This is a genomic window from Kitasatospora sp. NPDC058115 (assembly GCF_042884635.1).
In the GTDB taxonomy this organism is placed as follows: domain Bacteria; phylum Actinomycetota; class Actinomycetes; order Streptomycetales; family Streptomycetaceae; genus Kitasatospora.
The window spans coordinates 112,426-161,203 of record NZ_JBHVTL010000023.1 but is presented as its reverse complement, the minus strand read 5'-3'; the positions used below and the strand labels follow the sequence as shown (position 1 = coordinate 161,203).

Sequence of the window (48,778 nt, the reverse complement as noted above, 5' to 3'; positions counted from 1 at the left end):
CACTCGCGTTGAGCGGCACGGCAACCACCGGAATAGGGCGGCCCCGCGCACTGCGTCCTCGCTGTGTTATTTCAAAAGGAATCTCCAACCCCAGAGAATCTGAGGCCGGGGATGTCAACATATCTGGCGTTGACTTTTGGCACGCTGTTGAGTTCTCAAGGAACAGACGCTTCCATCAGGCGGCTTTCACACCGGCCCTCCGGGCGCTTCGTTCTTTCGTGTCTTCAGCTTATCAGATGTTTTCCGTGCCGTTCCCGGCGCTTCCTTCGTCCAACTCGCTGGTGTCTTCTGCGGCTTGACGCCCCGTCCGACGTTTCAAACTCTAGCCGATCCCCGCTCCGAAAAGCGAATCCGGCCGCAACCCTTGAAAACAGGCACACCGAATAAACCCTGAGCCGGAACGCGTCGAAAAGACAACGAAGCGCCTCGGCCCGTAACCGGGAAGAGGTGGTGTTTCAGAGGATTGGCTACCCCGGGACCGTCCGCGCCGATGCGTGTCCGGTGCTCCCAGCCAGGCAGCTCGAAGAACACTAGACCTCTTGGGTGGCCGAGTCAAGAGCCGGCCTCCGTTCGGGGGACTCCTCGTCGGCCGGCAGCTGGAAGGCGAGGACGGCGACGTCGTCGTCGTGCTCGGAGGTGACGCCCATCGCCCGCAGCAGGCGGGCGCAGATCACGTCGGGGGCGCCGACCGCGCCGGCGAGGGTGCGGGCGAGCTGGTCGAGGCCCTGGTCGATGTCCTCGTCGCGGCGTTCGACCAGGCCGTCCGTGTAGAGGACGCCGGTGGTGCCGGGCAGCAGCCGGAGGGTGTGCGAGAGGTGGACGCCTCCCCCGGTGCCCAGGGGCGGGCCGTTCTGTTCTTCGCTGCGCAGGACGGTGCCGTCGGGGCAGCGCAGCAGGATCGGGAGGTGGCCGGCGGAGGCGTAGCCGAGGGTGCGGCGCTGCGGGTCCCAGACGGCGTAGGTGCAGGTGGCGATCTGGTTGGCGTCGATCTCCATGGCGAGGCCGTCGAGCAGGCTCATCACCTTGTGCGGCGGGAGGTCGAGGCGGGCGTAGGCGCGGACGGCGGTGCGCAGCTGGCCCATGACGGCGGCGGCGCGCAGGCCGCGTCCCATGACGTCGCCGATGACCAGGGCGGTGCGGCCGCCGCCGATGGCGATGACGTCGTACCAGTCGCCGCCGACCGCGGCCTCGGCCCCGCCGGGCTGGTAGGTGGCGGCGACCCGGAGGTCGGCGGGCTGGTCGAGCTTCTGCGGGAGCAGGCTGCGCTGGAGGGTGACGGCGGCCTCGCGGTGGCGGCGCTCGGACTCGCGCAGCCGGGCGGCGGCGAGGACCTGGTCGGTGACCTCGGCGGCGAAGACGAGGACTCCGGAGGTCGGGTCGTCGCTCGTTGGAGTGGAAAGGGCGGGCACGCCGCCGGCCGGGGCCGGGCGGCCCGGGTCACGGGTGAGGGGGACGCAGGAGACGTTGTAGTAGCGGTTGCCGGTGAGGCCGAGGATGCAGCGGGCCTTGACGCTGCGGGGGCTGCCGCCGCGGATCACCTGGTCCATGAGGGGCAGGACGCCGAGGGTGCCGAGTTCGGGCAGGGCGTCGCAGGCGGGCAGACCGGTGGGGCGCTCGCCGAAGAGTTCGCGGTAGGCGCGGTTGGCGTAGCCGAGCTGGTGCAGCGGGCCGTAGGTGACGGCGACCGGGGCCGGGATGCGGTTGAGGACCTCGCGGAGGTCCTGGGGCCGGTGGGGGTCGAGCACGCCGGTGGGGTCGAGGGCGTCCGGAGGCTCGGCCGGGCCGGCGGGCCCGGTGGGGTCGCGGGGGCCGGGGACCACGACCGCGTCGCCGGTCGGCGCGGCGCGGTCGGTGCCGGCCCCGTTCGGCGGGGTGGCACGCCACGGGACTCCGGTGAGCCGGGCGCTCCAGCGCATGAGGTTCAAACGACGGCCGCTTCCTCGGGTTCCAGACATATCATCACTTTTTGTGCACTCGTCAGCACACGGGGTAATGACTCGGTCGGGCCGATCCTGTCAGGCGGAGACCCGATTCAGGAAGTCGCCCGCGCCCGGCGTGGTCGTCCGGTCGGCCGGCGGGCCGTGTCCGTACTCCGAGCGGGCGGTGGCGGCGCGGGACCGCCGGGGCGGTTCACACCGGCCGCTCGTCGGCAGGTGCCCGCCGGTCGGGCCGGCCGAGCGGGACGACCTCGCGGGAGAAGAGCGCGCCCAGGGCCCAGTCCACCAGGATCCGCACCCGGCGCTCGCCGCTCGGCAGCCGGCGCAGGTGGCGGGCCCGGTGCAGCCACCAGGCCCGGCGGCCGGTGAGCCGTCCGCCGCGCCTGGTGTGGGCGACCGCCCGGCCGAGGCCCAGCGAGGTGGAACAGGCCGGCGCCCCGGGCCGGTAGGCGACGATGCCGGGCGCGTGCGGGCCGCCGTCCAGCGCGACCAGCACGTTGGCGGCCAGCACTTCGGCCTGGGCGAAGGCGTGCTGCGCGTTCGGCGCACACGGCGCACCGTCCGCGTGCGGGTCGGGCACGGCGGCGCCGTCCCCGGCGGCCCAGGCGCCCGGCAGCGCGCGGCCGTCCGGGCCGAGCACCTGGAGGGTGGGCAGGCAGCGGACCCGGCCGGCGGTGTCCAGCGGCAGGTCGGTGGCGCGCAGCAGCGGGTTCGGGCGGACCCCGGCCGTCCAGACCAGGGTGCGGGCCGCGAACCGGCTGCCGTCGGAGAGCGCCATCACCCCGCCGGAGGCCGAGTCCAGGGTGGTGCGCAGCCGGACGTCGATGCTGCGTTCGCGCAGTTGGGCGAGGGTGTGGTCGGCGAGTTCGGGCGACTCCTCGGCGAGGATCCGGCCGGTGGCCTCGACCAGCACCCAGCGCAGGTCCTCGGGGGTGATGTTGTGGTGGCCGCGCACGGCGTACCGGGCCATGTCCTCCAGTTCGGCGAGCGCGCCGACGCCCGCGTAGCCGGCCCCGACGAAGACGAAGGTGAGCGCGGCCTGGCGGAGCGCCGGGTCACGGGTGGTGGCGGCCAGGTCGAGCTGTTCCAGGACGTGGTTGCGCAGCCCGACGGCCTCGCCGACGGTGGAGAAGCCGCGGCCGTGCTCGGCCAGGCCGGGGACGGGCGCGGTGCGGGAGACCGCGCCGGGGGCGAGCACCAGGACGTCGTAGTCGAGTTCGACCGGTGCCGGTGGTTCGCCCGGGCCCGCGGCGTCGGCCCAGGCCCGGCGGGTGGCGTGCTCGATCCGGGTGATCCGGGCGGTGAGCACCTTGCACCCGGTGAGCTCGCGGCGCAGCGGTACGACCACGTGCCGGGGGTCGATGGTGCCGGCCGCGACCTCCGCGAGCAGCGGGTGGTAGGTGAGGTAGGCCTGCGGCTCGACCACCGTGAGGTGGACCTCGCCGCGGCGCAGCCGCTCGCGCAGGCCGCGCTGGAGGTGCAGCGCCGCGGACATGCCCGCGCACCCGCCGCCGACGATCAGGATCCTGATGGCGCACCTCCCGTCGATGGGGCCCGGAGCCCGCCGTCGACCGGGCATGCCCCCATCACGCCCCCCAATAAAGGGCCGTCGGCGCCGTCTTGTCCACCGTCCGTGCTGTGGCGGACGGGACCGGTGGTGCCGGGCGGGGACGGATGTGCTGCCGGGGTGAGTTTCTGACGCACTTTCGGCCTCCAACGGCGGTGAACTATGGTCGGATTGTGTGGCGGAGCGGCCAGTGCCATGTCAACTGGCGGCGACGCACCGTGGAGGGGCCATTACGGCCAGTTCTAGTGTTGGCGGGAGAACCCGACTGCGGGACCGTGATCCGGGGAAGGGTAGTTCCCGGACAGGGCCCCGGACGGGCGCCGGTACGCCGGACCGATCGCACCGATCGGACCGGCGGCGTCCGCCGGATCGGGGTCCGGGTGGTCTGCGCGTGACCGCACCCGCGGTCGGGCGTCACCCGGGCGGCACCATCAACGGCACGAGCGATGGGTCATCGGTCATTTCTTTCAGGCGTAGCTGCACCGGGGGGTGCAGGGGCGGGCGACGGCAGGGTCCGGGATCGGATGCCTGCGGGGGAGAGTTGGGATGATGGAACAGGAGCGACTGTTGGGGCGAGCGGGTGCGGCACACTCCGGCCAGGGCGTCGTGCCGGAGCAACGCGGGCCCGCCGAGGCGGCCGGGCCGCCCGGCGCGTCCGGCGCCCCCGGGCCGGCCGGGACGGCGTACGCGGCCGTCCCGTACCGGGGCGGCGGCGAGACGGCACAGGCCGGCGGGCCGCCTTCGGGCGCGCGGCTGCGGGTCGACGCCCGCCGGAACCTGGAGAGCGTGCTGCGTGCGGCGCGCGAGGTGTTCGGCGAGTTCGGCTACGGCGCGCCGATGGAGGAGGTCGCGCGGCGGGCCGGGGTCGGCGTGGGCACGGTGTACCGGCGCTTCCCGAGCAAGGAGGTGCTGGTCCAGCGGATCGCGGCCGAGGAGGTCGCCTGGCTGACGGCCCAGGCGCGCGAGTCGCTGTACGGCGGCTCGGGGGCCTGGGAGGCGCTGGCCGGGTACCTGGCGCGTGCGGTGTCCACCGGCGCCGGGCGGCTGCTGCCGCCGGAGGCGTTCCAGTACGCCGAGGAGCTGGGGCGGGTGCCCGAGCAGCGCACGCCGGAACCGGCCCTCGGGTTCGGTGCCGCGCGGCACGAGGCCCTGGGCGACGGGACGGCGGTCTCCGGCGGGTTACCCGGCTCCGGGACGGCGACGGCCGAGGCCGAGGCCGCGGCGCTGGTGGCCGACGCGGACCCGCGGCTGCTGCTGCAGCTGCTCGCGGCGCTGGTGGCGCGGGCGGGCGCGGCCGGTGAGCTCCGGCAGGGGGTCACCGTCGCGGACGTGGTGCTGGTGCTGACGGCGTCGGTGCCGGTGCACGCGTGGCGCGGTGCTCCGGCGGGTGCGGCGCCGGCCGGGCTGCCGGGCCCCGCCGCGACGGGCCCGGCGGGCGGGGACGCACCGCAGCAGGCCGGTGGACGGCCGGCGGACGGCCAGCCCGCCGAAGGGCCGTCGGACCGGCTGCTGCAGATCCTGCTCGACGGCCTGCGGGCCCGCTGAACGTCATCCCGCCCGGACGGCCACCGTCCGCTGCGGGCAAGGAGGTTGGTCGACCGGGCGACGGGCGGAAGCGGGTCGTGCGCCCGGCGCGGGCGGGCTCCGCCGGGGCGCCGCGCGGCGGGCGAACACATCCGCGACGGCCCCACGGAAGAGTGGGTCACGGCCGGTCCGGCTACCGCCCAACTCTGCGCTATGCCATCCTTTGCCCGTGGTTGGAGCCAATGTCCCGATGCGCGCCGTTCGCGCGCCCTCGGCGCCGTGCAGCGGGACCTCGTGCGCCCACGCACTCCTGCGCGCCCTGCCACACTACGGGGGCTGTCATGGAGTCTGGGGTCCGTTGTGAGCGCCGAGGAACAGAACGACTACGGGTACGGCCTCGACTTCGGGCGGTCCGCCGGAGCCGGACCCGACTGGGGACCGGACTGGGGTCCTGACGGCCCGAGCCCCGATCCCGGGGCGCCCGGCAGCGGGCCGGCGCCCGCCCCCCAGGTGTCCGGGCAGGTGCCCGACCAGGCCGGAATGCCCAGCCGCGAGACGCTCTCCGCCTCCGCCGCCGCCTTCCCCCAGGGCCGCGTCCCCGGGCAGGCCCCCGCCGGGCTCGGCGGCGTCACCCCGGAGGCCTTCGTCGGCACCGGAACCCCGGTACGCCCCACCGTGCCGGCGCCCGCCGATCCGGTCGACGGCGAACGGCCGCCCTCCGACGCCGAGTTGACCGCACTCGTGCGGGCCGGCGACGACACCGCGTACGAGGAGATCTACCGGCGGCACGTCGACTCGGTGCGCCGCTACGCCCGGACCTGCTGCCGCGACAGCTTCACCGCCGAGGACCTGGCCGGCGAGGTGTTCGCGCGCACGCTGCAGGCGCTGAAGGCGGGCAAGGGGCCGGAGTTCGCCGTCCGCGCCTATCTGCTGACCGCCGTGCGCAACGTCGCCGCCGCCTGGACCCGCAGCGAGCGGCGCGAGCAACTCGTCGACGACTTCAGCGTGTTCGCGCAGACCTCGGCCGCCGTCGTCGACCTCGACCTGGCCGACCCGGGCGCCGACGCCTGGGCGATGGCGATGGCCGACCAGCGCATGGTGATGCAGGCCTACGCCGAACTCCCCGAGGACGACCGGATGGTGCTCTGGCACACCGAGGTCGAGCGGGAGTCGCCCAAGACCGTCGCGGTGATGCTCGGCAAGACCGCCAACGCGACCGCCGTCCAGGCCCACCGGGCGCGTGACCGGCTCGCCGCCGGCTTCCTGCAGGCCCATGTCTCGGGCAGCCAGGACCGGGCCTGCGCGGCGTACGCCAACCGGCTCGGCGCCTACGCGCGCGGCTCGCTGCGCAAGCGGGCCTCGGCGGAGGTCGGGGGGCACCTCAAGGAGTGCGACCGGTGCACGGCCGCGTGCCTGGAGCTGTCCGAGATCAACCACGGGCTGCGCGCGCTGCTGCCCGGCGGGGTGCTGGTCTGGGTCGGCGTGGGCGGCTTCGGTGCCGCCGCGGCCGCCGTGGGCGGGGCGGCGGTGGTCGGCGGCGCGGCCGCCGGGACCGCGGCCGCCACGGCGGGGGGCACGGCGACGGGCGGTGCCGCCACGGGTGCCACGGGTGCCGCCGCGGGGGCGGCGTCCGGAAGCGCGGGCGCAGCCGCGGGGGGCGCTGCGGGCGGAGCCGCGGGCGGGGGCGGCACGGATGCCGGGGCGGGTGCGGCCGGGGAGGGCCTGGGCACCGCCGCCAAGGCCGGCATCGCCGCCGCCGTCGCGGTGGCCGCGGCCGCCGTCGCCGCGTACGCGCTCACCGGCTCGCCCGAACCCAAGCCCCCGGTGGCCGCTCCCGCGGCGGCCGCCCCGGCCACGCCCGCGCCACCGTCCGCGGAGCCCGGGCCCGCCGCCGCGGAACCGGCGCCGCAGCCGGCTCCGGCGAGCGCCGAACCGGCCCCGGTGGAGGAGCCCGCCCCCGCGCCGTCGGCGCCCGCGGCGAGCAGCGCGCCGCCCAGGCCCGTGCCGCCGGCCGCGCCCGGCACCGCGCCGGCCGCCACCGCGGCGGCCTCGCCGCCGCCCGCGCCGCCGAAGTCCACGACGGCACCGGCGACTTCGCCGTCGCCGTCGCCGTCCAAGGCGCAGCCCGCGCCCCCGGTGACGCCGCAGCCGAGCCTGCCGCCGCTGCCGACGGTGCCCGCCGTGCCGCTGCCCGAGCTGCCGACCCTGCCCGCGGTGCCCACGCCCGACGTGCCGGTGATCCCCACGCCCACCGTCGTCCCGTCCGTGCCGACGCCCAGCACGCCGCCGCCACCGGCCGACTTCTGGGCCGACAGCCTCCCGGTGATCAAGCCCGGCAACAACCGGGTGCCCCCGCCGCAGCCGGTCATCCGGCAGAAGGGGAGCGACTGGTTCTGGCAGCGGGACACCGTGGCGGTCGGCGGCGCCGAGCACCGGCACGGCATCAGCGTGCACGCACCGGCGACCACCCTGATCGACCTCAACCGCAGTTGCACGTCCTTCGACGCGGTGGCCGGGATGGACGACCTGAGCGTGACGCTCGGGGGCGTGGTGTTCTCGGTCCAGGGCGGCGACGGCCGGACGCTGTGGAGTTCGCGCACGCTGCGGGCGGGCGACCCGGCGGTGCCGGTGCACGTGCCGCTGGACGGGCAGAAGTCCATCCGGCTGGTGGTGACGCCGGCGAACGGCCTCTGGTCGGCGCTGAACATGGCCGACTGGGCCGAGGCCCGCTTCAGGTGCGTCTGACGCGGGCCCCGGGGCGGACGGCCTCCCCCTCCGCCCGGTCCGCTCAGACGGCGCAGGAGCCGTCCGCGCAGGCCTCGCCGGCCGGGGCGACCTGCACCGGGGCGGGCCGGCGCTCGCCGATCTCGGTGGCGACCTGCTCCAGCACCCGGCGGAAGGTCTCGGCCTCCTGGCCGCCCTGGACGGCCCACTTGCCCTCGAAGACGAAGGTCGGCACGGCGGTGATGCCCAGCTCGCGGGCCTCGGCCAGCTGCGCGCGGACCTCGGCGGTGCCCTCGTCGCCCGCGAGGTAGGCGGTCACCCGCTCGCGGTCCAGGCCCGCCCCGACGGCGACCTCGGTGAGCGCGGGGCGGTCGCCGACGTCCACGCCGTCGGTGAAGTGCGCCTTGAGCAGGGCCTCCTTCAGGCGGCCCTGGACGACCGCGCCGTACTCGCTCTCGGCGAGGTGCAGCAGGCGGTGGCCGAGGAAGGTGTTGGCGTGCAGGGCGGCGTCGAAGTCGTAGGTGATGCCCTCGGTGAGGCCCAGCTCGGCCACCCGGGCGTCCATCGCGACGGACTGCGGGCCGTAGCGCTCGGCCAGCCACTCCCGGTGCGGGCTCGCGGTGGCCGGGGCGTCCGGGACCAGCTGGTACGGCCGGTAGACCACCTCGACGTTCTCCTTGCCCGCGAAGCCGTCGAGCGCCTGCTCGAAGCGGCGCTTGCCGATGTAGCACCAGGGGCAGGCGATGTCGGAGTAGATCTCGACCTTCATGACGGGGGCTCCAGGGAGGTGGGAAGGGGCGTGCGGTCCGAGATCGGTGAACGATGAACCATCTCGGGACATTCCCGGCGCCCCCGGCGCTCAGCCCTCGGGCGGGGCGGGGACGACCAGGACGGGGCAGGCCGCGTGGTGGACGACGGCGCTGCTGACCGAGCCCAGGAGGAGCCGGGTGAAGCCGCCGTTGCCCCGGGTGCCGAGCACCAGGGTGTGCTGGCGGGCCGAGGCGGCCAGCAGGACCTCGATCACGTTGCCCAGCACCACGTGCACCGACATCTCGGCCGTGCAGGGGTGGGGGCGGGCCTGCTGGACGGTGGCCACCGCGCGGCGCAGGCCGTCGGCCATCGACTCGACCAGGGTCTCCACGCTCTCCTGGACCAGCTCGGCCATCCCCGGCGGGTAGCCGGCGGGCGCCGGGTTGACCACGGCGAGCACGTACAGGGGCAGGCCGTGCACCTCGGCCTCGGTCATCGCCCGCTCCAGCGCCCAGAGCGACCCGTCCGACCCGTCGCACGCGGCGAGCACCCCCGGCGGCCGTCCCTGCGGCGGCCGCCCGTGCACCGAGAGCACGACGGGAACGGACGGATCAGGACTGGCACTGGTCACCAGGACCTCCGTGGGTGCGGGGAGAAGCGGGAGCGGCGCGGGACGGGGACGGGATGCCCCGCCATGATCGCCGCCCCGCCCCCGCCCGCCCCCGAGCCGCGCCGAACACGCCCCCGGGGCGAGGCCGCCGCACGGGACGCCGGCTCTCCGCGCCCGGGCCCGGCGCCCGGCGCCCGGAGCGGGAGCGAACGGCGGCTCAGCGGAAGCGGGTGGGGGTGAGCGCGGGGTGGGCGGGGTGCGGCAGGCCGGTCCAGCAGGCGCCGTGGCGGCGGGCGCGGACGCGGCGCAGCCAGAGTTCGGTGGCCACCAGGTCGGCGAGACCGGCGAGGGCGGCGGGCGGGAGGGCGGCGGTCCGGTCGGTGGCGCGGGCGAGGGCGGCGCGGACGGCGGTCAGGTCGATGAGGCCGGCTTCCGCGAGCAGCGGGGCGTCGAAGAGTTCGGCCAGGCCGTCGGCGGCGAGCCGCAGGCCCGCCCGGGCGGGGGCGGTGCGGTCGGGGCGGGGCCCGCGGCCCCAGTCGGGCGGCAGGTCGGTGCGCCCGGTGCCGGCCAGGACGGACCGCAGCAGCGCGTGCCGGGCCCCGGGCTGGAGGCGGACGTCGTCCGGGAGCAGCCGGGCGGCGCGCACCACCTGGTTGTCGAGGAAGGGCGCGTGCAGGCGCTGGCCGGGCTGTTCGGTGGCGTGCACCAGCGTGCGGAACCCGCGTGCGTGCCGGTGGAGGGCGTGCCGCGCCCGGTACGCGCCCGGGTGTTCGCCGGGCGCCGGTTCGCGCGCCGCCAGTCGCAGCCGCAGCGCGACGGCGGAGAGCGCCTCGTCGGACAGCCAGCGGGCGGCCGGCCCCGGCACGACCCAGGCGAGGTCGTCCGCCGAGCGGGTGCCCGCCGTGCCGCCGCCGTCGGAGGTCCGGCGCAGGGTCAGCTTCACGGCCGTGTCGTCGAGCGCCTCCGCCCACCGGCTGCGGGCCAGCCGGTGGGCGGCGCGCACCACGGTGAGCGGGGTCCGCAGCGCGCCCGCCAGGACGCCGGCGGCCGCCCGGTCGGCGCCGGCCAGCGCGGCCACCGGGGAGAGCAGTTCGCGCGACCGGCCGGCCCGGAGCAGGTCGGCCAGCCGGGCCGGGTGCCCGTCCAGAACGTGCCGGGCGCCGTAGCCGGTGAGGTGGTCGGTGCCGCCCGCCTCGAACCGGGCCCCGGCCCAGGCCGCGGTGACGAGTTCCGGCCCGGGCTCGTCGGTGAGCCGCCCGGCCGTCGGGTCGGTGCGCAGGTCCGCGTAGGGCAGGGTGTCCGGGTCGGTGGCGAGCACGGTGTGGCGCAGCCGGGGCACGTCCGGCGCCGGGACGGCGACCGGGCCCGCCGCCGCCTCGCCGGAGGTGACGGCGGCGACCGGTTCGGGGGCGGTCCGCAGCCGGGCCGCGGTGCGGGCCCAGGACCCCTTCACGGCCCCGGTGCGCACGACGGCCGGCCGGTCGGCGGCCGCGCCGGACCCGGCGGGCGCCGGTCCGGTCCGGCGCGGCGCTCCGCCGCCGCCCGCCCCGGCCGCGAGCGGGACGGCGGCGGCGAGCAGCGCGACGGTGGCGGACGCCGGCCCGTAGGAGAGGTCGACGCCGAGCCTGGCCCGCCCCGGCGGCCCGGCCGGGCTGGTGCGCACCCGGAAGCGGACCGACTCCAGCAGGGCCCGGGTGAGCTCCCCGACGGCCGCCGCCTCGCCGCGCCCGCGCCCCGCGCCGGCGCCCGGCTCGTCGTACCCGGAGAGGAACGGCCGCCCGTCGCGCAGGCCCAGCGCGTGCCCGGGCGGCACCCGCTGCACGCCCAGGTAGGGCGTGCCGGTGCCGAGCGCCTCCGGCGCCTCGGGGCAGGCGAGCCGGGCGGCCAGGTGGCCGGTGTCCAGCGGTGCGCCGACCAGGTCGGCGAGCGGCAGGGCCGCGGTGGCGTACGCGGTGCCGCCGCCCCAGGGGGTGTGGAAGACCGGCCGGGCGCCGGCCAGGTCGGTGAGCAGGACCGTGGAGCGGGTGCCGCTGCGCAGCACCACGGTGTAGCTGCCGGGCCAGGCGGTGAGGTGGCGGACGGCGCCGCCGCGGGCGGCGGCCAGGCCGGCGGCGAGTTCGGCGTCGGTGGCGCCGCAGGGGCCGAGGACGGCGAGCCGGAGCACGGCGGGTCCGGGCTCGACCGGGTCGGGGGCGGCGGGCCCGGTGGTGACGACGGCGGGCGCGCCGGGTCGCAGGGTGACCAGACGGATCTCCTCGGGCCGCCAGTCGCCGACGGCCCAGAGCGGATCGGGCCCGTTCCACAGGGGACGCGCGGCGATCGGCGCGACCGCGCCGGGCGTCTCGTGCGCCGGTGCGCCCGGTCGGGGCGCGCCCGTGCACCAGCCCGTCAGCCACCGCATCGCGCCTCCACCGCACGAGGACCAGCACCGCCCGGCGCGCCCGTCAGCGGGCGGCGCCCCTGGCCGGCCCGTGGCGCACCGTCAGAGGACATGGTGCCACCGGTTCCGCGTCCGGCGACCGGAGTTGACGTTTCCGGTCCGCGCCCGGGCGGCCCCGCGCGCCCGTCGGCACGCGGCTCGAACACCCGGACGGCAACCGGACCGCCTCCCCGCCGGGGCGGGCCGGGCCTCCCCCTCCTCGGCCCGGACCGCCCTCCACGGCGCCCTGTCATGGCCATCGCGAGATGGCCGAAAGGCGTCGCTCTGCCCGGGAGGGCATCCGCATGCCCTCCCGGACGTCGCCACCGCCCGCGGGGATGGAGGCGGCGGCATCCCCCGGCCCGCCGGGTCCTCGACGGCGGGCCGACCCACGACCACCAGCGAATCGCCGACCAGCCGGTCGGGCCAGGGGGCACGGCCGGGCGCACATCGACACGGGACCGGAGCACGGCGCTCCGGCGCTCCCCCCGGACACCCCCGGGCGGCCGGATCCGGGTGGTCCGGACCAATCCGCCGGACCGCCGGCCGGCCGGGCCCGGGCGCGCGATCCCGCCATCCGGAATGCGGCCTCTTAACCGTCGGAACGCGTCCGACTACTCTAGGTACAGCAGCTACGGCCCGGGGCCTCCCGGGCCCCGCGCACAAGGCCGCAGGAGGTGCCGCCGCCACCATGACCGTCAGCCCACGAGGACCGAACGAACGGCTCGGCACGCTCCTGACCCTCGCCCAGATCAGCAACGCCGGGCTGGCCCGCCGCGTCAACGACCTCGGCGCCCAACGCGGGTTGACGCTCCGCTACGACAAGACCTCGGTCGCCCGCTGGGTCAGCAAGGGCATGGTGCCGCAGGGCCCCGTGCCGCACCTGATCGCCACCGCGATCGGCGGCAAACTCGGCCGGCCGGTGCCGCTGGAGGAGATCGGCCTCGGCGACACCGACCCGGCGCCCGAACTCGGCCTCGCCTTCCCGCGCGAGGTGCCCGACGCCGTCCGCTCCGCCACCGACCTCTGGCGGGTCGACCTCGACCTGCGGCGCGGCCCCGGCGGCGGGCGCTGGAGCGACAGCCTGGCCGGAACCTTCTCGGTCGCCGCGTACGCGACCCCGGTCTCCCGCTGGCTGATCACCCCCGCCGACGGTTCGGTGGCCCGTGAGGTGCCGCGCTCCCCCGCCGAGGCGGGCTCCTACCGGGTCGGCCACTCGGACGCCGCCAAGCTCCGCGAGGCCGCCCAGGAGGCCCGCCGCTGGGACTCCAAGTACGGTGGCGGGGACTGGCGTTCGTCGATGGTGCCGGAGTGCCTGCGGGTCGAGGCGGCGCCGCTGCTGCTCGCCTCCTACAGCGACGCGGTGGGCCGGGCGCTGTTCGGCGCGACGGCCGAACTCACCCGGCTGGCCGGGTGGATGGCGTTCGACACCGGCCAGCACGAGGCCGCCCAGCGCTACTACATCCAGGCCCTGCGGCTCGCCCGGGCCGCCGCGGACGTCCCGCTCGGCGGCTACGTGCTGGCCTCGATGAGCCTCCAGGCCGGGTACCGGGGGTTCGCCGAGGAGGCCGTGGACCTCGCCCAGGCGGCCCTGGAGCGCAACCGGGGCCTGGCCACCACCCGGACGATGAGCTTCTTCCACCTGGTCGAGGCACGGGCCCAGGCCAAGGCGCGGAACGCGGCGGCGTGCGCGACGGCGCTCGGGGCCGCGGAGAGCGCACTGGAGCGGGCGCGCGCCGGGGATCCCGATCCGGCGTGGATCGACTTCTACGCCTACGACCGGCTCGCGGCCGACGCCGCCGAGTGCTTCCGCGACCTCGGCGTGCCCTCCAAGGTCCGCCAGTTCACCCGGGAGGCGCTGGCCCGGCCCACCGAGGGGTTCGTCCGCTCGCACGGCCTGCGGCTGGTGGTCTCCGCGATGGCCGAGGCCGAGGCGGGCAACCTCGACGCCGCGGTGGCGGCCGGCGAGCGCGCCGTCGACGTGGCCGGGCGGATCTCCTCGCAGCGCAGCCGCGAGTACGTGGTGGAGATGCTGCGCAGGCTGGAGCCGTTCCAGGGCGAGCGCCGCGTGCGCGAACTGACCGAACGGGCCCGCACGGTCATCGTCGCCCCGGCCTGACCGTGCGCCCGGGCGCCCCGTGACGCCCCCTCGACCGGCCCCCGCCGGCATGGCAGCATCGCCGTCGGACGGGGGACGGTCGGACGAGGCGAGGCGAGGAGCGAGCCGTGCGGTACGACGTCGACGTGCTGGTGGTGGGGGGCGGGATCGTCGGGCTCGCCACGGCGTACGCGCTGACCGGGGCCCGGCCCGGACTGGGACTCACCGTGCTGGAGAAGGAACCCGGACTGGCCGCCCACCAGACCGGGCGCAACAGCGGCGTGATCCACAGCGGCGTCTACTACCGGCCGGGCTCGCTCAAGGCCCGGTACGCGGTGGCCGGCGCCGCCGAGATGGTGGAGTTCTGCCGCGCCCACGCGATCCCGCACGAGGTCACCGGGAAGCTGATCGTCGCCACCGGGCCCGCCGAGCTGGACCGGCTGCGCACCCTGGCCGAGCGCGGCCGGGCCAACGGCATCCCGGTCACCGAGCTGGACCGCCGGGGCATCGCCGCGTACGAGCCGCAGGTCACCGGCATCGCCGGGCTGCACATCGGCACCACCGGCATCTGCGACTTCCCCGCCGTGGCCGCCGCCTACGCGCGGCTGGCCCGCGAGGCCGGCGCCGAGATCCGCACCGGGGCCGAGCTGCGGGCGGTCGCCCGGCGGGCCGACGGCGTCACCGTGCAGACCTCGGCGGGCGAGCTGCGCTGCCGGGTGCTGGTGAACTGCGCGGGCCTGCACAGCGACCGGATCGCCCGGCTGGCCGGCGACGACCCCGGGGTGCGGATCGTGCCGTTCCGCGGCGAGTACTACGAACTCGTCAAGGAGCGGCGGGAGTTGGTGCGGGGCCTGGTCTACCCGGTGCCCGACCCGGCGTTCCCGTTCCTGGGCGTCCACCTGACCCGGGGCGTGCACGGGGACGTGCACGTCGGCCCGAACGCGGTACCGGCCCTGGCCCGCGAGGGCTACGACTGGCGCACCGTGCGGCCGCGCGACCTCGCCGGCACCGCCGCCTTCCCCGGCACCTGGCGGATCGCCCGCCGGCACTGGCGCTACGAGCTGGGCGAACTGCACCGCTCGCTGTCCAAGCGGGCGTTCACCACGGCCGTCCAGCGGCTGCTGCCGGCCGTCACGGCGGCCGACCTGGTCCGGGCCGGGGCCGGCGTCCGCGCCCAGGCGGTGGCCCGGGACGGCGCGCTGCTGGACGACTTCGCCTTCGCCGGCTTCGACCCGGACGACCCGCGCTCCACCCGCCGCCTGGTGCACGTGCTGAACGCGCCCTCCCCGGCGGCGACGGCCTCGCTGCCGATCGGCCGGGAGGTGGCCCGCCGGGCGCTGGCCGCGCTGGAGGCGGGCGGCTGAGGGCCGGCGGAAGGCGGGCGGCGGGCGGGAACGTGGGGACCGTCACAGGCCCTGCGGCCCGCGCCCGACGGCCCCGTAGACTCGGGTGATTGTGACTGCCACCGCCCCGATCCCCCAGCCCTCGCCCTCCGCCCGGCTCTCCGCGGCACCCGCCGCGTACCCCGCGCCGATGTACCCGCACAAGGCCACCGAGGCCCAGCACAGCGAGCGGCGCATCCGCAGCTTCCAGCCGCGCCGGGGCCGGATGACCAACGCCCAGGCGGGCGCGCTGGACCGGGGCTGGGAGCAGTACGGCATCGCGATCGACGGCACCCCGCTCGACCTGCCCGCGCTGTTCGGCGGCCTGCCGGTCACCCTGGAGATCGGCTTCGGCATGGGCGAGACCACCGCCGCGATGGCCTCCGCCGACCCCGCCATGGGCATCCTGGCCGCCGATGTCCACACCCCCGGCCACGGCAACCTGCTCGGCCTGCTGGAGCGCGACGGCAGCACCAACGTCCGCCCGGCCGCCGGTGACGCCGTGATCCTGCTGCGCGACATGCTGTCCGACGCCTCGCTGGCCGGCCTGCGGGTCTACTTCGCCGACCCGTGGCCCAAGCCCAAGCACCACAAGCGCCGGCTGGTCCAGCCGTCCTTCCTGGAGCTGGTGCTGCCCCGGCTGGCGCCCGGCGCGCTGGTGCACTGCGCCACCGACTGGGAGCCGTACGCCGAGCAGATGCTCGACGTGCTGTCCGCCTCGCCGGAGCTGGAGAACCTGCACCCCGAGGGCGACGGCACCGGCTGGCTGGAGCCGGCGGACCACCCGGACGGCTCCGTCCCCGGCTACGCGCCGCGGCCCGACTGGCGCCCGGTCACCAAGTTCGAACGGGCCGGCCTCGCCAAGGGCCACGTGGTGCACGACCTGCTGTTCCGCCGCCGCTGAGTCCCCGCCGGGTGTTCGACCCGGCGGGCCCCGACGGCCCCGGCGACCGCCGGCGGGCCGGACCGGAGCGGGGCGTTCGCTCCGACTCCCCCCGGCCGCCGGGCGGCGTGGCCTACCCTGTGGCGCGTGAGCACCCCGCCCGGCGATGGGTACCACCTCACCGTGCGGGCCGCCGACGACCGAGAGATGCCCACGCCCACCGCCGGCCCCCGGACCATCCCGGGGCCCCGGCGGCGCCGGGCGCACCGGCTGCTGCCCGCCGCCCCCGCGCCCGTCCCCGCCCCCGGCCGGACGGACGCACCCGCCGCCCCGGCCGCCTCCCCCGCGGACCCCGCGGCCCGCACGGCCCCCGTCTCCCCCGCGGCCCGCGCCGCGCGCTCGCTGCGCCGGTCGGTGGTCCCCTCGGTGAGCGCGACGGTCGTGCTGGCACTGGCCGGCTGCGGCGTGCTGATCCTCCACCTGGTCCGCCGCCAGACCGGCACCACCGGACTGCTGGTCGGCCTCGGCCTGGCGACGGTCCCGCTGCCCTTCGTGCTCGGCGGGCTCGCCTGGCTCAACCAGACCGCCCGGGTGCCGCTGCGGTACACCGTGTTCTGCCTCGGCTGGGGCGCCTGCGCCGCCACCACCGTGGCCATCCTCGCCAACGGCTGGACCAGCACCTACCTGAGCACCCACCAGGGCAGCCTCGGCGAGGCGCTGGGGGCCGACCTGGTCACCCCGGTGATCGAGGAGAGCGCGAAGGGCGCCGCCCTGCTCGTCCTGCTGCTGCCGCTCGGCCGGCGGCTGCGCTGCGCGGGCCTGCGCTCCGGCCGCCCCCGGCCCGGACCCGGCGGGCCGCACCGGCTGCCCGGCCCCCGGCAGCCGCGCGGGTACCGGCGCCGGCTCGCCCGGCCGCACGCGCGCGGCCGGCTGCGGCTGCGCCCCTACCTGCGCCCGTTGCCCCACCCGCTGCCCCGGCCGCGCCCGGGGCCGCTCCCGGAGGCCGGCGGGCGGGCGGCGTTCCCCGGCCACCGGCGGGCCCGCTCCCGGCCGCGTGCGCTGGCCGCCGGGGTGGTGCTCGGCGGGATCACCGCCTGCGGCTTCGCCTTCACCGAGAACGCGCTCTACCTGGGGCGGGCGTTCACCGACGACCAGCAGCAGCGGCTGGACAGCATCGGCCTCGGCGAGCCGCCGAGCCTGCGGGACTTCGACGGCACCGTGCAGACCTTCGTCCTGCGCGGGCTGCTCTCGCCGTTCGCCCACCCGCTGTTCACCGCGCTGACCGGGCTGGGCCTGGCGCTGACCCTCACCACCGGGCGCCGTGCGCTGGCCCGGCTGGCGGCGCCGGCCGGGCTCGTCCTGGCGATGGCCCTGCACGGCACCTGGAACGCCGCGGCCGACCTCGGAACCCGGGGCTTCCTGCTGGTGTACGCGGTGCTGATGGTGCCCTGCTTCGCGGCACTGGTCTGCTTCGCCGCCTGGGCCCGGACCCGGGCCGGGCGGCACACCCCGCGGGGACCGGCGCGGGGCGGGTGAACGGTGCCGGCCCGGACGGGCCGGGGGGCGGATGTGGAACCGATTTCCCATCCGGGCGACTTCCCCGTATGGTGGTGTTCACCGACGCGGGGTGGAGCAGCTCGGTAGCTCGCTGGGCTCATAACCCAGAGGTCGCAGGTTCAAATCCTGTCCCCGCTACTCAGTAGCCGAAGGGCCCGGAGGATTCTTCCTCCGGGCCCTTCGTCATGCCCGGCCGGCTCGCTCCGGCCCTGCCCCGGCCCTGCCCCGGCCCCGTCCCGGCCGCGGCACGGTCCTGCCACGAAGGTGTAACGGCACGGCGCGTCAAGATCGCCTAAGTAATATTTCGATCATACTGAGCGGGAAAGTCACCCGTTCGGACGCGCACTGTCGCGCCGGGTTAGGAAGCACTCATGCTCTCGAAGCGCCTTGCCGGCACCGCCGCGATCTGTCTGCTGCTCGCGGCCGGAGCCACCGCCTGCGGCGACGACAAGGACTCCGCGACGAAGCTGGACACCGCCAAGCTCAGCGCCGAGGAGATCCAGAAGAAGGCCAAGGACGCCCTCGCCGGCGCCACCTCGGTCAAGGTCGTCGGCTCCATCAGCAACGCCGACGAGAAGATGACCATCGACCTGGCGGTCGACACCAAGGGGCAGTGCAAGGGTTCCGTCACCATGCCCGGGGTGGGCAAGTTCGAGCTGCTGGGCGACGGCAAGCAGGTCTACCTGAAGCCCGACAGCGAGTTCATCGCGAACGTCGCCGGGGGCGGCGCGGACGGCGCCAAGGCCGCCGAGCTCCTCAAGGGCCGCTACATCGCGGGCGTCCAGGACGACCCGGAGATGAAGGAGCTCACCACCGCCTGCAACCTCAAGGACCTCACCAAGAGCTTCGTCGAGGACGGCAAGTCCACCGACCTCACCAAGGGCTCGGCCGGCACCGTCAACGGTGCGAAGAGCTTCAGCGTGAAGTCCAAGAACAGCAGCGGCGACGAGATGGTCCTGCACGTCGCCACCGAGGGCACCCCCTACCCGCTGCGGATCGAGAAGACCGGCAAGGGCGGCGGCCAGGCGGACTTCACCGAGATCGACAAGCCGCTGACCGTCCAGGCCCCGCCGGCCGACCAGGTCATCGACTACTCGAAGTTCAAGTCCGAGGCCACGCCCGCCTGATCCGGCGACGGCCGGCCGGAACGGCCGCGGCAAAATGCGTTGCCCTCCACCCGGTGGCCTGCCTACGCTGGCGGCACACTGAAAGGAGGTGATCCTGAATTGAGTTCCATCAGGATGCGTGAGGTGGCTGCTCGCTAGAGCCGCCCCTGCCTGCGCAGGGTGGGGCCCCAGGCCTCCGGCAGGCGAAATCCCAAGCAGTCACCCGGCCCGCGGGCTCACCGGTACATCCCCGGTGCCTCGGCGTCCGGCCCCTCGCAGGGCCCGGACGTCGCGGAGCAGCCCGCGGGCCGTCTGCGTTCCCGGACGCCGCACGGCCGGGCCGGACGGGGCCGGACGGGTGTGTCCGCGGGCCGCGCGGGGCATCACGCCCTCGGCGTCGGGGGCATCCCCGCTAGAGTCGGCGCGCGCTCCGCAGGGGTGGGGTGCGGGCACTGGGGGTGGTGGGCGATGGCGACGACGGCGACCGGGCGGACCGGCGGCGCGGCGGCCGTGCGGACGGCGCAGCGGGCGGCGGCCGGGCTGCTGCTGGGCGCGGGCCTGCTGGGGCTGCTGCTGTTCTCGCTGGGACGGCCGCACCCCTGGCAGGCGCTGGGCGGCGGACTGGTGGTGGCCTGCGCGGCGACGCTGGCCGGCGGTGCGCTGGGGTTCCTGTTCGGGGTGCCCCGGGTGCGCGGCGCCGGGGGCGCGGAGGGCGGCGGGGGCGGGGAACCGCACGGCTCGTACGCGCCGAACACCAACCTGGAGCAGGTCTCGGACTGGCTCACCAAAGTGCTGCTGGGCGTCGGGCTGACCCAGCTCGGCTCGCTCGGCGAGCGGCTCGACCGGCTCGGCACGGCGCTCGCCCCGGCCCTGGGCGGCGGCGCGGGCACGGCGCCGTTCGCGGCCGCGCTGGTCCTGTACTTCCTGCTGCTGGGCTTCCTGGCGGGCTGGCTGCTGACCCGGCTGGCGCTGCCGCGGGTGCTCTCCGACGCCGACCAGGCGCTGGACCTCTTCCTGGCCGGGCAGGACCGGGACCGCAAGGGCGACAAGGTGGGCGCGGACGACCTGCGGATGCGCGCGATGCAGCACCTGGGCCTGGTCGGCACCAGCGCCGGCCAGCCGGACGACCTGCCCGGCTCGATGCTGCCGGCGGACCGGACCGCCGGGCCGGAGCGGGTGGTGGCCGAGGTCCGGTCGACGGCCCGGCGGTCGGCACTGACGGCGTCCCGGGTGCGGGAGCTGTTCGCGGACGGCTCGGAGGGGCGGCGGGTCCAGGCGCTGGCCCTGATGCAGGGCGATCCGGCGCTGGCCGACCTGGCGAGCGTGCTGGAGGCGATCGAGCGTCCGCGCTCCGGGTTCGAGCAGTACCACGCGCTGCTGGCGGCGCGCGGGCTGATGTCCCGGCTGCCGGCCGAGGAGGCGCGGCAGCTGCGGGACGCGGTGGCCGGGCGGCTGATGGCGCCGGACGGGATCCCGTACGGCTCGGACCGCAGCTGGCTGGCGGAGAAGATCCTCTCGGGGCTGGACACGCCGGTGTTCCTGCCGCAGCAGCCGGGCGGACCGGAGCCGGCGCAGCAGCCGGCGGCGTCCGAGCAGAGGTCCTAGCCGGCGGCCGCCCGCCTTCGAGCCCCCCCCCGGAGGGTAGGCCGGCCTGCGTCCGGGTGCGTGCATCTGCCCGCGGGCACCTCCCGGCCGCCGGGCCGGGGGCGCGTCGCCCGGCGGCCGGGGGTTCGAGGGCGGGTCCTCAGAGCGGGAAGCGGAGCTCGGGCCGGTCCCAGCCGATCGGCGGCCGGGCCGGGAAGGTGCCGGTCCGCTCGGCGCCCATCCGCAGGTAGAAGGCCTCGGCGGGCGGGTGGGAGACGACCCGGACGCCGCCGGTGATGCCGATGGCGCGGGCGCGGTCGAGCAGGTGGGTGATCAGCCGGCGGCCGACGCCGAGGCCCTGCGCCTCGTCGGCGACGAACATCAGGTCGAGCTCGGCGGGGTCGGTGATCAGCGCGTAGAAGCCGAGCAGGTGGTCGTCGTCGGCGCGCACCGCGAGGTGGACCTCGTGCCCGGCCAGGTACTCGGGCGTCACCCGGTAGCCGGCGATCATCGGCGCGTAGTCGCCGCGGTAGGCGGAGCAGTCCTGGATCAGCGCGGTGAGCCGGTCGGCGTCCGAGGCCGCGGCCGACTTGATCAACATCTCGGTCATGGTCGACGAGTATAGGGGTGAACCGCATCTGTGACCATTACGTGCGGGGCCCGGCCCGGCGCAGGACGAGCACCCGCTGAGCACGGCCGCCCCGGTCGGCGGGCGGCAGTACGCGGACCTCGCTGGCGATCCGGCGCTCGCCGAGCGCGCGGCGGACGGCGTCCAGGCGGGCGGTGCGGCGGCCCTCGCCGTCGTGCAGCGGATGGACCCGGACCTCGCCGCCGGGCGCGGTGACCCGGACCAGTTCGGCCAGCGCCGCCAGCTGCCGCTGCGGCCCGAACAGCTCGGGGTAGGCGAAGAGCAGGTAGCCGCTCAGGGTGAGGGCGAAGGTGCCGTCCGCGAAGGGGAGCCGGGGCAGCGCGGCGGCGACGTACTGCCCGGGGTGGGCGGCGCGGTCGGCGGCGAAGAGCCGGCGGGCCCGGTCCCAGCCGCGCAGGTAGTGCTCGGGCCGGCGGTGCCGACGGGCCGGGTAGAGGTCGGGGCGGGCCTCCATCGCGGCGGCGATGGCGGCCCGGGCGGCCAGGGCCCGGGCGGCGATCTCACCGGCCGGGCGGGCGTACACCGGGTCGGCCGCGATGACCAGGCAGCCGAGCGGGCGGGCCTCGGCGGCGAGCCCGGCGGCCCCGCCGGGACAGTCGAGCAGCGGGCCCGGCAGGGCGGCGATCCCGGCCCGGGTCAGGCCGAACAGGCCGCAGTACTCGTCCAGCGGACGGGAGGTGACCAGGGGCGCGGGCGGGGCCGCGGCCCGGGCGCGGGTGGTTCGGTCGGCCATCGCGGCCATCCGACCACGGGCCCCGGCGGGCCGCACCCGGAGGCGTCCGGGCGGGGCCCGCCGGTCGGCGGGGCCGGGGGTCAGCGGCCGAGCAGGCCGCGGGCGGCGAGCCGGTTGACGTTGGTCAGGCCGCGCACCAGCTGCGGGGTCAGGAACACGAACAGCATCCCGAGCAGGCAGACCCCGGCGATCTGCAGCGGCGACTCGATGTAGTACTCGTGCCGGACGCCGTCGCTGCCGGTGAAGTCGAAGACCCGGTAGCCGGGCCAGTCCACGTAGCGCGGGAACACCCAGTGGTAGACGGGGTAGAGCGCGAGCGCCCAGCCGACGCAGAGGAAGACCAGCGACACCGCCATGCTGAGGATCGCCCAGGGGAACATCACCACCTGGTACAGCACGGCCTTCCAGCCAGCCGCGTCCGCGATCCGGGCGGTGATCCCGCCCCAGGCGCCCGGGCGCACGGCGCGGACCGGCGCCGGGGCGGGCACGTCCAGGGCGAGCAGGCCGCGCACCCGGGCGCGCTCCAGGCCGCCGAAGCCGCGGGCGGCGGCGGTCAGCGCGGCCAGCACCGGCAGGCCGAGCACGGTGACCACGGTGCCGACGCCGAAGGAGAACAGCGCGACCGCGACGGCGAAGCCGGCGACCGCCGGCGGCAGGCCGGTCAGCGTGAAGCCGACCTCGCGGTAGAAGTAGGAGGTGAACGGGGCCCGCCAGGCGTACGGCGGCTCCTCGATGCGGCGGGCCACGGCGTGGCGCTCGCCGCCGTCGTACGCGGGGTGGTCGTACTCGTCGCGCTGCATGCTGTGGGTGCTCATGGCCGGTCTCGGTCCCTCGGGTCGGTCGCGGGTCGGGCTCGTGGGGTCTGTCCTGCTGACCCCCTCAGCCTGTCAAAACGCGCCCGGGCCGGACATCCGGCTCCCCGGCGAACCGGGGGTGGGGTTATCCCCCCTGAACGGCGCCCCCGGCCGGTTCGTCGTCGGCGAGCAGCGCGTACTGGTAGGCGTCGCGCCAGCCGTCGTGGCGCCGGTAGTCGTGCCGGACCCGGCCCTCCAGCCGGAAGCCCGCCCTGGTCAGCACCCGGACCGAGGCGGCGTTGTCGACATCGGCCCGGGCCTCCAGCCGGTGCAGGCCGAGCGGGCCGAAGGCGAGGTCCCGCAGCAGCCCGACGACCTCGCCCGCGTAGCCGAGCCCCCAGACGTCGCGGCGCAGCGCGTAGCCGAGGTGGGCGGCCCCGTGCGGGCGCAGACCGAGCGCGGCATTGCCGATCGGGACGGCGCGGGCCGGGTCGTCGGCGTCCGCGAGGCGGACGACGGCCAGCCGGTAGACCTCCCGGGGCTCCCGCTCCGCCTCCTCCAGGTACTGGGCGACCTGGTCGGCGCAGGTCTCGTGGTCGCGCGGCGCGAACGGCAGGTAGCGGGTGGCCTCCGGGTCGCCGAACACCGCGTGCAGCGCCGCCACGTCCTCGGGGGTGTGGTGGAACTCGCGGACGGCCAGCTGGCGGCCGGTGAGTCGGACGGGGACCATGGCTCCCGACCCTACCCCCGACCAGCGGTTACGGTTCGTGGTTATGGAAGACGAAGACCTGCGGCTCGCCCCGCGCACCAAGGCCGCCGAACTGCTCGCCTGGGCGGAGGCGGAGGGCCGCGAGCCGGTCGCCGAGGCCCCGCTGCGGGCGGTGCTGGCGCTGCTGGAGCTGGGCGGCGGCAGGATGCACGACGGCTGGCCGGAACTGACCTCCGCCGCGGTGGAGCACCTGCTGTACGAGCGCCTGTACCTGTACGTCCAGCCGGAGCCGGGGCAGGATCCGCTGGCGTACGGCGCGGCGGTGCGGCTGCTGGTCGACCACCAGCGGGCGGCGAAGCGGCTGAACGCCAAGCGCCAGGAACGGCTGCACGCGGAGGCCGAGTGGCAGGGCGAGGTGGCGGCCGGGCTGCTGCGCCGGGCGGACCTGGTGACCTGGCCCCGGCTGTACGCGCTGCTGCTGCGCGCGGCCGGGGTGGACACCGGCGACGGGGCGGCGGTGCGGGCCTGGCTGGAGGGGTTCCGGGAGCTCCCGGCGCAGGAGCGGACGGCGGCGTTCACGGCGCTGGAGGCGGACGGCGTGCTGGACCCCGTGGACGACGGGGGCTGGGACGGCGGGGCGCGGACGCTGGCGGTCGGCATGGCCACCGACGGCGCCCGGCGGCTGCTGGAGCAGGGGCTGATGGAGCGCAGCTACCGGAACCTGGCGGAGCTGACGGCGCTGGGCCGGCCGATGCCGGAGGAGCTGGCCGGGGACTTCGGGGCGTTCGAGGAGGCCGCGGTCGGGGTGGCGCTGGAGCTGGCCGGCGCGTGGACGGTGCCGGGGCTGCCGCGGCTGCTGGTCGAGGAGTTCCCGGAGCTGGCGCCGGAGCCGGGTCAGGCGGAGATCGACGCGTACCTGGCCGGGCTGGAGCCGACCGGGGACGAGGCCGGCGACGAGGCCCCGGACGGGGCCGACCACGGGACCGGGGCCGGGCTCGCGGCCGGGGCGTAGGAGCGCGCGAGGGGCCCCGGCCGGACGGCCGGGGCCCCTGGGCGCGGGCGGGGAGGCGTCAGGGAGTGACGCCGCGCTGCTCGAACCAGGCCTCCGGGTCGACGGGCGCGCCGCCGCCGGGGCGGACCTCGACGTGCAGGTGGGCGCCGGTGACGTTGCCGGTCGCGCCGACCTTGCCGATCTGCTGGCCGGGGACGACCTTGCCGGAGCCCTTGATGATCGAGGAGAGGTGGCAGTACCAGATCTCGGTGCCGTCGGGCAGGGTCTCGACGATCCGGTAGCCGTAGGCGCCGGCCCAGCCGGCCGAGGTGATGGTGCCCTGGCCGACCGCGTAGACCGGCTCGCCCTGGTCGGCGGCGAAGTCCAGGCCGGTGTGCAGGTGGGCCCAGTAGCGGGCGCTCTGGCCGTAGTGGGCGGAGAGCCGGTAGTCGCGCACCGGCAGCTTGATGGCGGCGAGCTTGGCCTTCTCGGCCTCCTCGGCGGCGCGCTTGGCCTGCTCCTGCTGGGCGACCTGGGCGGCGCGCTTGGCCTCGGCCTCCTGGGCGGCCTGGACGCGGGCGTTCTCCTCGGCCGCGGTGCGCTGGCTGTCGGCCTGCTGCTGGATGCGGGCGGCGAGGGCGAGGCCGGGGTCGGCGGAGAGGGTGGCCGGCAGCTCGTCGGGCGCCTCGACGGCGGGCGCGGCGGCCGGGGTGGCGGAGGCGAAGCCGGTGGCGCCCAGGGTGGCGGCGACGGCGGTGACGCCGAGCAGCGGAGCGGTGCCGCGGCCCTGACGGGGCATCCGGTGCCGGCTGGTCCCGTCGGCCGGCGGGGCGGTCTCGTCGGCGGGGCCGCCGAAGGGGCCGTGCCCGGTGAACGGGCCGGGGTGGTCGAGCAGCTGGGTGCCGGACGGGTGTGCCGGGGTGTGCGTCGACGCCACGGAGGCGCGCTCCTTTCCTTCCTTCGCGCCTACCGGGTTAGCTGACGGGTTCGGAGCAGGAAGGTCTCCTACGGCCGGGCCTGGGCCTGGCCGATTCACCCCAAGGAACGTGGTTCCCCGGCTCCCTGGCCTGCCCGGAGGCCGGCCGGCGGGATTAGGCGACGGCGCACGGTGCCGTCTGGGTACGGCGTTGCGGACCGCGCTGCGTTATCAAACGTTAATCCGAGAGCCCCCCGATTCCAAGCCGTCCGTTGCCGGCGGCGGGATACGGACCGGGTACCACGCGACCCGATGGGCGATTTGGGACGTTTGATGACAACTGACACTACCGAACGTGTCGGGACGTCAACGAACGACCCCTCACTTGAGTACGCCTACTCATGTGCGACCGGGCCGGGCGCGGCCATCCTGACGCCATGAGCGCACCGATGCAGTCCCGCACCACGGCCGCGTACCACATCCAGGCCGTGCTGTCCTTCGCCCTCTCCGCCGCCGCCCTCGGCATCGGGATCGCCTTCCTCCCGGTGGAGCCGTGGACCCGGGCGTTCCTCGCCCTCGGCCTGCTCTACACGATCACCTCCACCTTCACCCTCGCCAAGGTGGTCCGGGACAAGCAGGAGACCTCCGAGCTGGTGACCCGGGTCGACCAGGCGCGGCTGGACAAGCTGCTGGCCGAGCACGACCCGTTCCGGGTGGAGGGCGTCTGACCGGACGCCGACGGCGGGCCGGAGCCGGACGGGCGGGCGAGAGTCGATAGCTTGACGGCTAAGGCTATTAGCCTTAGCTTTATGGCTATCGGCACTCCGCCGACGGTCCCGCCCCAGGAGGCTCCCCATGAACGGCACCCTCGCCCCCGTCACCCGCCACCTCGACCTGCCCGGCGGCCGGATCGCCTTCGACGACACCGCGCACGGCGAGGGCGTCCCGGTCGTGCTGCTCCCCGGGATGCTCGACAGCCGGGCCGCCTACCGGCACCTGCGCCCGCTGCTGGCCGCCGCCGGCCGCCGGGTGATCACCATGGACCTGCGCGGCTTCGGCGAGTCCTCGATCCTCTGGGACGACTACTCCCCCGCCGCGATCGCCGGTGACGTCCTCGCCCTGCTGGACCACCTGGGCATCGAGCGGGCCGTGCTGGCCGGCAACTCCTACACCGGCGCCAGCGTCGTGAAGGCCGCCGGGGACGCCCCCGGCCGGGTCGCCGGCATCGTCCTGCTGGACGCCTTCGTCGAGAACGTGCCGCCGAACGCGCTGCAGCGCCTGGTGGTCGGTGCGATGGGCGCGATGCTGGTGCGCTCGCCCGGGTTCTGGGGCCTCTACCACCGCACGATGGCCTTCCCCGGCCCCAAGCCGGCCGACCACGAGGAGTACGTGGCCGGGCTGGTCGCCGCGATGCGCACCCCGGGCCGCAGGACCGCCACCCGCGGCTACGTGCGCGGCGACTCCGCGCCCGTCGGCTGGACGGCCGCCGTACGCTGCCCGGCGCTGGTGGTGATGGGCTCGAAGGACCCCGACTTCGCGAAGCCGGAGCTGGTCGCCGACCGGCAGGCCGCCGCGCTGAACGCCCGCAAGGTGATGATCGAGGGCGCGGGCCACTACCCGATGGCCGACCACCCGCGGGCCACCGCCGACGCCCTGCTGTCCTTCCTCGCCGACCTGGCCTGAGCGCCGCCGCCGTCCCGAAGCGTCCCGAGCCCGTCCCCCGCCCCCGCCCCCCGTTCCCAGGAGAACCGCAGTGCCCCGAGTCGGACTGACCCCCGAGCAGGTCGTCGGCCACGCCCTCGCCCTCATCGACGAGCAGGGCCCCGAGGCCCTCACCCTGGCCGCCGTGGCCGCCCGCGCCGGGGTCGCCACCCCCTCGCTGTACAAGCACGTCAGCGGCGGCCTGGCCGAACTGCGCCGGCTGGTGGCCGTCCGGGTGACCGGGGAGCTGGCCGACCGGCTCGCCGAGGCGGCACTCGGCCGCAGCGGGGACGCTGCGGTCGCCGCCGTCCTGCGGGCGTACCACGCCTACGCCACCGAGCACCCGCACCGCTACGGCGCCCTGCCGCAGGCCCCGCAGCCGGACCCGGACCTCACCGCGGCGGCCGGCCGGCTGGTCGGGGTGATCGTCGCGGTGCTGCGCGAGTACGGGCTGGAGGGCTCCGAGGCGATCCACGCCGCCCGCACCTTCCGCTCGCTGGCCCACGGCTTCGCCGCCCTGTCCACCGGCGGCGCCTTCCAGCTCGCCGAGGACCTCGGGGAGACCCAGCAGCGGATGATCACCGTGCTGACCGCCGGTCTGCGCGGCTGGCCCCGCCCCTGAGCGGCGGGGCCGAGCACGCCGAAGGGCCCGGAGCGGGATCGCTCCGGGCCCTTCGGCGTGGTGTGGGGCTAACAGGACTTGAACCTGTGGCCTCTTCCTTATCAGGGAAGCGCTCTAACCGTCTGAGCTATAGCCCCGTACCCTCGGCCCCGCCTGCACGGCGGGACGTCGTACGGAGAAGGGTACCGGACCCGGCGGGGGTGCTCGCACACCGGGGAAACCCGGTGCCCCGGGACCTGCCGTTCGCCCCACGCCTCACCCACTTAAGAAATAAGGTATTAAGAATTAACTGCCCCATAAGGAACCGGAGAGGCCGGCCGTCCCGTGGACCCGCGCAGCAGCCCCACCGCGCGCAGTGCCATGCGCTGCGTCCGCTTATTGCTCGGCTGCACCAGCGCCGCCGAACTGCTCGGCACCGTGCTGGCCGAGGGCCCGGGCTGGATCACCGGCGAGGGCTCGGCGCTCTACCTGCTGGACCCCGCCGGGATGCTCCGGCTGTCCGCCTCCCACGGCCTGCCCGACTGGGCCCACGAGCGCTACAGCGTGGTCGACCCGGCCAGTGAGCTGCCCGCCGCGATGGCCCTGAAGCTGCGCCGCCCCTATCTGCTGAGCCCCGAACGCACCAGCGTCGACTACCCCAACCGGAACGCCGGGATGGGCACCGGGATGGTCGCCATCGTCACGCTGCCGATGGTCGTCGACGAGCGGCCGATCGGCGTGCTCGCCCTCGCCCTCGCCCACCGGGGGATCGTCCCGCGCCGCGACCTGGACGTGCTGGAGACCCTCGCCGACGCCTGCGCGCACCGGCTGGCGTACCTGCTGGACCACGCCGGGGCGCCCGGAGCGCCCGGAGCGCCGCGCACCGGCGGGGCCGCGCCGAACGGGGTCCGCCCCGGTCCCGCGAGCTGCGGCGACCCGGCCGCCGGGACGGCCCACCCGCTGCTCTCGCTCGCCGTCCGGGCCGCCGGGCACGGCGCCTTCGAACGCGACCTGGTCACCGGCGAGACCCACTGGGACGCCCAGGCGCTCCGGCTGGTCGGCCGGCCCGCGCCGCAGGACGGCGGCCCGGCCCCCGCGCCCGACCTCGACCTCGTCGTCCACCCCGAGGACCTGCCGGACGTCCAGGCCGCGCTCGCCGAGGCGCTCGCCACCGGCGGGCCGTACCGGATCCGCTACCGGGTGCCGCGCCGGGGCGGCGGGGTGATCCGGATCGAGGAGACCGGCGAGGTCATGCTGGACGTGCACCGCCGGCCGGTGCGGATCTCCGGGCTGATCGCCGACCTCGACCACGGCCGCGCCCCCGGTGAGCGCCCCGCGGGCGGACGGTCCGGGCGGTCGGCCGGGGCCGCCGAGCGGGCGGCCGTCGTCGGGACGTCCGCCGCCGGGGCCCGCTCGGCGCTGCTGCTGGCGCTCACCCGGGCGCTGTCCCGGGCGGTCACCGTCCGGGACGTCACCACGGCCGTGACCGACATCGCCCGGCCCGCCTTCGGGGCGGCCAGCATCGTGCTCGACCTGGTCGACGAGGGCCGGCTGCTGCCCGTCGCGCACACCGTCTACGGCGGTCCCCTGCGCACCGAGCTGACCCGGCTGGCCGACCTGTCCGAGGGCGTGATGCAGCGCGCGCTGGCCCGGTCGGCCCCGCTGTTCAGCGAGCCGGCCCGGCGCGGCCGGGGCCGGGACCGCGAGCGCCCGCCGGGGGCGGGCAGCACCGGGGGCGGCGGTCCGCTCGCCCCGGGCGCCTGGGCGGTGCTGCCGCTGGTCGCCTCCGGCCGGCAGGTCGGCTCCTGTCTGATCACCTTCGCCACCGAGCGGATCTTCAGCCGCGAGGACCGCACCCTCTACTCCGCCTTCGCCGGCATCCTCGCGCAGTCCCTGGAGCGCGCCCGCCTCTACGACACCCACCACCACCGGGCCACCGAGCTGCAGCGCGCGATGCTGCCGCGCACCCTGCCCCGGCTGCCCGGGATCGCCAGCGCCGCCCGCTACCTGCCGAGCACCGAGGGCATGCAGATCGGCGGCGACTGGTACGACCTGCTGCGGCTGCCGGACGGCCGGATCGGCCTGGTGATCGGGGACGTCCAGGGCCACAACGCCGAGGCCACCGCGGTGATGGGCCAGCTGCGCAGCGGTCTGCGCGCGTACGCGACCGACGGGCACGATCCGGCCGCCACGCTGGCCCGGACCAGCCGGCTGCTCGCCGAGCTGGACACCGAGCTGTTCGCCACCTGCCTCTACCTGACCCTGGACCCGGCCGACGGCACGCTGCGGGCCGCCCGCGCCGGGCACCCGGCCCCGGTCCGGATCACCGAGGACGCCAAGGCGGTGGAGCTGGAGCTGCCCGGCGGCCCGCCGCTGGGCGTCGCCCCGGACCGGCCGTACCCGCTGACGGTGGAGCACCTGACGCCCGGCGAGACGCTGCTCGTCTACACCGACGGCCTGGTGGAGGACCGCGAGGAGGACTACGACGAGTCGGTGCAGCGGATGCTCGGCGGACTGGAGCTGTGGGCGCGCAACGCCGGTCCGGTACGGGTGGAGCCCGGTCCGGCGCTGGAGAGATTGGCCGATCTGCTCACCCTGAACGTCACCGAACGGCGTTCGCGCCCGGACGACGTCGCGTTGCTGCTGTTGCACCGGTTGTCGGCTGTGCACTAGCGGGGCGGGTGGGACACCGGTCGACGGTCCACGGACGGCCCACGGGGCGCCCGATCGGGCCCGAAGCAGTACGGATTGGCGCGGTATTGACAGGATATCGACGAGATCCGGTCACTTGGCGAGATCCGTTCACACCTTCGTAGGATCATCGCCCTAGAATTCGCCGCGTGACGATGACTCAGTGGTGCGCAACGGCAACAGGCGTGCTCGCCGTCCTCGCCCTAGTGGCCGCCGCCCGCTACCGCGCGGTCGCCGCCACCCAGCGCCGCCGGGCCGGCGACCAGCAGCGCGAGATCGCCGCCCTGCGCGACCGGCTGACCAGCGAACTCTCCCGCCGCAGCGCCGAACTGGCCGCCGTCCAGCACGAACAGGAGCTCACCGCCTCCACCCAGCGGGCCTTCCTCAGCGTCGCCCGCCGGATCCTGGTGATGGCCCACGACCAGCAGGCCCTGCTGGACGAGATGGAGCGCACCCACGACGACCCGGCCCTGCTGGAGGGCCTGCTCAAGGCCGACCACGCCGCCGCCCAACAGGCCCGCCTCGCCCAGACGCTGGCCGTGCTCTGCGGCGCCCGGGCCGGCCGGCACTGGCCCGAGCCGGTCTCGCTGGAGGACGTCGTGCGCGGCGCCCAGTCGCGCATCCTGCCCTTCCAGCGGGTGATGATCCGCAGCCGGATCGAGACCGCCGTGGTCGGCGCGGCCGCCGAGGCGCTGATCCACGCGGTGGCCGAGCTGCTCGACAACGCCACCCGCTACTCCCCGCCCAGCACCCAGGTGTTCGTCACCCTGATGCCCGTGCACAACGGCGCCGTCATCGAGATCGACGACGGCGGCGTCGGCATGCCCGAGCAGGCCGTGGCCAAGGCCTCCGCCGCCCTGGCGGGCGGCTCCACGGTGGAGATCTCCCGGCTCGGCGAGGTGCCGCAGCTCGGCCTGGCCGCCGTCGGCCGGCTCGCCGAGCAGTACGGGTTCCGGGTCACCCTCAGCTCCGCGCCCTCGCCCTACGGCGGGGTGCGGGTCGTGGTGCTGCTGCCGAACGCGCTGCTCACCGAGCCGCTGCCGCCGACCGTGCCGGGCCTCGGCGCGGGCGACGCGGTGTTCGGCGGCGGACCGCGCCGCCCCGGCCCGCCGCCGGCCGCGACCGACCGGGGCACCGGGTACGGAGCGGCGCCGGCCCGGCCCGGCCAGGGCGCGGCCGCCCCGTACGACCCGGCCCGGGCGACCGGCCACCCGCCCGCGTACCCGCCGGTCAGCGGCTACCCGCCGGCCGTCACCCCGCCCGCCGCGCCCCGGACCGGCGACGCTCCCGGGGCCGGCGCCCCGGGGGACGCCGCCCCGGCGTACGGCGCCACCCCGCCGCCGCTGCCCCGCCGGAGCCACCGGCGCGGCCGTGCCGCCTCCCGGCACGCGGCCGGCTCCGCCGCCACCCCGCCGCCTCCGCCGTACCGCTCGGCGCAGCAGGCCCAGGCGTTCATGTCGATGTTCCAGGCCGGAACCGCCAGCGGCCGTTCGGCCGCCCGGGCCAACTCCCAGGCCCAGACGGCGTACCAGGCCAGGGCCGGGGCCGAGGCCGGTCAGCAGGACCGGGCCCGCCCCCGCGGCCCGTTCGGCCAGGACCAGGGCGGTCCCCTCCCCTCGGGCCACTCCCCGGCCCCCGCCCCGCACGACCCTTCCCTTCCCGCTTCCCCCCAGCTTCCCCAGCGCTCCGGAGAGTTCCATGACCACCACCCCTGACCTCGGCTGGCTGCTCGCCGACATCATCAACGTCCCCGAGGTCCAGCACGCCGTCGTGGTGTCCAACGACGGCCTGGAGATCGGGCGCAGCGAGGGCATCGTCCGCGAGGACGCCGAGCGGCTCGCCGCCGCCTGCTCCGGCCTGCAGTCGCTGGCCCGCGGCGTCGCCCAGGGCTTCGGCGGTCACCACAGCTCCACCCGGCAGATCATCATCGAGTACGGCGGCGGCTACCTCTTCATCGTCGCCGCCGGGGCCGGCGCCCACCTGGCCGTGGTGACCGGCGAGGCCGTCGACGCCGGCCTGGTCGCCTACCAGATGCAGGTCCTCGTCGAGCGGATCGGCACCCACCTCACCAGCCCGCCGCGCGCCGACCTCGCGGCGGGGGGCCACCGGTGAGCGGCGGCCCGGTCCGCCCCTACGTCATCACCGGCGGCCGCAGCCGCTCCACCCGCCCAGAGCTGGCGGTCGAGAGCCTGGTCAGCGCCTTACCGGAGCGGCCCGAACTGCCCGAGGACGCGCTGCTCAACCGTGAGCACCAGCGCATTGTCGACCTCTGCCGCAGCCTGCTGTCGATCGCCGAGGTGGCGGCCCACCTGGGGCTGCCGCTCGGCGTCGTCAAGGTGCTGGTCGGCGACCTCTGGGACCTCGGCGCCGTCCAGGTGCTCCCGCCCGTCCCGCAGGCCGAGCGTCTGCCCACCACTCTCCTGGAAGAGGTGCTCGTTGGCCTCCGCCAACTCCGCTGACCCGCTCGCCGGCCCGGTGGCCGACGCGTCCTTCGGCCCGCCCGCCGAGCCCCAGTACCTGCCGCCGTCCGTCCAGGGCGCGGTGAAGATCCTCGTCACCGGCCCGTTCGGGGTCGGCAAGACCACCCTGGTCGGCTCGCTCAGCGAGATCACCCCGCTGCGCACCGAGGAGACCATGACGGCGGCGAGCGCCGGCGTGGACGACCTCACCGGGCGCGGCGACAAGAGCACCACCACGGTGGCGCTGGACTTCGGCCGGATCACCCTCAACCGGCGGCTCGCGCTGTACCTGTTCGGCACGCCCGGCCAGCAGCGGTTCTGGCCGCTCTGGGACGACCTGTCGCGCGGCGCGCTGGGCGCGATCGCCATGGTCGACCTGCGCCGCCCGGACGAGAGCTTCGACGTGCTCGGCCGGCTGGAGGAGCAGCAGATCCCGTTCGCCGTCGCGGTCAACACCTTCCCGGACTCCCCGAGTTACCCGGAGGAGGAGATCCGGGCCGCGCTGGACCTGCTGCCCGGGGCGCCGGTGCTGTACTGCGACGCCCGGGACCGCCGGGCGGCGTACGACCTGCTGATCGACTTCGTCGACCACCTGCACCGCACCGCCGTCCTGGAGCTGGAGCGATGACCCTTCCCGAGCCCGCCGGCACGGCCGCCGTCCCGCCCCCGGGGTGCCCCGCGCACGCGGGCGGGACGCCCGGCGCCGCGACCCACCGCGGGACGCTGCCCGGCGGGCTGCCCGTCGGGGTGCCGCTCACCCCGCTGTACGGCGCCGCCGTCGCCGACGACCCGCACGGCCTGTACGCCCGGCTGCGCGCCCAGTACGGCCCGGTGGCGCCGATCGAGCTGGAGCCGGGGGTGGAGGCCTGGCTCGTCCTCGGCTACCCCGAACTGCTCGAACTCACCCGCAACGAGGCGCTGTTCTCCAAGGACTCGCGCCGCTGGCGGGTGCCCGCCGAGGGCCGGCTGGCCGCGGACTCGCGGCTCCAGCCGATGACCTCCTGGCGCCCGACCCTGCTCAACCTGGACGGTGCCGAGCACCAGCGGCTGCGCGCGGCCGTCGCCGACACCCTCGCCCAGATCGACCACCGGCAGCTGCGCGGGACCACCGAGACCGCCGCCGACGCGCTGATCGACAGCTGGGGCCCGGACGGCACCGCCGACCTGGTCGCCCAGTACGCGCGCCGGCTGCCGCTGCTGGTCTTCACCCAGCTGCTCGGCCTGCCCCCCGAGGCCGGCCCGCACCTCATCCGGCTGATCAGCCACATCGCCGACAGCGGCGCCGAATCGGTGCGCGCCAACCAGGAGTTCCAGGCCGTCCTGGTCGACCTGGTGCAGCGCCGCCGGGCCACCCCCAGTGCCGACCTCACCTCCTGGCTGCTGGCCCACCCGGCCGCGCTGACCGACGAGGAGGCGGTGCACCACCTGGTGGTGATGATGGTCGCGGGGAACGAGACCACCATCTGCTGGACCGGCAACACGCTGCGGCTGCTGCTCACCGACCGCCGTTTCCGGGCCACCCTCACCGGCGGCCGGCTGACCGTCGCCGACGCGCTGGAGGAGGTGCTCTGGCGCGACCCGCCGACGCAGAACTTCCCCGGCCGCTGGGCCACCGGCGACACCGTCCTCGGCGGCCAGTACATCAGCGAGGGCGACATGCTGGTGCTCGGTCTGGCCGCGGCCAACGCCGACCCGGCCGCCCAGGGGCCCGGCGCGCTCGGCCACGGCGCGCTCGGCGGCAACCGGGCGCACCTGGCGTGGGGCGCGGGCAAGCACGTCTGCCCGGCCCAGCACCCGGCCCGGATCATCGTCGAGACCGCCGTCGAGACCCTGCTGCACCGGCTGCCGGACCTCCAGCTGGCCGTGCCGGCCCATGAGCTGGCCTGGCGTCCGTCCCCCTGGTCGCGCGCCCTGATCAGCCTTCCGGTGCTCTACAGCGCCTTCACCCCGCCCCGCCCGCCCGCCCCCGAGAGGCCCTCCGCATGGACACCGCCGCCGATACCGGCAGACCAGGAACCGACCGTCACGCCGGACCCGGCGCAGGGGGCGCGGACGCCGGAGGGGACACCGGCGGCGCCGGCCTTCGGGGCGGGCGGCCCGGACCCGTCCGGCTCGACGCCCTCGGACGCGACCAGCACGGGGAGAACGCCCGCCTCCGGGAAGCCGGCCCGGCGGTCCTGGTGGAGCTCCCTGGCGGGGTGGTGGTCTGGGCAGTGACCCACCACGACACCCTGCAAGGCCTGCTCGCCGACCCGCGCGTCGGCAAGAACCCGCAGCTGTGGACGACCTTCCGGGAGGGGCGGCTGCCCGAGGGCTGGCCGCTGATCACCTTCGTCACCGTCCCCGGCATGATCACCGCCGACGGCGAGGACCACCGGCGGCTGCGCGGCCTGGTCACCCAGGCGTTCACACCGCGCCGGATCGCCGCCCTGCAGCCCGCGATCGAGGCCCGGGCGACCGCGCTGCTCGACCGGACCGCCGGGCTGGAGGGCGCCTTCGACCTGCGCGAGCACTTCGCCTACCCGCTGCCGATGCAGGTGATAGGCGAGCTGCTCGGCCTGCCGCCCCGGCAGCAGGACGAGCTGCACGAGCTCTCCGACACCCTGGTCTCCAGCTCCGCGACGCCCGAGGCCGCCGTCGCCGCGCAGCGGTCGCTGTTCGCGCTGCTCTCCTCGGTGGTCGCCGCCAAGCGGGCCGAGCCCGGCGACGACCTCACCACCGCCCTCATCGCCGCCCGCGAGGACGACGACCGGCTCAGCGAGAGCGAGCTGGTCGGCACCCTGCTGCTGATGCTGGTGGCGGGCCACGAGACCACGCTCAACCTCATCACCAACGCGGTCCGCGCCCTGCTCGCTCACCCCGGGCAGCTGCGGCTGGTGCTGGACGGCACCGTGCCGTGGTCGGCGGTCGTCGAGGAGACGCTGCGCCACGACTCGCCGGTCGGCCAGTTCCCGCTGCGCTACGCGACCGAGGACATCCCGGTCGGGGACGTGGTGATCCGGCGCGGCGAGGCGCTGCTCGCCTCCTACGCGGCCGCCGGGCGCGACGGCGCCCACCACCCGGACGCCGACCGCTTCGACGTCACCCGGCAGCCGAACCGGCACCTGTCCTTCGGGCACGGCCCGCACTTCTGCCTCGGCTCCGGGCTCGCCCGGCTGGAGGCGGAGACGGCGCTGCGGCTGCTGTTCGAGCGCTACCCGGCGCTGGCGCTCGCGGACGGGCCGGCGCCGGAGCCGATCGGGTCGTTCGTCAGCAACAGCGTGCGCACGCTGCGGGTGACCGCCCGGGCCGCGCGGTGACCGAGGGCGGCCCGGGTCGTTGGGGGGTTCATGAAGAAACTCGCCACCCTGGCCGCCCTCACCCTGGCCGGTCTCGCCGCCGCCGCGCCCGCCGCGTCCGCCGCCACCTCCACCGCGTCCTCCCCGGACGCGCTCGGCGGGCTGTCCAACGGACTCACCGTCTCCCCCGCCGACCTCGTCATCCACAAGGCGAAGGACCTGCCGCTGGTCGGCAAGGCCGCCACCGAGATCGAGGCCATCGGCACCGGCCAGCTGACCCACCCGGGCCTCAGCGGCCAGATCGGGCAGGGCCTGTGACCGGCGCGCGGCGGCCCGCCGCGCTCGCCCTGGCCGCGCTGGCGCTGTCCGTCGCGCCGGCGCCCGCCTTCGCGGCCAAGCCCCCGGCGGCTCCCCCGTCCGCCGGGGACTTCGGGGCCGCCGCGTCCTGCCTTCAGGAGGTGGCGGTCGTCCCGGCGCTCGGCAGCCACGCCGCCGGGCCGGCCCACTGCGCCAACGGCAGCGTGCTCGATCACGCCGTGGGCACGCTGGGCTCGCTCACCCGGTGACGTACAGCCCCTGCAGCTCCCGGTAGTCCAGCCCGCCGTCGAGCGCGGTGTACGTGCCGTCCGCGTACACCTCCTCGGCGGCGCGGCGCACCGCCGCGTACGCCGCCCGCGCCAGACCGGGCCCCAGGCTGACCCGGGCCACGCCGAGCGCCGCCAGCTCCGGCACGGCCGGCGCGCCCGGCCCGGCCAGCACGTTCAGCGGCGCCGGGACGGCCTCCACCAGCGCGGCGATCACCGCGGGGTCGGCCACCCCCGGCACGAAGACGCCGTCCGCGCCGGCCTCGGCATAGGCCCGCAGCCGGGCCACCGCCTCGTCCAACCGTCCTTCCGGCGCGCCGAGCTGCCGCAGGAACACATCGGTGCGGCCGTTGACGAACAGCGGCACGCCGGCCGCGTCCGCCGCCGCGCGGGCCGCCGCGATCCGCTCGGCCGCCTCGGCGGCGGGCCGGACGCCGTCCTCCAGGTTGACGCCCACCGCGCCGGTGGCGAGCAGGGCGGCGACCGTCTCGCCGACCCCGGCGGCGGTGTCGGCGAACCCGCTCTCCAGGTCCGCGGTGACCGGCAGCGGCCCGGCCGCGCGGACCACCAGCGCGGTCTGCGCCAGCACCGCGTCCCGGTCGGCGGCGTCGCCGTCGGCGCTGCCGAGCGTCCAGCTGACACTGGCGCTGGCGGTGGCGACGGCCGGTGCCCCGGCGGCCGCGACCAGCCGGGCGCCGACCGCATCCCAGACGTTGGCGAGCACCAACGGCTTCCCCGGGCGGTGGAGTTCGTGCAGACGGCGGGCCTTGTCCCGCTGCTCCGTCGACGTCGTCATCGCGTCCGCCCCCCTACTTCGCGGCCGGGCTGAGGCGGGAGGTCACGCCGATCCGGTTCCAGGAGTTGATGGTGATGATCAGCGCGATCAGCTGCGCCAGCTCGGCCGGCTCGAAGTGGGCGGCGGCCTCGTCGTAGACGGCGTCCGGCACGTGCCCCCGGGTCAGCAGGGTGATCGACTCGGTCAGCGCCAGGGCGGCGCGCTCCTTGGCGGTGAACCAGGAGGTCTCGCGCCAGGCGGGGAGGGAGAGCAGCCGGCGGTGCTGCTCGCCGTGCTCGACCGCGTCGGTGGAGTGCATGTCGATGCAGAACGAGCAGCCGTTGATCATCGAGGCGTGCACCTTGACCAGCTCCGCGAGCACCGGGTCCACGCCCTGACGGGCGGCGCGCTCCACGGCGAACATCGCCTTGTAGTACTCCGGCGCCAGGTCGGGCAGCGAGATCCGCTGGCTCGGGGCGGGTACGGCGGCGTCGGTGGTGGTCGGGGTGATCGTCCCGTTCGTGGTCGTCATGACCGCCAGCCTAGGAACACGGCGGCCCGCTGTCCCGGTACGTTCGGCCATCGGAATCGTGGGCCACTTCGGGCCCGGCGGCCGGGTGCGGGCGGCGATTCTGGCACGACCGGACGGTCGGGCGGAAGGGCCCGGACCACTCCCGGTCCACGAACGGGCGTGCGAGGATCGCGGGGAGGGCGGTGCGGCCGAGGTCAGGGGGACAGGACGTGTGCACGGCGTTCGTGAGCATCGAGCCGGCGTCGGCGGTGCCGGTGCTGCTGCTGTCGGTGCGGGACGAGTACGCCGGACGGCGGTGGGCGCCGCCCGGGCGCCACTGGCCCGCGCAGCCGTCGGCCGTCGGCGGGCTGGACCTGGTCGCGGGCGGGACGTGGCTCGCCGTGGAGCCGGGCGGCGCGGGCACCCCGGGGCCCGTCGCCGCGTGCCTGCTGAACGGCTTCGGCACCCCGGCACCGGCGGAGGGCCGGCTCTCGCGCGGTGAACTGCCGCTGCTCGCCGTCCGGGGCGGCCGGATCGACGAACGGGACCTCGACCGGTACGACCCCTTCCACCTGGTGGTCCTCCGGCCGGCCGGCGCCCACGTGCTGAGCTGGGGCGGGAGCGGCGGCCGGCTCGTCGGGACGGAGCTGCCGGCCGGCCTGAGCGTGATCCTCAACGACGGGCCGGAGGGGCTGGCCGAGAGCCGCACCACCTCCGAGCGGATCCGCACCCTGATGGCCGCCCGCGCCGCCCACTTCCGCGCCCGCTTCGCCGCCGAACCCCGGCCCGAGCCCCGCCCCGGCGCCGCGACGGCCGAGCAGGCCTGGGGCGGCTGGCTGCCGATCGTCACCGGCGACGGCCTGGCGCTCGACGACTCGGCCGCCCTGGTCCAGCGGCGCGAGTTCGGCGACGGACGGCTCTGGGGGTCGTCCTCGATCTCCCTGCTCGCCCTCGGCGGCGGGGGCGTCCGCTACGACTTCGCCGCCGCCCCCGTGGAACCGGGCGGCCGCGCGGACTGGCGGCGGGTGGAGCCGTAGCCGACGCCCGGGGCCGGTCCTCCCGGTCACCGCCTGTCGGCTGCGGATCAGCGGGACCGTCGACGAACCGCTCGGCCGGAACTCCACGGTGGCACCGTCCGCCGATCTGCGTCGCGGTCGACGGGATCCCCCGGGCCGGCGCTGCGGACAAGGCGCGGTCGGGCTCATCCGTTTGCCGGCGGACGGCCCGTCGGATAGGAAGTCGCCATGCTTCGAGGCGACAAGGTCGGGCTGCGGGCCCGGTACGAGGAAGACATCCCGGTCCTGCTGACCGAGCTCTACGACGACGTGGTCAACTCCGCGCGCTCCGAGGGCCGGCCGTGGCGGCCGATCACGCCCGGCTCGAAGGACTCCCGCCTCGTGGTCGACGACACGCAGCAGGCACACGTCCCGTTCTCCGTGGTGGAGTTGGAGGGCGGCACGCTGGTCGGCACGGCGACCCTGTGGGGCATCGACACCCACAACCGGACGGCGCACATCGGACTCGGCCTGCTGCCGTCCACCCGGGGCAGGGGCTACGGCACCGACGTGGTCGCGGTGCTCTGCCACTACGGCTTCGTGGTGCGCGGCCTGCAACGCCTGCAGATCGAGACGCTCGCCGACAACACCCCGATGCTGCGCGCCGCCGAGCACAACGGCTTCGTCCGCGAGGGCGTGCTGCGCTCCTCGGCCTGGGTCCTGGGCGCGTTCGTGGACCAGGTGGTCCTCGGCCTCCTCGCCGAGGAGTGGAAGGCCTGAGCACCGGGGGCGCGTGAAGGGCCGGCCCTAGCGGCGCTCCAGCAGGCCGCGGTCGAGGGCGGTGACGACCGCGTGGGTGCGGTCGTTGACGTCGAGCTTGGCGAAGATCCGCAGCAGATGGGTCTTCACGGTGGCCTCCGTGATGACCAGGCGGCGTCCGATCTCCACGTTGGACAGGCCGTCGGCGACGGCGGTCAGCACCTCCGTCTCGCGGGCGGTCAGCGCCACGGGGGCGGGGCGGCGCAGGCGGGCGACCAGGCGTTCGGCGACCCGGGGCGCCAGCACGGTCTCGCCCCTGGCCGCGGAGTGGATGGCGTCGACGAGCCGCTCGCGCGTGGTGTCCTTGAGCAGGTAGCCGATGGCCCCGGCCTCGACCGCGCGTTCGATCTCCTCATCGGTGTCGTACGTGGTCAGGATCAGCACGCGGGTGGCCGAGCGGGCGGCGGTGATCTCCGCGGTGGCGCTCGCCCCGTCGAGCACCGGCATCCGCAGGTCCAGCAGTGCCACGTCGGGCCGCAGGCCCGCGACGAGGTCGACGGCCGCCCGGCCGTCGCCGCCCTCGCCCACGACCTCCACGGTCGGCTCCGAGGCCAGCAGGGCGACCAGCCCGGCGCGCATCACGGTGTGGTCGTCGACCACGACGACGCGGACCTTGCGTGTTCCTGAGCCCATGGCGTCACCCCTGCCCGTGGGCCGGGACGGCCGCGAGCACCCGGGTGCCGTCGCCGGGCGAACTGGTCACGGTGAGCTCGCCACCGAGTTCGGCGAGCCGCCGGCGCATGCCGTTGAGCCCGAAACCGCGCGAGTCCCGCACCACGAACCCCTGCCCGTCGTCGGTGATCTCCAACTCGATGCCGTACGGGACCGGCCCGAGCACGACCGACACCTGGGAGGCGGCCGCGTGCTTGCGGATGTTGGCCAGCGACTCCTGGGTGCAGCGCAGCAGCGCGATCCGGGTCGGCCCGTCGCACGCGACCTCCGCCAGCTCCGCCGCCACGGGGAGCCCGGTGTCCTCGGTGAACCGCTCCAGGGTCCGGCGCAGGGCCGCGGCGACCGAGCCGGGGGCGAGCCCCGACGGCGGGGCCGAACCCACCAGCACCCGCGCCTCGGCGAGGTTCTCCCTGGCGGTCCGCTCGATCGAGAGCAACTGCTGGGCGGCCCGGCCGGGATCGGCGGCGAGACTCGATCCGGCCGCCTCCGCCAGCACGATGATCGAGGCGAAGCCCTGCGCGAGGGTGTCGTGGATCTCCCGGGCCAGCCGCTCCCGCTCCTCGGTGGCGCCCTGGAGCCGGTGCGCCTCCGCCAGGCGCAGCCGGGCGGCCTCCAGTTCCGCGCCCAGCCGGCCGGCGCGCTCGTCGCCCTGCTCGACGATCCGGACCACCCCGAGCCCGACGAGCACGCCCGCCAGCCAGCCGATCAGCGTGAAGACGACGTTGCCCGCCGCGAACTCCTGGGCGTCCCAGGCCTGGTGGCGGACGATGCCGGTCACGGTGGCCGCCGCGCCGGCCGCGCTGAGGGCGATCGCCCGGCGCGGGCTCCCGGCGAACAGCCAGAACTGCGGGAGGGAGACGATGAACAGCGCCGCGCCGTCGCCCCGGACGAGCGCGAGGGCCCCCATGCCGACGACGAGCGCGCCCAGGAAGGCCCGCGGCCGCAGCACCGGACGGCCGGGTCGGACCACGACGCCCGCGTAGCAGAGGGCCAGCGCCGCCGACAGCCCGATCGACCAGGAGGTGGTGGCGCCGTCGTCACCGAGCACGGAGACGACCGGGGGGAGGACCCCCAGGACCACCCACACCACCACGTACCAGCGCCGGAGCGACCGTAACCGGAACCGGTCCTCGGACTGCGGAGGTCGAGTCATGACGATCAGCCTACGAGCGCCTGCCGGGAGCGCGGGCGGGGACGGGGGCGAGGACGCGGGCGGGGGCGCCGCGGCGGCCACCAGGCCGTGTCGCGGAGCAGCAGCAGGGCCGAGGGCAGCACCATGAGCCGGACCACCACGGCGTCCAGCAGCACGGCCACGGCCAGGCAGAAGCCCATCTGCTTCATCTCGGTGAGGTGCAGGGCGACGAAGGCCCCGAACACCGTCACCATCACGGCCGCCGCGCTGGTGACCACCCTGGCCGACCGGCCGATCCCGGCGAGGACCGCCTCGCGGGCCGGCATCCCGGCGCGCACGAACTCCTGGATCCGGCTGACCACGAACACCTGGTAGTCCATCGACAGGCCGAACAGGATCACGAAGAGGAACAGCGGCACCCGGGAGGCGATCGCGCCGAGCGAGTCGAAGGCGAGCAGGCCCTCGGCCCAGGTCCCCTGGAAGACCACGACCAGCAGGCCCAACGAGGCCGCGGCGGACAGCAGGTTGAGAACGACGCCGAGCAGGCCGAGGACCGGCGAGCGGAACGCCCGGAGGGTCATCAGGAAGGTGGCCAGCAGCAGGAGGCCGATGACCAGGGGCAGTGTCCCGCGCTCGTGGGCCACGTAGTCGCGGCCCCGGGCCACGTCCCCGCTCACCGCGCTCTCCGCACCGGCCAACGAGCCGACGGTGGCGGGCAGGTGGGTCCGGCGGAGGTGGTCGAGGGAGGCGATCGCCTGGGAGGAGGAGGCGGGGAACGGGACGGCCAGTTCCAGCACGGTGACCCGGCCGTCGGCGGAGTGGCGCAGCACCGGTTCGGCGGTGGTGGCTCCGGCGAAGAGCGGGTCGGCCTGGGCGCGCCGGCCGAGGTCCGCCAGCGCCCGCTTCACCTCGGCGGCCCGCTCGGGGGCGGCGCGGGTGACGACCTCGTGCCTGGTCAGGAGCTCGGGGAAGGCGTGGGTGAGGCGGTCGTGGACCCGCATCGCGTGGATGTCGCGGGAGAAGGTGTCCCTGCCGGGGTCGACGAGCCGCAGGCCGAGGGCGGGCGCGGCCAGGCCGAGCATGAGGAGGGTCGAGAGGCAGAGGGTGAGCGCGGGGTGCCGCTGCGCGGGGCGGAGCAGGGCGCCGGCCAGGCGGCCCGGGCCGTCCGCCGTGCGCTTCGCCCGGCCCTTGGTCCTGCGTTCGGCGCGGCGTTCGGCGCGGCGTTCGGCGCGGCGGCCGATCGTCACCAGCAGGGCGGGCAGCACGGTGAGCGAACTCGCCACGGCGACCGCCACGACCAGGATCGTGCCCGTCGCGAGGGAGGAGAAGATGACGTCGGAGGCCAGGTAGAGGGTGGCGGTGGAGACGATCACGGCCAGACCGGAGACGACGACGGCCCGCCCCGCGGTGGCGGCCGCCAACTCCACCAGCGCCTCCGGCGCGAGCCGCCCGCCGCTGCGGGCCCGCTCCTCGCGTTCGCGCTCCAGGTGGAAGAGGGTGTAGTCGACGCCCACGGCCAGTCCGATGAGCAGGATCATGTTGGTCCCGACCCCGGCGTCGGGGACCAGGTGCGAGGCCAGCATCGACAGGCCCAGGGCGGCGGCGATGGAGGAGAGCGCGAGCAGCAGCGGCACACAGGCCATCACCACCGAGCCGAAGACCAGCAGCAGGGTCACGAGCGTCACCGGGAGCGTGAGGCGCTCGGAGAGCGCGAGGTCCTTCCCGCGCTGCTCGTTGACGCCCTTGCTGATGGAGGGCGAGCCGGTCTCCTCGATGATCAGCCCGGGGTGGGCGGCCTGCGCCTTCGCGGTCTGGTCGAGGAGCGGGACGACGTTCTTCTTTCCTTCGAGCTCGGGCCCCTTCAGGACCACGGAGACCCGGACGGCCTCGCCGTCCGGTGACCGCACGGGGTCGGCGACCTCGGCCACCTCGGGCAGTGCGCGCATGCGGGTGGTGATGTCCTGGGCCGCGGCGGTGGCGGCGGTCGCGTCCAGCTTCCCGGAGGCGGGGCGGATGAGGATGTGTTCGACGGGCTTTCGTTCCAGTCCTCCCTGGGCGGCGATCGCCTCGGCACGCCCGGCCTCGCCGACCCGGTAGTCCTCGCTGGTGGCCTCGTTGGTGCCGACGGCGATCCCGGCGCCGAGGCAGAGGACGACGAAGACGAACCAGCCGACGATGGCGGTCCGGGCATGCCGGGCGCTCCAACGGGCCATCCGCACGGGGAGTTGATTCATACCGCCGATCCTCCGCAACCGGAGCCGGCTCGCGGCACGCCCGCCCGGTGGAACCTGCCGTCCACCGGTCGGTGGACGGCCTGGGAAGTCGGACGGGCCGACTTCCCACGCCAGACAAGCTGCCGGCTACGGCGGAGACCATGAGCAAGGGCGGAGCCCGAGCAGCGCAGGAAGTCGGACGGGCCGACTTCCTACGCCGGGCGAGCATCAGTTGCGGCAAGCGCGCCAGCAGCGATGAAGTACGCGGACAAAGACGAAGCCTGCCTGGCTAATCTCGGCGCAGGAAGTCGGACGGGCCGACTTCCTGCGCCGGGCGAGCGGTCAGTTGGGGTGGGTGTGCCAGTAGTGGTGGAGGGCGCGGGCGAGGGCGGAGTTGGTGAGGAGGGTCGCCGCGCAGAGGAGCAGGAGGAAGAGGAGGTTCGCCGCACCCGGGGTGTGGGGGCGGAGCGGGCGGGTGGCGAGGGCGGCCATCGCCGCGCCGGCCGCCACGGAGGCGGCCGAGGTGGCGAGGAGGAGTGCCCTCGGGGGTCGGGGGCGGCTCACGGGGTGGTGGCCTGACTGCGGGGCGGGGTGAGGGAGACGTATTCGGGGCGGGTCGTCCACTCGATGCCGCCGCCGACCGGGCGGAGGTAGAGGCGTCCACCGATGGTGTCCATGTAGACGCCGGTGCGGTGGGTCCGGCGGTCGTGGACGATCGGCAACTTCTCGCGGGCCACCGCGACTACCGTCCAGTGGAGGATTTCCTGGCACGATTCGATGAGACGCACAGGGCAAGGATGCTTCTGCTCGCCGACGTCATGATCCCGCAAACTCGGGGAGGCACCTCATGAATCCATCACCCACCGACCCGGTCGCCTGGAACGCCTACCTCGCGGAGGGGAACGCGAGGCAGGCTCGGAAGCGGGTGGCGGCGGATGTGATTCTCCGGGATGCCGCTGGGCGGGTGCTCGTTGTCGACCCCACCTACAAGGAGGGGTGGGACCTTCCTGGCGGGATGGTGGAAGCCAACGAGCCTCCGCATGAAGCGGCGGTCCGGGAGCTGCGCGAGGAGCTAGGCGTTGAGATCGCGATCGGCGGTCTGCTCGTGGTCGACTGGGTTCCGCCGCACGGGCCTTGGGATGACCAGCTCGCCTTCATCTTTTCCGCTTGCCTCGTCGGTGACACCGACGAGGCAGGCATCGAACCCCTCGACGGTGAACTCGCGGAGGCCGTGTTCCTTCCGGTCGGCGAGATACCGGCGCTGCTCCGGCCGCGCCTGCGCAAGCGCTTCGGCGCGGCCCTCCGCGCGCTCGACGATGGGCGGGTCCGCTACCTCCACGACGGGTTGCCGACATCGGGGTTGTAGGCGCCCCCGGGAGGTACGCGGTCCTCCCGGGGGCGCCGCTCCTCTCCCGCTACTTCCGCCAGAAGAGGTGGTGGGTCACGCCGCTCGGGCTGGGGACGACGTCGACGTGGAAGCGGTCGCGCAGGTCGTCCGGGGAGTCCCACAGGCGCCGGCCCGAGCCGAGTTCCAGGGGGGAGACGGCGATGTGCAGGGTGTCCACGAGGTCGGCGTCGAGGAACTGCCGGATGGTGCTCACCCCTCCGCCCAGACGGACGTCCTTGCCCTGGGCGGCCTCCTTCGCCTGTGCGAGCACCTCGGCCGGGTCGCCCTCGACGAAGTGGAAGGTGGTGTCCGACAGGGTGATCGACGGCCTCGCGTGGTGGGTCAGGACGAAGACCGGGGTGCGGAACGGGGGCCGGTCCCCCCACCAGCCCTGCCACTCGTGGTCCTGCCAGGGGCCGCGCTGGGGGCCGAACTTGTTGCGGCCCATGATCTCGGCGCCGATGTTCCGCGGGTAGTCGCGGGTGAGGTAGTCGTCGAGGCCGCGGCTGCCGCCCGGGTCGGTGCGCATCGGCCAGCTCGCCGTGGCGCCGGCCCAGGAGAACAGCCGCTCGGGGCCGTCGAGGCCGAACGGGCGCTCCAGGCTCTGGTCCTCACTGGCGCCGGCGGCGATGCCGTCGGCCGAGACGTTGAAGTTCTGGACCCGCAGGAGTTGGGTCATGCGTTCCTCCGGTGTGCGGCGCCCGCCTCCAGACGGCGGGCGTGTTCGGTGAGGTGCCGGCGTTCCGGGGCGCTGGTCGCGCGGCGGGCGGCTTCGCGGTAGACGGTCGGCGCCGTGGGGTCGCCGAGGAGTTCCAGGAAGTGGGCACGGGTGGCGAAGAGGCGGTGGTGGCGGGCGAACCGCTGGTCCGCCTCCAGCGGGGCGAGGGCCGCCAGCCCGGCCTGCGGACCCCGGACCATCGCCAGCGCCACCGCCCGGTTGAGGGCGATGAAGGGGTTGTCGCCGAACCGGACCAGCAGGTCGTAGAGCGCCAGGATCTGCGGCCAGTCCGTCGACTCGGCGTCCGGCGCCTCGTCGTGCACCGCCGCGATCGCCGCCTGGACCTGGTACGGCCCCACCTGGCCGCGCGGCAGCGTACGGCTGATCAGCTCGACACCCTCCTCGACGAGGGCCGGGTCCCACAGCGAGCGGTCCTGCTCCGCCAGCGTCACCAGCTCCCCGCCCGCCCCCGTTCGTGCCGGTCGGCGTGCATCGGTGAGCAGCATCAGGGCGAGCAGCCCGGCCGTCTCGGCGTCCTCCGGGACGAGCCGGAGGAGCAGACGGGCCAGGCGGATCGCCTCGCCGGACAGCGCGGGCGCGGTGAGGTCGTCGCCGTTGCTCGCCGTGTAGCCCTCGTTGAAGATCAGGTAGATCACCTGGCGGACGTCGGAGAGCCGTTCCGGGAGCCGCCGGTCGGGCAGCCCGGCGGCCCGGACGGTCTGCTTCGCCCGGCTGATCCGCTGCGCCATCGTCGCCTCCGGCACCAGGAACGCCGCCGCGATCTGTGCCGTCGTCAGACCGCCGACGGAGCGCAGGGTCAACGCGATCCGGCTGGGCGCCGACAGGTCCGGGTGGCAGCAGAGGAACAGCAGGTGCAGCGAGTCGTCCCGGCCGGACGCGGACGCCGTGTCCGGCGGCGGGCTGAGCAGCGCCGACTGCGGGGTGGCGAGGGCCAGCGCGTCCTCGCGACGCCGCCGGGCCACCTCGCTGCGCACCGCGTCGGCCAGCCGCCGCCCGGCGACCGTCACCAGCCAGCCGCGCGGGTTCTCCGGCACCCCCTCGGCCGGCCACTGGGTGGCGGCGGCGAGCAGCGCCTCCTGCACGGCGTCCTCGCAGGCGTCGAACTGCCCGCGCCCGTAGCGGCGCACCAACGCCCCGAGGGCCTGCGGCGCGAGTTCGCGCAGCAGACCCTCCAGACCGCCCGGGCCGGACGGTACGACGCCGCTCACACGTCCGCCGAGGGGGCCGGGGACTCGTGCAGGATCGGCCACAGCTCCACCGGCTCGACGTCCGCGAACGGCATGTCGGCGGCGATCTCCTGGGCGCGCTCCAGACTCTCGCAGTCCAGCAGGTAGAAGCTGGCCAGGTACTCCTTGGTCTCCAGGTACGGCCCGTCGGTGACCGCCGGGAGCCCGTCCGCGCGCCGCACCAGCTGGGCGGCGGCGGCGTCGGCCAGGCCGTAGGCGCCGAACAGTTCGCCGCTCTCGCGGTACTTGGTGTTGAACGCCTCCTGCTTGGCGATCGCGGCCGGCCACTCCTCGGCCGGGAACGAGTCCCACTTGGCCTGGTTGCCGTAGATCATGGCGACGTACTTCATCCCGGGTGTCCTCCCGTCCCGCGTGCCCCGTGCGGCGCGCTCCACCCCGTGGTCGGAGCGGGCCGCGAGGCCTCGACATCCGTCGGCAGAATTTCTTCGCCATCCTTCCGCACCGCGCCGCGGAGGGTGGAAGGGCGCGTCCGGTCTTCCGTTCGGGGGCGGAAATTTGGCATCGTCGGCGGACAGCGTGCGAACGGGCGGGGGGCCATGACGCGGACAGCCATGACACGGACGGCCGCACCACCGCCCACCGTGCGCCGGATCGCGGGCTTCGCCGCGCCCGTCGTGCTCAGCGAGGCCGTCGCCCTCGGCGCGCAGTTCGCGGTGGCCGCGATGCTGGGGGCCGCCGGCGGGCACGCGCTCTACCTGCGCTCGCTCTACACGCCCGTCGGCTTCCTGCTGGTGGCGCTGAACTCGGGGCTCTCGATCGCGCTCCAGGTGGTGGCCGCGCGCGCCGCCGGCAGCGGGCGGCGTGCCGAGCTGCCCGGTCACCTCGCCGCCGCGGCCCGCATCGGCGTGTGCTGCTACCTGGTGTGCGGCGCCGTGGTGGCGGCCGCCGCCGGGCCGCTGGGGGCGCTGCTCGACGTGCCGGCCGCCGACCGGGCGCCGTTCCGCGTCTTCCTGGCCGCGATGGTGGCGGTGAACGCGGTCGGCGCGCTGGGCGAGCTGTGCGCGGCCGTGCTGCGCGGCTCCGGCGCCACCGGGCGGGGGCTGCTGCTGACGCTCACCTCGGCGGGCCTGCTGCTGGCCGGGGTCGGCGGACTGGGGCTCGGGGCGGGCTGGGGGCTGCGGGCGCTGCCGGTCTCGGCCCTGGGGGCCGGGGTGGTGGAGGTGCTGCTCGGCGCGCTGCTGCTGCGACGGGCGGGGCTGCTGCAACGGGCAGGGCTGCTACGACGGGCGGGGCTGCTGCGCCGGACGGCGCCGACGGACCGGCCCGCGACCGGCGGCGGACGGGGCGAGGTGCGGGCGGCGGTGGTGTCCGTCGGCGTGCCGGTCGGCGCCTCGTTCCTGCTGCTCTGCGCCGTCAACCTGGCGCTGCTGCGGGTGGTGACCCCGTTCGGCCCGGGCGCCGTGGCCGGGTTCACCCTCGGCTCGACGCTGCAGAGCGCGGTGATCGTCCCGGCCGTGGGCTTCGGCTCCGCCGTCGCGATCCTGGTCAACCAGGCGGGCGCGGCCGGCGACCGGGCCGCCGCCCGGCGGGCCGTGCGCACCGGGGGGCTGCTGACGGCCGGCTGCTACCTCCCCGTGACGGCGCTGCTGTGGACGGCGGGCGCGCCGCTGGCCGCCCGGCTCTCCGACGACCCGGCCACCGCCGGGCAGGCCGCGCGCTTCCTCCAGCTGGCCGGGCCGTCGTTCGGCTGCACGGCGCTGGCGCTGACCGCGCTGACCCTGCTGGAGCAGACCGGGCACGGACTCGTCGCGTTCACCCTCAACGTCGTGTACTTCGGCGCCGTGATCGCCGTGGGCGGGCCGTTGAGCGCGGCCCGGCACTCCACCGACCCGCTGTACCTGACCATGACGGCCGGGGCCTGCCTGGGCGTCGCGGTCTGCTGGACGGTGCTGTGGTGGCTGCTCCACCGGCCGCGGGGTGCGGCCCTGCGGCCGGTGGAGGCGCGGCGGGAGGACGTCAGGCCGCCGACAGGCCGAGGCGCTCCAGGCGCTCCGGGTCGGTGAAGATGGTCAGCTCGACGATCCTGCCGCCGCGCACGGTG

At 76.0% G+C, this 48,778-nt stretch carries 45 protein-coding genes, 2 tRNA genes, 1 pseudogene and 1 riboswitch (1 of these 49 cut by a window edge); of the genes and pseudogenes, 26 read left to right on the top strand and 22 right to left on the bottom strand.

Going from position 1 to position 48,778, the window contains the following annotated elements; all coding sequences use genetic code 11:
• Nucleotides 1–587: 587 nt before the first annotated feature.
• A pseudogene (locus ACFVVL_RS24565) lies at nucleotides 588–1,925 on the bottom strand (PP2C family protein-serine/threonine phosphatase); the annotation flags it as partial.
• Between the two features lie 205 nt (nucleotides 1,926–2,130).
• Nucleotides 2,131–3,432 carry an NAD(P)/FAD-dependent oxidoreductase gene (locus tag ACFVVL_RS24560; protein WP_387678616.1) on the bottom strand — a complete coding sequence of 434 codons (1,302 nt, stop codon included), beginning with the start codon at nucleotides 3,430–3,432 and terminating at the stop codon, nucleotides 2,131–2,133.
• A gap of 621 nt (nucleotides 3,433–4,053) precedes the next feature.
• On the opposite strand from ACFVVL_RS24560, the gene ACFVVL_RS24555 reads away from it, so the two are divergent.
• Nucleotides 4,054–5,049, top strand: coding sequence for a TetR/AcrR family transcriptional regulator (locus ACFVVL_RS24555; RefSeq protein WP_387678613.1), 996 nt, complete (start codon nucleotides 4,054–4,056; stop codon nucleotides 5,047–5,049).
• Nucleotides 5,050–5,388: 339 nt separating this feature from the next.
• A complete protein-coding gene (locus ACFVVL_RS24550) occupies nucleotides 5,389–7,773 on the top strand; it encodes a sigma-70 family RNA polymerase sigma factor (protein WP_387678610.1) in 2,385 nt (794 codons plus the stop codon).
• A gap of 43 nt (nucleotides 7,774–7,816) precedes the next feature.
• On the opposite strand, the gene ACFVVL_RS24545 is transcribed toward ACFVVL_RS24550, so the two are convergent.
• From ACFVVL_RS24545 to ACFVVL_RS24535, 3 genes are all read right to left on the bottom strand, one after another.
• Nucleotides 7,817–8,521 (bottom strand): DsbA family oxidoreductase, encoded by a 705-nt coding sequence (locus tag ACFVVL_RS24545; RefSeq protein WP_387678607.1) that lies wholly within the window; start codon nucleotides 8,519–8,521, stop codon nucleotides 7,817–7,819.
• Between the two features lie 90 nt (nucleotides 8,522–8,611).
• Nucleotides 8,612–9,133 (bottom strand): universal stress protein, encoded by a 522-nt coding sequence (locus ACFVVL_RS24540; RefSeq protein WP_380297515.1) that lies wholly within the window; start codon nucleotides 9,131–9,133, stop codon nucleotides 8,612–8,614.
• Nucleotides 9,134–9,329: 196 nt separating this feature from the next.
• Nucleotides 9,330–11,513: an asparagine synthase-related protein gene (locus tag ACFVVL_RS24535; protein WP_387678604.1), complete on the bottom strand. Its 2,184-nt coding sequence runs from the start codon at nucleotides 11,511–11,513 to the stop codon at nucleotides 9,330–9,332.
• A gap of 709 nt (nucleotides 11,514–12,222) precedes the next feature.
• On the opposite strand from ACFVVL_RS24535, the gene ACFVVL_RS24530 reads away from it, so the two are divergent.
• The 7 genes from ACFVVL_RS24530 to ACFVVL_RS24500 all read left to right on the top strand — a co-directional run bounded on the left by ACFVVL_RS24530 (nucleotide 12,223) and on the right by ACFVVL_RS24500 (nucleotide 20,162).
• Nucleotides 12,223–13,650 (top strand): MFS transporter, encoded by a 1,428-nt coding sequence (locus ACFVVL_RS24530; RefSeq protein ID WP_380298174.1) that lies wholly within the window; start codon nucleotides 12,223–12,225, stop codon nucleotides 13,648–13,650.
• 107 nt (nucleotides 13,651–13,757) lie between these two features.
• Nucleotides 13,758–14,993: an L-2-hydroxyglutarate oxidase gene (gene lhgO, locus ACFVVL_RS24525; protein WP_380298172.1), complete on the top strand. Its 1,236-nt coding sequence runs from the start codon at nucleotides 13,758–13,760 to the stop codon at nucleotides 14,991–14,993.
• A 91-nt stretch (nucleotides 14,994–15,084) separates the two neighbouring features.
• The gene (trmB, locus tag ACFVVL_RS24520; protein WP_387678601.1) at nucleotides 15,085–15,915 is read left to right on the top strand and encodes a tRNA (guanosine(46)-N7)-methyltransferase TrmB; all 831 of its coding nucleotides are present in this window, start codon (nucleotides 15,085–15,087) and stop codon (nucleotides 15,913–15,915) included.
• A 126-nt stretch (nucleotides 15,916–16,041) separates the two neighbouring features.
• Complete coding sequence (locus tag ACFVVL_RS24515) at nucleotides 16,042–17,430, top strand: PrsW family intramembrane metalloprotease (RefSeq protein WP_387678598.1); 1,389 nt, start codon at nucleotides 16,042–16,044, stop codon at nucleotides 17,428–17,430.
• Nucleotides 17,431–17,515: 85 nt separating this feature from the next.
• Nucleotides 17,516–17,589, top strand: a tRNA-Met gene (locus ACFVVL_RS24510).
• Nucleotides 17,590–17,822: 233 nt separating this feature from the next.
• Complete coding sequence (locus ACFVVL_RS24505; protein WP_380297491.1) at nucleotides 17,823–18,578, top strand: hypothetical protein; 756 nt, start codon at nucleotides 17,823–17,825, stop codon at nucleotides 18,576–18,578.
• Nucleotides 18,579–19,025: 447 nt separating this feature from the next.
• Nucleotides 19,026–20,162 (top strand): hypothetical protein, encoded by a 1,137-nt coding sequence (locus ACFVVL_RS24500; protein WP_380297493.1) that lies wholly within the window; start codon nucleotides 19,026–19,028, stop codon nucleotides 20,160–20,162.
• Between the two features lie 139 nt (nucleotides 20,163–20,301).
• Here the strand turns inward: ACFVVL_RS24500 and ACFVVL_RS24495 are convergent, their stop codons facing one another.
• The 4 genes from ACFVVL_RS24495 to ACFVVL_RS24480 all read right to left on the bottom strand — a co-directional run bounded on the left by ACFVVL_RS24495 (nucleotide 20,302) and on the right by ACFVVL_RS24480 (nucleotide 23,047).
• Nucleotides 20,302–20,751 (bottom strand): GNAT family N-acetyltransferase, encoded by a 450-nt coding sequence (locus ACFVVL_RS24495; protein ID WP_380297495.1) that lies wholly within the window; start codon nucleotides 20,749–20,751, stop codon nucleotides 20,302–20,304.
• A 37-nt stretch (nucleotides 20,752–20,788) separates the two neighbouring features.
• Nucleotides 20,789–21,523, bottom strand: coding sequence for a class I SAM-dependent methyltransferase (locus ACFVVL_RS24490; RefSeq protein ID WP_387678593.1), 735 nt, complete (start codon nucleotides 21,521–21,523; stop codon nucleotides 20,789–20,791).
• 80 nt (nucleotides 21,524–21,603) lie between these two features.
• The gene (locus tag ACFVVL_RS24485; RefSeq protein ID WP_387678591.1) at nucleotides 21,604–22,338 is read right to left on the bottom strand and encodes a sensor domain-containing protein; all 735 of its coding nucleotides are present in this window, start codon (nucleotides 22,336–22,338) and stop codon (nucleotides 21,604–21,606) included.
• Nucleotides 22,339–22,462: 124 nt separating this feature from the next.
• The gene (locus ACFVVL_RS24480; protein WP_387678589.1) at nucleotides 22,463–23,047 is read right to left on the bottom strand and encodes a GNAT family N-acetyltransferase; all 585 of its coding nucleotides are present in this window, start codon (nucleotides 23,045–23,047) and stop codon (nucleotides 22,463–22,465) included.
• 43 nt (nucleotides 23,048–23,090) lie between these two features.
• Between ACFVVL_RS24480 and ACFVVL_RS24475 the strand changes: the two genes are divergently transcribed.
• Entirely contained in the window at nucleotides 23,091–24,038 is a 948-nt protein-coding gene (locus ACFVVL_RS24475) for a hypothetical protein (protein ID WP_387678587.1), read from the top strand.
• Between the two features lie 58 nt (nucleotides 24,039–24,096).
• On the opposite strand, the gene ACFVVL_RS24470 is transcribed toward ACFVVL_RS24475, so the two are convergent.
• Nucleotides 24,097–24,954, bottom strand: coding sequence for a M23 family metallopeptidase (locus ACFVVL_RS24470; RefSeq protein WP_380297505.1), 858 nt, complete (start codon nucleotides 24,952–24,954; stop codon nucleotides 24,097–24,099).
• 12 nt (nucleotides 24,955–24,966) lie between these two features.
• Nucleotides 24,967–25,125, bottom strand: a riboswitch (cyclic di-AMP (ydaO/yuaA leader).
• Nucleotides 25,126–25,370: 245 nt separating this feature from the next.
• Here ACFVVL_RS24470 and ACFVVL_RS24465 point away from each other — a divergent pair.
• From ACFVVL_RS24465 to ACFVVL_RS24455, 3 genes are all read left to right on the top strand, one after another.
• Entirely contained in the window at nucleotides 25,371–25,661 is a 291-nt protein-coding gene (locus ACFVVL_RS24465; protein WP_380297507.1) for a YiaA/YiaB family inner membrane protein, read from the top strand.
• Nucleotides 25,662–25,788: 127 nt separating this feature from the next.
• Nucleotides 25,789–26,616, top strand: coding sequence for an alpha/beta fold hydrolase (locus ACFVVL_RS24460; protein WP_380297509.1), 828 nt, complete (start codon nucleotides 25,789–25,791; stop codon nucleotides 26,614–26,616).
• A 70-nt stretch (nucleotides 26,617–26,686) separates the two neighbouring features.
• Nucleotides 26,687–27,256 carry a TetR/AcrR family transcriptional regulator gene (locus tag ACFVVL_RS24455; protein ID WP_380297511.1) on the top strand — a complete coding sequence of 190 codons (570 nt, stop codon included), beginning with the start codon at nucleotides 26,687–26,689 and terminating at the stop codon, nucleotides 27,254–27,256.
• Between the two features lie 63 nt (nucleotides 27,257–27,319).
• Here ACFVVL_RS24455 and ACFVVL_RS24450 read toward each other — a convergent pair.
• Nucleotides 27,320–27,393 (bottom strand) — tRNA-Ile (locus ACFVVL_RS24450).
• Nucleotides 27,394–27,580: 187 nt separating this feature from the next.
• Here ACFVVL_RS24450 and ACFVVL_RS24445 point away from each other — a divergent pair.
• From ACFVVL_RS24445 to ACFVVL_RS24405, 9 genes are all read left to right on the top strand, one after another.
• Nucleotides 27,581–29,908 (top strand): SpoIIE family protein phosphatase, encoded by a 2,328-nt coding sequence (locus ACFVVL_RS24445; protein WP_387678582.1) that lies wholly within the window; start codon nucleotides 27,581–27,583, stop codon nucleotides 29,906–29,908.
• Between the two features lie 173 nt (nucleotides 29,909–30,081).
• Nucleotides 30,082–31,641 carry an ATP-binding protein gene (locus tag ACFVVL_RS24440; protein ID WP_387678634.1) on the top strand — a complete coding sequence of 520 codons (1,560 nt, stop codon included), beginning with the start codon at nucleotides 30,082–30,084 and terminating at the stop codon, nucleotides 31,639–31,641.
• Entirely contained in the window at nucleotides 31,625–32,038 is a 414-nt protein-coding gene (locus ACFVVL_RS24435) for a roadblock/LC7 domain-containing protein (protein ID WP_380290961.1), read from the top strand. The genes ACFVVL_RS24440 and ACFVVL_RS24435 overlap by 17 nt, the downstream gene beginning before the upstream one ends.
• On the top strand, nucleotides 32,035–32,385 hold the full coding sequence (locus ACFVVL_RS24430) for a DUF742 domain-containing protein (RefSeq protein WP_380290963.1): 351 nt from the start codon (nucleotides 32,035–32,037) through the stop codon (nucleotides 32,383–32,385). The genes ACFVVL_RS24435 and ACFVVL_RS24430 overlap by 4 nt, the downstream gene beginning before the upstream one ends.
• Nucleotides 32,386–32,401: 16 nt before the next feature.
• Entirely contained in the window at nucleotides 32,402–33,013 is a 612-nt protein-coding gene (locus ACFVVL_RS24425; RefSeq protein WP_380291050.1) for an ATP/GTP-binding protein, read from the top strand.
• On the top strand, nucleotides 33,010–34,602 hold the full coding sequence (locus ACFVVL_RS24420) for a cytochrome P450 (RefSeq protein ID WP_387678577.1): 1,593 nt from the start codon (nucleotides 33,010–33,012) through the stop codon (nucleotides 34,600–34,602). The genes ACFVVL_RS24425 and ACFVVL_RS24420 overlap by 4 nt, the downstream gene beginning before the upstream one ends.
• A complete protein-coding gene (locus ACFVVL_RS24415; RefSeq protein WP_380290967.1) occupies nucleotides 34,599–35,684 on the top strand; it encodes a cytochrome P450 in 1,086 nt (361 codons plus the stop codon). Before ACFVVL_RS24420 ends, ACFVVL_RS24415 begins: the two co-directional genes overlap by 4 nt.
• 30 nt (nucleotides 35,685–35,714) lie before the next feature.
• Nucleotides 35,715–35,981 carry a hypothetical protein gene (locus ACFVVL_RS24410; protein ID WP_387678573.1) on the top strand — a complete coding sequence of 89 codons (267 nt, stop codon included), beginning with the start codon at nucleotides 35,715–35,717 and terminating at the stop codon, nucleotides 35,979–35,981.
• A complete protein-coding gene (locus ACFVVL_RS24405; protein WP_387678571.1) occupies nucleotides 35,978–36,229 on the top strand; it encodes a hypothetical protein in 252 nt (83 codons plus the stop codon). Before ACFVVL_RS24410 ends, ACFVVL_RS24405 begins: the two co-directional genes overlap by 4 nt.
• On the opposite strand, the gene ACFVVL_RS24400 is transcribed toward ACFVVL_RS24405, so the two are convergent.
• The gene (locus tag ACFVVL_RS24400) at nucleotides 36,219–37,043 is read right to left on the bottom strand and encodes an isocitrate lyase/phosphoenolpyruvate mutase family protein (RefSeq protein WP_387678568.1); all 825 of its coding nucleotides are present in this window, start codon (nucleotides 37,041–37,043) and stop codon (nucleotides 36,219–36,221) included. The genes ACFVVL_RS24405 and ACFVVL_RS24400 overlap by 11 nt on opposite strands.
• 13 nt (nucleotides 37,044–37,056) lie before the next feature.
• Entirely contained in the window at nucleotides 37,057–37,554 is a 498-nt protein-coding gene (locus tag ACFVVL_RS24395; RefSeq protein ID WP_380290975.1) for a carboxymuconolactone decarboxylase family protein, read from the bottom strand.
• 224 nt (nucleotides 37,555–37,778) lie between these two features.
• Between ACFVVL_RS24395 and ACFVVL_RS24390 the strand changes: the two genes are divergently transcribed.
• Together ACFVVL_RS24390 and ACFVVL_RS24385 are read left to right on the top strand one after the other, a co-directional pair.
• Nucleotides 37,779–38,570, top strand: a complete 792-nt coding sequence (locus ACFVVL_RS24390; RefSeq protein WP_387678565.1) for an NRDE family protein — start codon at nucleotides 37,779–37,781, stop codon at nucleotides 38,568–38,570.
• Nucleotides 38,571–38,777: 207 nt separating this feature from the next.
• A complete protein-coding gene (locus tag ACFVVL_RS24385; protein WP_380290979.1) occupies nucleotides 38,778–39,308 on the top strand; it encodes a GNAT family N-acetyltransferase in 531 nt (176 codons plus the stop codon).
• A gap of 27 nt (nucleotides 39,309–39,335) precedes the next feature.
• Here the strand turns inward: ACFVVL_RS24385 and ACFVVL_RS24380 are convergent, their stop codons facing one another.
• The 5 genes from ACFVVL_RS24380 to ACFVVL_RS24360 form a co-directional block, all read right to left on the bottom strand.
• A complete protein-coding gene (locus tag ACFVVL_RS24380) occupies nucleotides 39,336–39,980 on the bottom strand; it encodes a response regulator (RefSeq protein ID WP_380290981.1) in 645 nt (214 codons plus the stop codon).
• A 4-nt stretch (nucleotides 39,981–39,984) separates the two neighbouring features.
• The gene (locus ACFVVL_RS24375) at nucleotides 39,985–41,172 is read right to left on the bottom strand and encodes a sensor histidine kinase (RefSeq protein ID WP_380290983.1); all 1,188 of its coding nucleotides are present in this window, start codon (nucleotides 41,170–41,172) and stop codon (nucleotides 39,985–39,987) included.
• 5 nt (nucleotides 41,173–41,177) lie between these two features.
• The gene (locus ACFVVL_RS24370) at nucleotides 41,178–43,385 is read right to left on the bottom strand and encodes an MMPL family transporter (RefSeq protein ID WP_387678560.1); all 2,208 of its coding nucleotides are present in this window, start codon (nucleotides 43,383–43,385) and stop codon (nucleotides 41,178–41,180) included.
• A gap of 321 nt (nucleotides 43,386–43,706) precedes the next feature.
• Complete coding sequence (locus ACFVVL_RS24365; protein ID WP_380290986.1) at nucleotides 43,707–43,928, bottom strand: hypothetical protein; 222 nt, start codon at nucleotides 43,926–43,928, stop codon at nucleotides 43,707–43,709.
• Complete coding sequence (locus tag ACFVVL_RS24360) at nucleotides 43,925–44,152, bottom strand: hypothetical protein (protein WP_380290988.1); 228 nt, start codon at nucleotides 44,150–44,152, stop codon at nucleotides 43,925–43,927. The genes ACFVVL_RS24365 and ACFVVL_RS24360 overlap by 4 nt, the downstream gene beginning before the upstream one ends.
• A gap of 59 nt (nucleotides 44,153–44,211) precedes the next feature.
• Between ACFVVL_RS24360 and ACFVVL_RS24355 the strand changes: the two genes are divergently transcribed.
• The gene (locus ACFVVL_RS24355; protein WP_387678557.1) at nucleotides 44,212–44,730 is read left to right on the top strand and encodes an NUDIX domain-containing protein; all 519 of its coding nucleotides are present in this window, start codon (nucleotides 44,212–44,214) and stop codon (nucleotides 44,728–44,730) included.
• A 49-nt stretch (nucleotides 44,731–44,779) separates the two neighbouring features.
• Here the strand turns inward: ACFVVL_RS24355 and ACFVVL_RS24350 are convergent, their stop codons facing one another.
• Genes ACFVVL_RS24350 through ACFVVL_RS24340 form a run of 3 tightly spaced genes read right to left on the bottom strand, consistent with a single transcriptional unit; the run spans nucleotide 44,780 to nucleotide 47,066 of the window.
• A complete protein-coding gene (locus ACFVVL_RS24350) occupies nucleotides 44,780–45,430 on the bottom strand; it encodes a dihydrofolate reductase family protein (protein ID WP_387678554.1) in 651 nt (216 codons plus the stop codon).
• Nucleotides 45,427–46,698 carry an RNA polymerase sigma factor gene (locus ACFVVL_RS24345; protein ID WP_387678551.1) on the bottom strand — a complete coding sequence of 424 codons (1,272 nt, stop codon included), beginning with the start codon at nucleotides 46,696–46,698 and terminating at the stop codon, nucleotides 45,427–45,429. The genes ACFVVL_RS24350 and ACFVVL_RS24345 overlap by 4 nt, the downstream gene beginning before the upstream one ends.
• Entirely contained in the window at nucleotides 46,695–47,066 is a 372-nt protein-coding gene (locus tag ACFVVL_RS24340) for a YciI family protein (protein ID WP_380290996.1), read from the bottom strand. The genes ACFVVL_RS24345 and ACFVVL_RS24340 overlap by 4 nt, the downstream gene beginning before the upstream one ends.
• Nucleotides 47,067–47,288: 222 nt before the next feature.
• On the opposite strand from ACFVVL_RS24340, the gene ACFVVL_RS24335 reads away from it, so the two are divergent.
• Nucleotides 47,289–48,740, top strand: coding sequence for an MATE family efflux transporter (locus ACFVVL_RS24335; RefSeq protein ID WP_387678548.1), 1,452 nt, complete (start codon nucleotides 47,289–47,291; stop codon nucleotides 48,738–48,740).
• Here ACFVVL_RS24335 and ACFVVL_RS24330 read toward each other — a convergent pair.
• Nucleotides 48,694–48,778, bottom strand: the 3' end of a protein-coding gene (locus ACFVVL_RS24330) for a sigma-70 family RNA polymerase sigma factor (protein WP_380291000.1). It continues 809 nt past the right edge of the window; only the last 85 of its 894 coding nucleotides appear in the window; its start codon lies beyond the right edge, outside the window — the gene reads right to left on this strand; its stop codon occupies nucleotides 48,694–48,696. The two genes, ACFVVL_RS24335 and ACFVVL_RS24330, sit on opposite strands and share 47 nt — an antisense overlap.

What these genes read in the sequence shown, in the direction of transcription:
- ACFVVL_RS24395 (WP_380290975.1), bottom strand. Translation starts at nt 37,554, where the DNA reads ATGACGACCACGAACGGGACGATCACCCCGACCACCACCGACGCCGCC.
- ACFVVL_RS24485 (WP_387678591.1), bottom strand. Translation starts at nt 22,338, where the DNA reads ATGAGCACCCACAGCATGCAGCGCGACGAGTACGACCACCCCGCGTAC.
- ACFVVL_RS24465 (WP_380297507.1), top strand. Translation starts at nt 25,371, where the DNA reads ATGAGCGCACCGATGCAGTCCCGCACCACGGCCGCGTACCACATCCAG.
- ACFVVL_RS24335 (WP_387678548.1), top strand. Translation starts at nt 47,289, where the DNA reads ATGACACGGACGGCCGCACCACCGCCCACCGTGCGCCGGATCGCGGGC.
- ACFVVL_RS24555 (WP_387678613.1), top strand. Translation starts at nt 4,054, where the DNA reads ATGGAACAGGAGCGACTGTTGGGGCGAGCGGGTGCGGCACACTCCGGC.
- ACFVVL_RS24545 (WP_387678607.1), bottom strand. Translation starts at nt 8,521, where the DNA reads ATGAAGGTCGAGATCTACTCCGACATCGCCTGCCCCTGGTGCTACATC.
- ACFVVL_RS24475 (WP_387678587.1), top strand. Translation starts at nt 23,091, where the DNA reads ATGGAAGACGAAGACCTGCGGCTCGCCCCGCGCACCAAGGCCGCCGAA.
- ACFVVL_RS24505 (WP_380297491.1), top strand. Translation starts at nt 17,823, where the DNA reads ATGCTCTCGAAGCGCCTTGCCGGCACCGCCGCGATCTGTCTGCTGCTC.
- ACFVVL_RS24435 (WP_380290961.1), top strand. Translation starts at nt 31,625, where the DNA reads ATGACCACCACCCCTGACCTCGGCTGGCTGCTCGCCGACATCATCAAC.
- ACFVVL_RS24400 (WP_387678568.1), bottom strand. Translation starts at nt 37,043, where the DNA reads ATGACGACGTCGACGGAGCAGCGGGACAAGGCCCGCCGTCTGCACGAA.
- ACFVVL_RS24370 (WP_387678560.1), bottom strand. Translation starts at nt 43,385, where the DNA reads ATGAATCAACTCCCCGTGCGGATGGCCCGTTGGAGCGCCCGGCATGCC.
- ACFVVL_RS24375 (WP_380290983.1), bottom strand. Translation starts at nt 41,172, where the DNA reads ATGACTCGACCTCCGCAGTCCGAGGACCGGTTCCGGTTACGGTCGCTC.
- ACFVVL_RS24380 (WP_380290981.1), bottom strand. Translation starts at nt 39,980, where the DNA reads ATGGGCTCAGGAACACGCAAGGTCCGCGTCGTCGTGGTCGACGACCAC.
- ACFVVL_RS24355 (WP_387678557.1), top strand. Translation starts at nt 44,212, where the DNA reads ATGAATCCATCACCCACCGACCCGGTCGCCTGGAACGCCTACCTCGCG.
- ACFVVL_RS24420 (WP_387678577.1), top strand. Translation starts at nt 33,010, where the DNA reads ATGACCCTTCCCGAGCCCGCCGGCACGGCCGCCGTCCCGCCCCCGGGG.
- ACFVVL_RS24490 (WP_387678593.1), bottom strand. Translation starts at nt 21,523, where the DNA reads ATGGCCGACCGAACCACCCGCGCCCGGGCCGCGGCCCCGCCCGCGCCC.
- ACFVVL_RS24480 (WP_387678589.1), bottom strand. Translation starts at nt 23,047, where the DNA reads ATGGTCCCCGTCCGACTCACCGGCCGCCAGCTGGCCGTCCGCGAGTTC.
- ACFVVL_RS24460 (WP_380297509.1), top strand. Translation starts at nt 25,789, where the DNA reads ATGAACGGCACCCTCGCCCCCGTCACCCGCCACCTCGACCTGCCCGGC.
- ACFVVL_RS24340 (WP_380290996.1), bottom strand. Translation starts at nt 47,066, where the DNA reads ATGAAGTACGTCGCCATGATCTACGGCAACCAGGCCAAGTGGGACTCG.
- ACFVVL_RS24350 (WP_387678554.1), bottom strand. Translation starts at nt 45,430, where the DNA reads ATGACCCAACTCCTGCGGGTCCAGAACTTCAACGTCTCGGCCGACGGC.
- ACFVVL_RS24535 (WP_387678604.1), bottom strand. Translation starts at nt 11,513, where the DNA reads ATGCGGTGGCTGACGGGCTGGTGCACGGGCGCGCCCCGACCGGGCGCA.
- ACFVVL_RS24530 (WP_380298174.1), top strand. Translation starts at nt 12,223, where the DNA reads ATGACCGTCAGCCCACGAGGACCGAACGAACGGCTCGGCACGCTCCTG.
- ACFVVL_RS24560 (WP_387678616.1), bottom strand. Translation starts at nt 3,432, where the DNA reads ATGTCCGCGGCGCTGCACCTCCAGCGCGGCCTGCGCGAGCGGCTGCGC.
- ACFVVL_RS24500 (WP_380297493.1), top strand. Translation starts at nt 19,026, where the DNA reads ATGGCGACGACGGCGACCGGGCGGACCGGCGGCGCGGCGGCCGTGCGG.
- ACFVVL_RS24440 (WP_387678634.1), top strand. Translation starts at nt 30,082, where the DNA reads ATGACTCAGTGGTGCGCAACGGCAACAGGCGTGCTCGCCGTCCTCGCC.
- ACFVVL_RS24410 (WP_387678573.1), top strand. Translation starts at nt 35,715, where the DNA reads ATGAAGAAACTCGCCACCCTGGCCGCCCTCACCCTGGCCGGTCTCGCC.
- ACFVVL_RS24495 (WP_380297495.1), bottom strand. Translation starts at nt 20,751, where the DNA reads ATGACCGAGATGTTGATCAAGTCGGCCGCGGCCTCGGACGCCGACCGG.
- ACFVVL_RS24385 (WP_380290979.1), top strand. Translation starts at nt 38,778, where the DNA reads ATGCTTCGAGGCGACAAGGTCGGGCTGCGGGCCCGGTACGAGGAAGAC.